Origin of the sequence: Spiroplasma alleghenense, assembly GCF_003363775.1 — a bacterium.
Lineage (GTDB): Bacteria > Bacillota_I > Bacilli_A > Mycoplasmatales > Mycoplasmataceae > Spiroplasma_B > Spiroplasma_B alleghenense.
The window spans coordinates 865,071-922,741 of sequence record NZ_CP031376.1; the positions used below are offsets into that span (position 1 = coordinate 865,071).

The following is a 57,671-nucleotide window of genomic DNA, read 5'->3' on the forward strand; positions in this document are numbered from 1 at the left end:
TCAAATTCATTAACCTTATTTTTAAAGTAGTTCTTGTCAATGGCATCTAATGTTTTAAAAACTGCAGCAATGTTTGAACGCTCAAATTGGCTTTCTTTTTCAATAATAATGTCGCGATTTACTCGTTCATGAAGCTGACGGTTTCGCTCCATTCTAGTTAGTTGCTTATTCACAAAATCACCTACCATATCTTAAATATTATAAATTATTTTGGCATTAATTACTAAATAATAGTAATATTATTGTAGGTGATAATTATGGATAAAAAAAGAACTTGAATTGACCAATCAATCTGTATTGGTTGTCAAGCATGTGTGGAAATTGATGAATCAGACATCTTATTCATGGATGATAACGGCTTAGCCCAGGCAAAACCAAATGATGCTAAATTAGTTGAATCACAAATGGTTTGCCCAACTGGTGCTGTAAATATTGATGAGAATTAAAAATACTTTGTTGTTTCCAACAAAGTATTTTTAATTTTTTTACATAAAACGGTGATTAACTGGTTTCATTCGTTTTTCAACAACCGCGAAAATCAAGTAGAACAAAATAAATCTTGCTAATTGAATTCCAAAAGCAGCTCCTGCAAATTTACCAACAAAGCCTTGAATATTTCCTCAACTGGCATCACCAGAATGATCATGTCCTTCATGACCTTCATGATCGTGAGCGGCATGACGAGGACTTATGTAACCCCAAATATCATTAGCTGACTCCGCGCCGTGACTGTGATCGTGAGCGGCATGACCAGTGGTTATTCCACCCCCAGAAAGACTAACAACATAAAGTGATAACAAGTAAAGGGCTGTTGCTGCAAATGCTGCCACTGGGATTATTACACCCATTGGAGCTCATCTTTTGATTGCATCAACCTTTTTATTTGGATCGATATGAAATACTGAATTTCTAAACAATAAATAGAAGATTGATCAAAATAAGAATACAACAACCATGTACGATAACATATCAAATACTATTTGTACTGGACTGTGATCTGAATGTAATAGAAAGTGAATTCACGGAATAACAATTGCTATAAATTCTGAAAATATTAAACCTAGTGTTGGAATCGAAATAATTACAACTAGCAAGTCTAAAATTCTAATATTCATTTTTACCCCGTTAATTGGGATTGAGAATATAGTTTCAGATAAAACATCAATTAAAGTTGCTACAATTGCTAGACCTAAAAACACAGAAGTTGCTGCAATTTTGAAAGTTAAATTTTTTCTTGTAAAAGCAAAATGACTTTTTAATGAAAAGTCATCCGGGGTGACATCATCGTGTGCCCCCTTTGCTGTAAAGTGGTGTTCATCATGGTAATGATCTCTTTTTTCGTGGTTTTTTTCACCCTCTAAAGCAGGAACATCATGGTCGATATTGTTGCCATTTTCTGGATTTTCTCCTGAAGTGGCCTTAGATTTTTTGTTTTTATCGCTCTCAAGAACTGACATCTATTTCCTCCTTAATTATATTTAATATAAATAACCTTCTTATTTAATTATATATCATACCTTTTAAAAAGCAAGTCAATTGCATAAAAAATTGATAAATAAATTATTAAGTTAATGACTATTTTAACAAAATTAAAGATAAGAATTGGAATTAAAAGATAGTCACGACTCTCTTCAGGAACCCCATATAATTTCAGTAAAAAAGCTCAATTAATTAGAACTCCAAAACCTGCTGCAGCAAAAGCAGCAAATAATCCAGCAGTTCCTTGAGAAATATATAAGGTGATTAAATGCTGTTTTTGAGTTTTAATATATCCAATTACTAATTTATAAACTAAGAAATTAACTATTCAAAAAGTCAGCACCGAAACGATGTCAATTAAATTCATCGCCAACATCCCAATTGGTTCATCACCAATAAAAAAACGCATTCATGTTGCCAAAAAGATAAAGACGATGGTATAAAATAAATTAATTACATAAAGTAAGATAAAATAGGTTATTAAAGTTAGCTCTAATACTAAAAATGTTACTGGAGGAATTTGAATCAATCCAAGAACAAATTTGCTAAATACAGCCAAAACAATATTTAAAGCTAAAATTAATGCTAAAAATGATACTCGTAAACTTGTCAATTTAAAGTACTTATTTCAGTTTATTTTTTGATAGCGCACTTTGAAATCATTCACCTTTAAGTCCTCTTTAATTTGCATAAAAACCTCTACTAATTTAATTAAATTTTATCTTATTTTCAAGTTTTTTGTAATACAATTTATTTAGTTATAAGGAGAAAAAAATGAGTAATAATGTTATTGAAATGATTGTTGAAATACCAAAAGGTAGCAGCAATAAATATGAGTATGATAGTTTAACTGGAAGAATCAGTTTGGACCGTGTATTATATGGCGCTAACTTCTATCCAGGAGAATATGGTTTCATCGAAAATACTTTGGACTGAGATGGAGATCCTTTGGATGTTATTAGTCTAGTTACTTATCCAACTTTACCAGGAGTTGCTGTTAAAGTTAGAATCTTGGGAAGTATTAAAATGATTGACAACGGAGAAATTGATACAAAATTATTTGGAGTTTTTAACGATGATCCTAGATTTGCCACATATCAAAAATTAGAGGATGTTCCTCAACATTTAAAAGATGAAATTGAAAACTTTTTCTTGCAATATAAAGCACTGCAAAAAAAATCAGTTCGAATTGATGGTTGAGGCGATTTAAAACATGCTCAACAAGAAATTAAAGAGTGTCAAGAAAGATACAAAAAATATGAAAAACAATTAGCAAAACCAAACGGTAAAGAAGAAATAATGGCCGAATGAAAAGCTAAAGGTTTAGGTCAAGCATAAAAAAGTTCTCATAAGAGAACTTTTTTATTATAAGTGCAAGGGCTTATCTTGCAAAGCAATAGCCACTTCCATAATAGCTTCACTCACTGTTGGGTGGGGGTGAACTGATTTTGCTAGTTCAGCAATTGTTCCCTCTGCCACCATTAAAGTGGTGATTTCAGAAATCATATCTGTTGCTGTTGAGGCAATGATATGAGCTCCTAAAATTTGACCGTATTTAGGGTCGATTATGACTTTAACAAAACCATCGGTATTTCCATCAGCAATTGATTTACCATTAGCAACCAAGGGGAATTTAAAAGCTTTATAAGGAATATTGTCTTTTTTCACTTGTTCTTCAGTTAAACCAACTGCGGCCACTTCTGGGGAAGTATAAATACAAGAAGGCATGTAATTATAGTTCATTTTTGTAGGAGTTCCAACAATATTTGAAACTGCTACTTCAGCTTGATTTGAAGCTACGTGAGCTAACATGATTTTTCCTGTTACATCTCCAATGGCATAAATATTGGGAATTGAAGTTTGACAGTAGTCATTAATATCAATAGCTCCTCTTTCTGTTAATTTAACTTTGGCGTTTCCAAAATTTGGCAATACTGGGCGACGTCCAACTGATTGTAAGACATAATCAAACTCAACACTTTTTTCTTCTCCAGACTTATCTTTAAAGAATATTTTTTTACCTTCAATTTTAATGATTTGAATACTGGTTTCAATTTTAACATTTGGACGAGTTAGTAATTTTCTAGTCATTTCTTTTGAAATATCTTTATCCAAAATTTCTAAGATTGTATCTAGACCTTGTAGAATTGTAACCTCAGTTCCTAGACGGCGGAATAATGAAGAAAATTCAATTCCAATTACCCCTCCCCCAATAATTACGATTTTTTTAGGAATCTCTTTTAAACTTAAAGCTTCAGTTGAAGTTATTAATGTTCCTGCTTTTTTGGCTTCAGCAAAACCTGGTAAAGTTAGTTCATTAGCACTACTTCCAGTAGCAATAATTAAGTTTTTGAATTTAATTGTTTCCTTATTAACAGTCAAATTATTGTTATCAATAATTTCTGCATTTCCATCAATTCGATCAACCTTATTTTTTTTAATTAAAGTTTCAACTCCAGTAACCAATTGCTTAATAACTGACTCTTTTCTTTTCATCATTGCTGTTCAATCTGGTCGAACTGATTCTTTATCAACGATTATTCCGTATTTCTCAGCATTTTTCATTGTGTTATAAACACTTGTGCTTTTTAGCAAAGCCTTTGTGGGGATACAACCAACATTTAGACAAACACCACCATAATACTCTTTTTCGATTATCAAAGTCTTTAAACCGTGTTGAGCTGCCTTAATCGCAGCTACATATCCACCTGGGCCAGCTCCAATTATCGCTAAATCATACTCTTTCATTTTTTCAATCATCACTTTCTAGTTAATAAATAACGCTAATGGGTTTTCCAATAGTTCAGCCATTTGAGTTAAGAATCTTCCTCCATCAGCTCCATCAATTATTCTGTGGTCTACTGTTAAAGATAAAGGTAACATATTTTTTGTTACTAATTCTTTATTAGCATTCATTCCCAATTGTTCAACAATTGTTCCAACCCCCAAAATAGCAGCTTCTGGGTAATTAATAATTGGGGTAGCAAATTCAACTCCAGCTGATCCAAAGTTTGAAACCGTAAAGGTTGCTCCCTTCATATCATTTCCTGTTAAACTGTTATTTTTAGCTTTATTAGCAAGTTCTCTGATCTCATTTGAAATTTGTCAAATTGTTTTTAAATCAGCTGCTTTAACAACAGGAACTACTAAACCACGACTAGTATCAACAGCAATTCCAATATTGTAGAATTTTTTAATTAACAAATCATCACCATCAAGACTTACATTAATATTTTCTAATTGCTGTAATACAGTTGTAACTGCCTTAACCACAATTGGTAAGTAGGTTACTTTGAAGGTATCTCCAATTTTAGAATTTTTTAAGTCATTTCTCATTTCAACAATTTTTGAAATATCAACAGTTTTGGTTAGTGTGACTGCTGGAATATTTGTGTGAGAATTCATCATCGCCTTAGCAATAGCTTTACGCATCCCTGTTAATGGTTTACGGATTACCTCTTCTGAAGCCACCCCAGTAAATACTGGAGGTGTTGCTTGAAAACTAGACTGAGCTAAAGGCGCTGCTGTTTGAGGCTCTGTTTTACTTACAGTTGATCCAGATTGGGCTTTTAAAACATCTTCAACTAAAATTCTATTATATGGTCCTGTTCCGCTTATCTTACTTAAATCAACCCCATTACTGCTAGCAATTTTTCTTGCCAGCGGAGTTGAACGAAAATCTTTGCTTGTAGTTTGAGTTTCTGACTTCTCTAAAGTTCTGGGCTTAATTAAATCATTCGAGATCGGAACAGCTCCAACAACAGAAGCGCCTTCTTCAACTTTAGCAGTTTTTTCAGCAGGTTTATCCTCTTTTGGACCATCTTTTCCATCATTTATTTCTACAACAACTTCTCCTACTTTAATTACTTGTCCTTCTTTAATGTTCATGGCAGCAATAATACCATCAACTGGGGCAGGGATTTCAGCAGTAACTTTATCGGTTTCTACTGTGAATAATTCATCTCCCTCTGCCACCTTATCTCCAACTTTGAAATTAACTTTAAATACTGTTCCTTCAGTTAATCCCTCGCCGATATCGGCAAACTTTACTTTAAACATATTTTTTCCTCTTCTATTAAAATTTAAATTCGATTGACTCTCTCATCTTATCAATTATTTTATTTACATTAGGCTGGTGAAAGTATTCAGCAGCATCAAATGGTATCATAATGTCATAACCAGTTACTCTAGCGCAAGGTGCTTTTAAAAATTCAAAACATTCACTTTGAACACTGGTGATAATTTCTGATGAAACCGAGAATGATCTAACGGCTTCATGAACTACTAATAATCTTCCGGTTTTTTTAACTGATTCTACAATAGTTTTTTTATCTCAAGGTTGAATAGTTCTTAAATCAATTAATTCAACTGAAGCATTTGGGTTCTCAATTTTGTAAGCTTCGATTGCTTTTTCACAATCAACCACCTGAGCACCGTAAGTTACAACTGTCAAATCGTTTCCTTCTTGAATTTTGTAGGCTTCTCCCAGGGGAAGAGTATAATATTCTTCTGGTATTTCTTGTTTAAATGCTCGATAAATTTTAGTTGGTTCTAAAAAAATTACCGGGTCATTTGACTCAACTGCAGCTAGTAATAAACCTTTGGTATCAAATGGGGTTGAAGGAATTACTACTGTTAAACCAGGACAATGAGCAAACATTGCTTCTACAGCCTCTGAATGGTGTTCTAAGGCTCTAATTCCACCTCCCATTGGCATACGAATAACTAGTGGACATGTTCAACGACCACGAGTTCTATTTCTAAATCTGGCAATGTGAGTAAAAATATTTTGTAAAGCTGGGTAAGAAAACCCTTCAAATTGCATTTCTACAATTGGACGCATTCCTGCGACACTCATTCCGATTGCTTGTCCTGCTAGTGTAGCTTCTGCGATTGGAGCATCAAAAACTCTGGCTTCTCCAAATTTTTCTTGCAGACCAACAGTGGCACGGAAAACTCCACCTTCAAAACCGGCATCTTCTCCGTAAATTACGATGTTTTCGTGTTTGATCATTGCTAATTCTAAAGCATGATTTAAAGCTTGAATATTATTAAATGCTGGCATTAGTGTCCACCTCTTTCATAACCGTGTTTTTCAAAGTGCTCTTTAGCTTCTTGATATTGTTCTTCAAGTAGCGGTGGCATTTTTTCATAGTTGTATTGGAAAATATCAATTAAGTCAACTTTATTGTTTTCCACAACTCATTTAAACTCTGCTTTGATAAATTCTTCTTGTTCATTATCTAATTTAGCTTGTTTATCTTCATCTCAAAGATTTTTACTCATTAAGTATTTTTTGGTTCTAATTAAAGGGTCTCTTGTTAAAGCTTCTTGGAACTCTGCTTCTGGACGATATACTTTTGGATCATCAGATGAAGAGTGAGCTCCTAGTCGGTAAGTATCAAACTCAATTAAACTTGGTCCTTTCCCTTCTCTTGCTAATGCAATGGCTTCTTGAACTACAGCATAAACTGCAAAAATATCATTTCCATCAACAATAACATTTCTAATTCCAACAGCTACCCCTTTTATTGCAAAGTTAAGCGCTTTGGTTGCTTTTACCCTTGGAGTTGAAATCGCTCATTTGTTATTTTCAACCATGAATACACAAGGAACTTCGTGAAGTTTTGCAAAGTTCATAGCTTCGTAAAATTCACCCTCACTACTTCCTCCATCCCCAGTTGTGGTTAAAACAACGTTTTTGGTTTTTTTATATTTTTCTGCAAAAGCAATTCCTGATGCATGTGAATATTGTGTTGCAATTGGAATATTAACAGGAAGAACATTAACTCCTTCTGGGGTAACGTTTCCTAGTTCATTTCCCGATCAGTATAGCATAATATTTCTCATCGGAATTCCACTTGTTAATCAAGCGGCGTTATTTCTATAAGCTCCAACAAATCAGTCTTGACCTTTATTTAATTGCATGGCATAACCAACCTCAGTTGCTTCTTGCCCTGTAGAACTTAAAAATGATAACATCTTTCCTAGTCTTTGCATTTTATTTTGATAATTATCTTGATTACGAGATAAATTCATTATTTTATAAGCTTCTAAAACCTTTTCATCGGTAAGTTCTTTTGGTCGAAGGCTTTCGTTAATTATTTTTCCTTCTAAGTCAAGAATTTCGACACGCTGGTTTTTACTTGAATCATATTTTTCAAAAAATTTCATTATTTGCTCCTTCTTTAAATTGGTTTCTTTTTTGATATTTGTTTTTTTAATAGGTTTTTCATCCTCCTCACCAAGAATTGTCTTAGTGATGATGGGTTCTTTAATTACTTCTTCGATTATGACTTCTTCGATTATCGGATCAGTTATTATCGACTCTTCGACTATTACTTCCTCAATAATTGGTTTAGTGATGATTGGTTTTTCAATAATTAGTTGACTAATAATTTCTTCTTTGATCACAGGCTCTTTGATTACCGGTGCTTTGATAACATTTTGACTAGCTATTAGTTCTTGATTTTGAACTGCAGCCTTTGATGAACTTGTTTTATTTTTTTGGTTATTGGTTTTGTTTCTTCCTTTTTTAATTCTTAAAGTCTTATCTTTGGTATAAAAATTAGTTAAACAAAAGTTCGATGATTTCATTAGTAGTGAAATTCCTTCCAAAAACCTCATCAACAAGTTCTTCGGTTAAAAGTCCTCTAATTGTCTCAATTTTATAGTCAATATTCGTTAATAAATCCTCAATTATTTTGGTTCCAAAACTTCCTAAGAAATCACCATAAAACTTTATTCGAGTGATTTTACCATCTTTAATATTTAAATTGGCTTCTACCAGTCCTTTGCTTTCAAAATGAAATTTTTTACTATAATCAAACTCTTCGGGCTCTTCAAAATTTCATTTATCAGTTAAAAACTTATTGTCTCTTAAATCATTTATATGATTTAGTTCAGCTTCACTAAATTTAATTTCTGTTGCAGTCTTAGAAATTTCTTCAATTAACATTTCTTTGAATTCTGTCAAACTAATATCAAATGGTAGAAAATCTTTTATATTAGCCACTCGTGCTGGTACTGATTGGATTTTCTTAGCTTTGACTTTAAGTTCATCAACATTTAAGTACTTACCAATTAATTCTAAATTCATATCAAACATTAAAGTTCCGTGATGTAGAAGACGGTTTTTAAGCCGATGCTGGGCATTTCCTGAAATTTTCTTACCTTCAACGACAATATCGTTTTTTCCCGAGAAAACAGCAGCTACTCCAAGCTTATTTAAAACCGAAATTACTGGTTCTAAAATCTTTTCATAAGTGGTCGGGCTATCATCATTGACATTGATAATAAAAGAGAAATTTAAATTTCCCAAGTCATGATAAACAGCACCACCCCCAGAAATCCGACGAATTATATTTACTTTATCATTAAAGCAATTCAATTGATTTATTTCTTGATAAGTATTTTGATTTCTACCAACTACAATTGTATTGTCATTTTGTCATAAAATAAAAATGATTTCTGAAGTATCGCGTTCCAACAAGGTGGCCTCAACAGCTAAATTATAATAGGGATCTACTGATTTATTGTTTAAAAAATGCATTCATTAACTCCTCTCTCACAAGAATTATACTCCAATTTTGAATAAAAAATAATAATATTTTCTAATAAAATAAATATTATACGGAGATTATTATATTTAGGTGGTATTATATTAGTGTGCGGAGGCACTAAAGGAGATATTCGAAATGAAGACTATTATTATCGGTACTAATCATACCGGAACTACAGCAGCTAGAACGCTAAGAAGAACTAACAAATCAATGGAAATTGTCACTTATGACAAAAATGACAACATTTCTTTCTTAGGTTGTGGAATCGCTTTATGAGTAAAAGGTGATGTTAAGGATGAAAAACAACTATTTTATGCTTCACCTGAAATTTTAGAATCAGAAAATATTAAAGTTAAAATGCGTCATGAAATGATTGAATTAAATGAAGCTAAAAAAACTGTGCGTATTAAAAACTTAGAGACTGGGGAAATCTTTGATGATAACTACGATAAGTTAATTATTGCCAACGGAAGTTGACCAATTATCCCCCCAATTGAAGGAATCGACTTAGAGGGAGTTAATGTTGTCAAAATTTTCCAACATGGGCAAAAAATCCACAAAGCAAATAATGACAAAAGTGTTAAGAAAATTGCTGTTGTTGGAGCTGGTTACATTGGAATTGAATTAGTGGATGCTTTTGCTGCCAATGGTAAAGATGTCACTTTAATTGATGTTGCTGACAGAATTATGCCAAGGTACTACGATCACCAATTTACTGATTTAGTGGAAACTGATATGAAAAAAGCAGGAGTTAAACTCCATTTAAATGAAGGAGTTAAAAAATTCAACGGAAAAGATGGAAAAGTAACAGAAGTCGTAACTGATAAAGGCACTTATCCAGTTGATATGGTAATTTGAGCGGTTGGATTTAGACCCGAAACCCCAATGTTTAAAGGTAAAATCGATTTAGCCCCAAATGGAGCTATTATTACTAATGAATTCATGCAAACTTCAAATAAAGATATTTATGCAATTGGGGACAGTGTGGAAGTATTAAACTATGCTTCTGGTAAAAAATCTTATCTAGCACTAGCTACCACAGCAGTAAGAACTGGAATTATTGCTGCACTAAATATTACTAATGGCAACAAATTACCTTCAAGTGGATTTGCTGGTGCTAATGGAATCTCAGTCTTTGGTTGAAACCTTGCTGGGGTTGGAATGAGCGAAACTGCCTGTAAAGCAGAAAAAGTTGATTACGACTCAATTATGTTCACCGATAATGATCGCCCTGAATTTATGGAAACTTATAACCAAGTTTGAATCAAAATTATTTGAGAGAAAAAATCTCGTCGTATCATTGGAGCTCAAATCGGTTCATTAGCAAACCATACCGAGGTTATGTACATGTTTTCATTAGCAATTCAAAAAGGTTTAACCATTGATGAATTACCATTGGTTGATATTTTCTTCTTACCTCACTTTAATAAGCCATACAACTTTATTACTCTAGCCGGTCTTGAAGTATTGGGATTAAATTACTTTAAAAAATAAAATAATTAAAATATAATATTAGAGTTAAAATACTAGACTAACTAACCACACCAAAGCAATAATCTTTGGTGTGGTTTTTATTTCACAAAAATTCATTATTTTAATTTACATAAAAAAACCATCCAAAAGGATGGTTAAAATATTACTAAGATTTTTATTTTAATTTCTTTAGTATTTTATTTAATAACTGTTGAAATAAAATAATTTTAAACTATTCATAGAAATCAACATTAAACATTGATTTATAAAATCTAATGTCTTTTCTGAATTTTTTAGAATTTCCATTTCAAAAAACTTTTTCTCTTTTTTCATGAGAAGTGAAATAAAAACTAGTGGTATTCGACATTGAATTACCATTTGAGAAAAAGTATGTTCTTAAAGATACATCATTTGTTTGTGTTTTAGGTTTATCAAATTCAAAAAAATGTAAGTAGGCAACACCTTTGCTAATACAATAGATAACATACGAAGGGATTTGTCCTGTTTGATTATTTTCCATTTTGGCATTAAAACCTTTTTCCTTTAATCTGCTAGTTGCTAAAGGATTACCATTCATAAGGGCATAATACATATTTTCGTCCAATTGATATCGAGTTCCGTCTTTAAAAGCTTTTTTATTTTTTTTCTGTCTTATAAAATAAGTCTGATCTCAGTAATCTTTTTTATAAGGAAATTTTTGCATATTATAAAAATCTTGTTGATATAAAAAAGCATTTTCAATAAAATCCTCATATAGTTTTTTTGTACTTCCGTCAGTTTTTTGTCTTAAAAATATTAATTGATCAGAAAAATCGTAAAAATCTCCATCCATCTTGAACTGGACCCCTTTAAATTCAACACCATAAACTGCAATTGTTGATTTATCCGCAGATTCATCAATTTCAAATTCAGAATTTTGATTTGACAAATAACTTTCAACTGAAAAATTTTCTTTTAAATTATTTTTTAAGTTATATTGATTAATGGATCTTGAAATCGTTGAATCCTTTTCAATTGCATCATCCAGAACCGTTTTCTCCTCTGGGTCATTAATTATAGGTCTAATTCAATCACCGGTGTCATCATTACTTGCATTTCTTAAAAAAACTTCTTGAGAATCTGTATCTCCACATAAAGCCTTATTTAAAAGACTAAGTCTATCGTCGAAATTAGCAATTCTTGATTCGGTTTTATATCGACTAGCATTTGTAATTGTACTTTGAATTACAGATGCTTCTAGCCCCCCTAAATTCATTTCTTGAATGTCACTATTTTGTGATTGTATTTTTCTTATATCTTTACTAAATTGTTTTTTTAGGTATTCACTATTATTAATTTCGTCTGAAATTTCATCATGTCTTCCTTTACCGCTTTCAAAAGAATATTCATTTGCAAGATTTTTATTTAAAAAATTACTGTACAAATCTGAAATTTCTTGGGCCTTTTGAGCTGAGGTTTTTTTAGCAAAAATATTTATTGAAACTTCAGTTGAAATTTTTTGAAAAGTTTTTCCACCCATTCTCTCAGCGTAATATACTTGAGTTGAAAAAGTAATAGAAACTGATAAATTATTTTCATTTGAATTTTGAGAATCCTTCTTCAAAATTTTAATTTCTTCAATATTAATCCCGTCTCTTAGTGGATTTGATGAATCAATTATCAAAGGGGTGTAATTTACGTTATTTGTAATATTTGAAGCTATCTGAGAATTTATTTTTTCGTTTGGTACTATTAAAAAAATTTGTTCAGAAACTCTTTTAAAAAACGCACTGTTTGAATCTTGTAATTCAGACTCATTTTCAAGTAGTTCTTGAATTGTTAAATCAACTGGTAGGCTTTCTTCTGACACTCACGCAAATGGTCGAAAAGCCTCTCAAATAGCATTTCTAAAAATTGTGGTTACATCTTCCATGAAACTATTTAGGGCTGTTGAGTAATCAAATTCATTAATCTTAGTTTTTTCAGATTTACAGCTAACTACATTCAAAGGTAAGGTCACAGTTAAAGAAACTGAAGCCAGCACTTGTAATAATTTTTTCATTTTTTCCTCCTTGTTTTTGGTAATAAATATGAATCAAATAAAGTATTCAAACTTCATAGTGATAATCATTTACTCATATTTAGTAATGAGAATTATTATTTTGATAAATTAAATATTAAATTTTATTGATAAAAATCCACTTTAAAAGTTGATTTTACAGACTGGAGTTTTCATCTAAAATTTCATTGATGGCTTATGAATTCAGCTTTTTCTCTCTTATCACTCGTTAAAGTATAAAATGAGGTTGTTCCTGACATGGTGTTACCGTACGAGAACAAATAAATTCTTAAAGAAGCATCATTTGTAAACTTTCCGACCGATTCCAGAAAATGAATTCTAATTTCTGTGGTAAAAGACTTTCTTTCGCATTGAAAACTTTTGGGTGTTTTTAAAGATTCATTATTGACAAATTCAGAGTTATAACCCTTTTCCTCAAGTAGTTCAACCGCTTTAGGATTATTATTCATAATAAATGAATAGCGAACATCATCTACAGGGAGTTTGACACCTAACGGGAAGTATTCTTGAACCTTAGGTAATCTTAGTCAGTATGACTGATTAATGAAGTCTTCTTCATATTGATACCTATCAAGATTGTAAAATTTGCTCTGATATGTTAGTGAAGTTTCAATAAAATCCTCATAAAGTTTTTTAGTATTGGGAAATGAAGTCTTTTGTCTAACAAAAATGATTTTTTTAGGTAATTCATAAAACTGTCCTTCAATTTTAAAGTTAATATCAGAAACTTGCACTCCATAAATACCAATTGTTAAATTATCTAAATTTTCATCAATTGCAAAATCTGATTTTTGAGAATCTAAGTAACTTTTAATTATTAAATTTTCTTCTAAGTTGTTGGCTAGATTATATTGGTTTACCGATCGTGAAATATTTGGATCTTTGCCAATCGCTTCATCTAAGACTTTTTTTTCAAAAGGATTATCAATAATTGGTTTAATTCAGTCTCCAGTTTCATCGTTGGTGGCATTTCTTAAAAAAATTTCTCTAGCATTTTCATCACCAGTTAGAGCCTTGTTTAAAGTTTCTACTCTTTCGTCAAATTCACCAATCAAAGACTCAGTTTTGTACCTGCTGGCATTTATAATAGAATTTCTAGAAACTTTTAATTCCATATCAGAATAATAAATTTCTTCAATATTACTATTATTATTTTTCAAAGTTTCAACGTCTGCTTTTAGTTGTGTTTTAAAGTCTTCATCTTTTTTAATTGTTTCAGCCACTTCATCTTGTCTTCCATTATCACTTATCAGTGAATATTTATTTGCATTAGTCTTATTAACTAATTTATCATAATCATCTGAAATTAACTGAGCTTTTTGAGCTCCGCTTTTTTTGGCAAAAATATTAACTGTTGTGTTAGCTGTAATTTTTTGAGAGCTTTTTTTACCAAGTCTGTCTTTAAAGTAAACTTGACTTTCAAAACCGAAAAAAACCGAAAGATTTTCACCTTTTTGATATAGTTTAATGGATTCGATTTCTATTCCATCTTTTAATGGAGTTCCCGAATCCAAAAGAACTGGTTTATAGTTAACATTGTTTGTAACATTTTCAATTAATTTACTGTTTATTTCAGATGTGGGTAAAACTTTATAAACTTGTTCTGAAACAACTTTGAAGTACAAGCTATCTTTATTTTGAAAGTCAGATTCGTGAGTTAAAAGATCTTGAATACTAAAACCTCCAGGAATTCCTTCTTCTTCGGAAATTCATGTATAAGGCAAAAAGGATTCCCAAATCGAAATTTTAAAAAGAGAACTTGTTTCTTCAATGAAACTGTTTATTGTAGATGCATAATCATATTCATCTATAATTTCAGGTTCGCTTTTGCAACTAATAACATTAAGTGGTGCTACAACAATCATGCTTGTTGCTGCTAATATTTTTAGTATTTTTTTCATAGCATTCTCCATATATTATTATCATACTAATTATATATCAAATAAAAAAGTTAAGCAAACTTCTTGGAAATACAGATTTTAAGAAATAAAAAAATTTAATTCTTTGGATTGAAAGTAATTATAATTAACTTTTTATGAATCTAAAATGAATCAAGATGCCCTTTAGAATAAATTATAATTTTTAGCTCTTTAAGTAATTTTTTAATATTTTTTTCTAAATTAGTAATAAAAATATTTTTAAAGTTTAAAAAGTAATTATTTCTATAAATAAAATAATTAAATTTTACTTATAAAAGTCTATTAAAAATGTTGATTTACTGTGATCTATATCATATCTAAATCTGTTCTGATGGCTTATAAATTCAATTTTATCTCTTTTGTCGCTTGTTAAAGTGTAAAATGAGGTTGTTCCTGACATAGTGTTAGCAAACGAAAACAAATAAACTCTTAAAGAAGCATCGTTTGTAAACTTTCCTATCTTTTCTAAAAAATGTATTTTCGCTACTGGACTAAAATTATGTACTTCATATTGTAAACTTTTAGGAATTCTTAAAGATTCGTTATTAACAAATTCAGAATTATAACCCTTTTCCTCAAGTAGTTCTACTGCTTCAGGATTATTATTCATAATTAATGAATAACGAACCTCATCAACGGGATGTTTATTTCCCATTATGAAGTACTTTTCGTCTTTTGGTAATCTTAGTCAGTATGACTGATTAATGTAGTCTTCATTGTATGGGAATCTATCAAGATTATAAAATTTTCTTTGATATGTTAGTGAAGTCTCGATAAAATCTTCATAAAGTTTTTTTGTATTGGGAAATGAGGTTTTTTGTCTAACAAAAATGATTTTTTTAGGTAATTCATAAAACTGTCCTTCAATTTTAAAGTAAATATCAGAAACTTGGATTCCATAAATACCAATTGTTAAATTATCTAAATTTTCATCAATTTTAAAATCTGATTTTTGTGACTCTAAGTAATTTTTAATTGTTAAATTTTCTTCTAAGTTGTTGGATAGATTATATTGGTTCACAGAACGTGAAATATTTGGATCTTTAGCAATTGCTTCATCTAAGACTTTTTTTTCATAATGACTATCAATAATCGGTCTGATCCAGTCTCCGGTTTCATCATTGATAGCATTTCTTAAAAAAGTTTCTCTAGCAGTTTCATCTCCGGTTAGAGCCTTGTTTAAAGTTTCCACTCTTTCGTCAAATTCACCAATCAAAGACTCGGTTTTGTACCTGCTGGCATTTATAATAGAATTTCTAGAAACTTTTAATTCCATATCAGAATAATAAATTTCTTCAATATTACTATTATTATTTTTCAAAGTTTCAACGTCTGCTTTTAGTTGTGTTTTAAAGTCTTCATCTTTTTTAATTGTTTCAGCCACTTCATCTTGTCTTCCATTATCACTTATCAGTGAATATTTATTTGCATTAGTCTTATTAACTAATTTATCATAATCATCTGAAATTAACTGAGCTTTTTGAGCTCCGCTTTTTTTGGCAAAAATATTAACTGTTGTGTTAGCTGTAATTTTTTGAGAGCTCTTTTTACCAAGTCTGTCTTTAAAGTAAACTTGACTTTCAAAACCGAAAAAAACCGAAAGATTTTCACCTTTTTGATATAGTTTAATGGATTCGATTTCTATCCCATCTTTTAATGGGGTTCCCGAATCCAAAAGAACTGGTTTATAGTTAACATTATTTGTAACATTATCAATTAATTTACTGCTTATTTCAGCTGTGGGTAATACTTTATAAACTTGTTCTGAAACAAGTTTAAAATATAAACTATCTTTATCTTGAAAGTCAGATTCGTGAGTTAAAAGATCTTGAATACTAAAACCTCCAGGAATTCCCTCTTCTTCTGAGATTCATGTATAAGGCAAAAACGCTTCTCAAATAGAAATTTTAAAAATGGAATTTGTTTCTTCAATGAAACTATTTATTGTTGTTGTGTAATCATATTCATCTATAATTTCAGGTTCGCTTTTACAGCTAATGACATTAAGTGGTGCTACAACAATCATACTTGTTGCTGCTAATATTTTTAGTATCTTTTTCATTGCATTCTCCATATATTATTATCATACTAATTATATATCAAATAAAAAAGTTAAGCAAATTACTTAACTTTTGATTTGTGATTAATTTTATTGAGCAAAAAATTAAGCAAATGGCTAAATATTGGCAATAGTATTATTATGATGGTTACAATAATTAGCAACCACTCTCATCCAGCTAACTCAATTTCTTTAATTGGTCTCTTGGAGTGAATATGAAGGAAGAAATATGGATATTGTGTTTGTAATGGTTTATTGGCCAGATAGCGAAACTCACCTCTTATTAATGTCAAAATTAAGTAAATTATTGGATAAATATAAATTTTTCACAAATCTTTTTTGAAAAAAATTTTATGTCTAACGAACTCATAACTTTTAAATCAATAAAGAGTTGCAAAAATTAGACAAACTGGACCAATTAAATGAATAACAATCTGTTTAACAATTTCTCACGCAGATAGTTTAATCTTATCAGGAATTAAAAATGTTCAAAAAATGAAAAGCATTAAAAATGCATAAACACAAATTCCGGTATAAACTTTTCTTGTTAAATAAAATTTATTGTTAAATTCGTTTTGATAAAAAGCCAGATAAAATAAAGCGCAGGAAATTAAAATGTTAATCTGTGTGGTGAAGTAGAAAAGGAAGTTTATTGTGTAGCCTTCTCGATCAAAAATTATCAAACCATTAATTCTGGAGTCTAATTTTCAGATTTGAGTTAATCCATTAGAAGATCTGATTTCGCTAATGTTAATTAGACCATACAAATAACTTATTATTAAAGTTAGAGAAACTAATAACCCCGATAAGAAGCAAAAGTAAAATTTCAATGATTGATAAAATTTTTTAAATTCCATAAAGACTTCTCCTTTTTAAAAAAAATAGCCTATTAAATTATTAAAATTTAATAGGCTAAAAATATGTTAGTTAAAAGGTTAAATATTTTTATATAACTATATTATAATCAATTTTTAGAATAAATTAAAGGGTCCGAAATACTTTATGTTGTCAGTACTACGAGAGAATTTCATAATTGGAATCTGTAAATATGGGATTGATCGAGAATAAACTCTCGCTGCCAAATAATCACTTTGATAACCCACCAATTGGTCTTTAACAAAAACAGATACTTCCATTTCATAGTAATCCTCTAAGTTTATTTTTGAATTTTGAGCCATGACAAATAATATTATCAATCCCAAAAAAGCAGCAATCGTAGTAATTGATAAAATTGGTATACGATAAAGGAAAAATAAAAATGAATTTGATAAAATTATATTTTCATAATCAACTTTTGACAAAATGAAAAGTATAATAGAAAATACTAAGAAAGCGTAGTAAACAATTTTGAAAAAAATTGGATAAATGATTGTTAATCTACGGTAATTCATTATGTTTGGGTTTTTATTGTAAATTTTTGCAGCAGTTCAAATGCGACCCAAAATATAATCAATTTCATAACCAACTGAATTAATAGTAATAGTTGGGATGATAATAAGTTTCTTTTTACGATTTAAATTACAAAAAGTCTTTATATAACTATTTTGTCTTTCATAAACTACTTTTAAATCGGCGCAGTTTGAATATATTTGAAATAATCTAATCATTTCATCTATTTTAGAACTTGAAATATTTATATCTGCTGATTTGATTACTGGAACTTCCATTTTATTGTGATAAAGTGTGAAATAAAGACGCACTCCAACCAAAAATAAAAAAGTAGAAGCTACAGTAATTAATAATAAGAAATTCATATTACTTAAACCCGCCATATTGATCGCTCCATTCTAATATAAAATTTTAATTAAGCGGCATTGTGGTAAACATCTTGAACGTCCTCTAATTCATTAAGTCGGTCTATCAATTTTTCAAAACTTTTTTTCTTTTCTTCATCATCGATTGACACTTCATCATTTGGTAACATTGTGGTTTCAGCAACTTTATATTCACTAACCCCCATTTTGTCCAAAGTTTGACGAACTTGGTTAAAAGCAGCAAAAGGTGCATAAACAAAAGTTAAGTTATTTTGTTTAACAACATCATTAACGGCTGCATCAGCTTCCATTAGATATTCTAGTACTGCTTCAACGTCAAAACCTTCAAAAGCAAAAACACTGGTCGCTTGGAACATGTGTGAAACTGATCCTGAAACTCCAATTTTACCATCGTTCTTTTTAAAAACATCTTTTATTTCCGCAATGGCACGGTTAACATTTGAAGTCAACGAATCAACAATAATTGCCACATTACCAGGTCCATAACCCTCATAGCGATTAGAGATAAAAGATTCATTATCAGCACCAGCTGCTTTTTTTATCGCTCTTTCAATGGTGTCTGTTGGAACTTGCTTTGATTTTGCCTTATCAATCGCACTTCTTAAAGCCAGATTGGCATTAGGGTCCGTTCCTCCCTGTTTAGCTGCCATATAAATCTCTTTTGCAGCTCTTCCATAAATTGCTGATTTCATAGCAGCAGTTTTTGCCATATCAGCTTTTCTAACTTCGTGGGCTCTTCCCATTAATAATCCTACTTTCTTTAAATACCTTGATATTATATAATATTTTTTATCACCAAACACATTATTTGAAAAGAAACAAAAAACTCCTGTCAACTTTAAAAGTCAATCAGGAATTGGTGGTAATTATTTTTTAGGTTTTAAACTTGGGTCCATTTTGTAGATTTCCCCCATTATTAATTCCATTTTTGCTTCCATGTCATCAGTTTCTGCATCAACAACGAAGAATGGAAAAGTTGCTTTATGTTTTTGATAAAAATCATTATAACGATTATTTAAAGCTTCTCAGTATTCTCGACCCATTAGTCCTTCACTATCACGACCACGAGTTTTGATTCTCTCCATTGCCTTATCAGTTGAAACTTTTAAATAAATAATAATATCAAATTTTACACGTTCATCTGGAATTGAAAGAGTTTGTAAAACAACATTTTCGTAAAAGTCATTATAGGTTTTAAAGTCAACGTCATTAACATTTCCTAAATCGTGGTTTACTTGCATAAAAATTGGATCTTCTAAAATTGTACGATCAAAAATTATTTTTTTAAGCTGCTGAGCTTGTTTTAATTGCTTACTTCTCGCTGCGAGCATAAAAATTTGCATTTTAAAAACATTATTTTTAATGTCTTCATAATAAGCCTCAAAGTAGGGATTGTTATCAATTGGTTCAGGGAAAATTTCATGCCCAATTGTTTTACTAATGTATTCTGAAACTGTTGACTTACCCGCTCCTACTGTTCCAAAAAGTGCTATTCTCATATTTTTTCCTCTTTTCTTGATTTGTTTTTTTATTATAACTTAAAAATATCTAAATTATAATATAATTATTTGTTAATTTTTGAATCTCTGTCACCTTTACGACGAACTGCTGTAAAGATACCATAGAATTGTTTAACCTCATGAGGCTTTAGCGGACGGTAATGGCCTGGTTCTAAATTGTCGATTGTAAGGAACTCAATTTTAGTTCGTTTCAGTTTAACCAAATAGATATCAGCTGCAATTAACATTTTTTTAACATGATGTTTTCGACCTTCTGCAATTGTTAACTCAATAACTGAAACATCTTTATCTTCATCGTATTTTACCAATCTTGATGAAATAGCTTTAGTTTTGTAATCATCATCAATTGTAACTCCGCGAGTTAGTTGCTTGACATGAAATTTTGAAACCTTGCCTTTACATAATGCTTGATATGTTTTTGTAAATTCATATCTTGGGTGCATTACAAAGTTTGCAAAATCTCCATCATTTGTCATAATTAACAATCCTGAAACATCATAATCTAGTCTCCCAACAGGATATACTCTTTCACCGACATTTTCAAAGTAATCAGCAACTGTGGGACGGTTTTTAGGATCTTTCATTGTTGTTAAGACTAATCTAGGTTTATAGAATAGGTAGTAAACTTTTTCACCACTACTTATAACTTCATTATTTGAAATTGTGATTTTAGCATCAATTGGAAATTTTGTCCCTAGTTCTTTAACAACTTCACCATTAACCTTAACCTTACCTGCTAAAATTAATTCTTCTGCTTTTCTTCTTGAAGCATAGCCACGATTGGCAATTATTTTTTGTAAACGTTCTTCAATCATAATTACTCCCTGTTAAAGATATCAGCATCTTCTTGATCATTATTAGTTGGTAGTTCAGGAAGTTCAGAAAGACTATTTAAATTAAATAGTTTTAAAAAATCATTTGTGACAGAATATAACATTGGTCTTCCTGGAAGCTCTGATTTACCCATTTCTTTTATCAAATTGCGAATTTTTAATTTATACATGATTTGGTCACAACCAACACCACGAATCTGTTCTATTTCTGGTTTTGAAATCGGTCCTTTATAAGCGATAATCGACAAAGTTTCAATTGAGGCCGAAGATAGTTTTGATTCTAATTTTATATTAGTCATTTTCACCATAAAATCGTGGTATTCTTTTTTTGTTATCATTCGATGTTTATTTCCAGCAAATTTTTGAATATCAATTCCACAAGTTTGATCGTTTTGATATTTCAATTTTAAAGCTTGAATTGCTTCTTGAATAACTTCTTCTTTTTGATCCTCTAAAATAAGATGAATATAATCTTCTCCAATTCCTTCATCTCCACTAATGAATAATAAACCTTCAATAATTCCCATTATTTTTTCTTTGTTCATTTTTACTTCCCCTTCTTTAGGCTTCTATATTTGATTCTAAACTATTATCAAGATATTGGATATGAATATTATCATTAATTTGATTTATTGATAAAATTTGGTTTTTTGCTAAATCTAAAATTGCTAAAAAGCTCGCTACAAGCATTTGGATGGTAAAATCTTGTTCAATTAAGAAATCCTCTAATAATCAAATTCTGTTCTTATCAGACTCTAAAATGCTTATGATTTGAGCACTCATTACCTCTGGGGAAATATCTTTTCGAGTAATTGTTTTTACTGAAGGAGTTCTTAGTTGGTTTTTTTCAATTGCTTTTAAGAAGATATTGGCAAATTTATCCAAATCAATATTAATTGGGGCTAAAGGTAAGCTATCGTCATCAATCTTAGAAACTTTGATTATTGATTTAGGTTTAGAGTGAGTCTGTAAATATTCTGCTTGTTTTGATTTAAAGAAATCCAGAGTTTGCTTAATTTTATGATATTCAACCAAACGCCCCAGAAGCTCGGTTCTTTGGTTTTCTTCATAGCCATCCTCTAAATTAACTTCTTCTTTTGGAATTAGGGTCTTAGACTTTAATTCAAGTAAATAAGCCCCCATTACTAGGTACTCGCTTGCAATTTCAATATCCAATTCAGCAAAAGAGTTAATATATTCAATGTACTGGTTTGATAAATCAATTAAATTTACTTCCAGAATCCCAATCTTCTTTTCCTTAATCAGATGAAGAAGAAGGTCTAACGGGCCTGTAAAATTATCTAATTTAACTTCATTTCAAATTTTCATATAAACTCCTATTTTTGATTTTTGATTTTTCTTTGTTGGATTGCCAAAATTTCATTAATTTCACGATCATCCATAAAAGTATCATTTATTAATAACATACAGCGCCCTATAATTATGAATAATAACAGAATTGAAAAACTAATATTATACTGAGATGATGGGTCTGCAAAATCGTGTTCTAGATTATTGCGTAATTTTCTGACATAATGTCATGCATTAGAATAGCGAATCGCATTTAATCCTTTAACCAGCTTCTCGTGATGTTCTGCTGATTTAGTAAAACTTCTTGCGTCTCCCGCAAAATTAATAAAGAATTTTAGTGTTAAGTCCCTATTATCAGATGTGGTGTTTTTAAAATACTTTTGGTTCAAGTGATTTATGATATAAACTAATTTATCAAAAATTGAAAATAAGTACTTAAACATTTCATTTTGCTCATGAAACTGAACAGAGTTAATTTTAAATAGCTTTTTATAATCCATTAACGAATTGTAGCGGTATGACTTTTCCAAGTAATATCTTACCATAGATTTAACCTCTGTAAATATCATAAAATTGAAAAAAATGGTTTTTTGAAATAAGCAACGTTCTAATAGTTCTTTACAGTAATTGAGATTATTAAAAATTAACTCTAAATCCTTTTCAATCACAAAACTGGATTTAAAATTAATGTCTAAATCACGACCACTGTTTTTACTTATTTCTGTTAGTTGAAAAACTAAATCATCATTGATAAAGATTTCTTGATCTATAAAATTTGTGATGTTATTGATAACCTGCTTAAATTCCACAGATGTCATCGAATTGCCTGTTAGGCTATCATTTAGCGCTTTCAAACTCATAAAATCTTTATAATTTTTATTCATGCTTATTAACCTCTATTTTTATTATAGACTATCAAGTTAAAATTTTCATCTGTTCAAGTAAGATTCAGACTTTTTTGTTAATAAATTTAAAAATCTCCTAAAATAAGATTAAGAGATTTTTTTATATCTAAATATTATAGTTAGGTGCTTCTTTGGTAATTTCAATATCATGAGGATGAGACTCTTTTAGACCCGCATTTGTGATTTTAATGAATTTTGCTTTATCTCTTAGGTCAACAATGGTCTTAGACCCTGTATAACCCATTCCTCCGCGCAATCCTCCAATTAGTTGGAAAATAACCTCACTTACAGTTCCTTTGAAGGCAACACGGCCTTCAATTCCCTCTGGGACTAATTTTTTAGCATCCTTTTGAAAATAACGATCACTACTTCCGCGTTTCATAGCAGCGATACTTCCCATTCCTACATAAGTTTTATATTTTTTACCATTAACAATTAACTCTTCTCCAGGTGATTCTTGAGTTCCTGCCAGAATACTTCCCAGCATAACACAATTAGCTCCCGCAGCAATGGCTTTAGTGATGTCACCAGAGAATTTAATTCCCCCATCAGCAATAACTGGGATTTTATTTGCAATACATCAAGAAGCAACATCATTAATAGCGCTAATTTGTGGTACTCCGACTCCAGCAACAACTCTGGTTGTACAAATACTTCCTGGACCAATACCAACCTTAACACAGTTGGCACCTGCAGCCACTAAATCCTTGGCAGCTTCTTTGGTAACAATATTACCAGCAATGATTTCTAAATTAGGAAATTTCTTGCGAATTTGAACAACTGTTTCAATTATGCCCTTGCTATGACCATGAGCTGAATCAACAACAATTACATCAACTCCAGCTCTTTCTAAAGCCTCAACTCTGTCTATTGTATCAACTCCAGTAGAAACAGCAGCTCCAACTCTTAGTCTTCCTTGCTCATCTTTACAAGCATTTGGATAGTCGTTTCGATTATTAACATCCTTTGTTGTAATTAATCCTACTAGTTTATTTTTTTCATCAACTATTGGTAATTTCTCAATACGATTTTTAATTAATATTTTCTTAGCTTCATCCAAAGAAATCTTTGGTTTAGCAGTGATAATGTTTTCTTTAGTCATAACTGAATCCACACTATCTTCAAAAGAATTAGCAGCAGCAATATCACGGTTAGTAATAATACCAATTAATAATCCTTTATCATCAACTACTGGAAATCCTGAAACTCGATAATAAGCCATTAGCTCATCAGCTTTTGCAATAGTTGTAGTTTTACCAATTGTAATTGGGTCGTTTATGAAACCTGATTCATTACGTTTAACTTTTTCAACTTCACCGGCTTGTTTTTCAATTGATAGGTTTTTATGGATGATTCCCATTCCACCTTCTCGGGCTATCGCGATTGCCAATTTTGATTCTGTTACTGTATCCATTGCAGCTGACAGAAAAGGAATATTCAAGGTAATTTTTTGAGTAAGTTTAGTTTGTAAGTTAACCTCACTTGGAATTACCTCACTTTTAGCTGGTATTAGCAAAACATCATCAAAAGTAACTCCGGTTGCAACTATTTTGCCATTCAAATCATTTGTCATTTTATTACTCCCATTCTATTGTTCCTGGTGGTTTAGAAGTTATATCATAAACAACTCGGTTAACATGATCTACATTATTTATTATTAAGGCTACAACATTTTCAATAAAGTCTCAAGGCAAGTGAGAAATAGTCGCAGTCATAAAATCAATAGTATTTACCGATCTTAAACTTGCAAGATAGTCATAAGTTCGATTATCTCCCATCACACCAACAGTTTTAACTGGTAGAAGGACAGCGAAAGCTTGATCAACTTGATTATATAAACCAGCTTTTCATAATTCATTGATAAATACATCATCTACTTCTCTTAAAATATCAGCTTTTTCTTTATTTACTTCACCAATTATACGAATTCCTAATCCAGGACCCGGAAATGGATGGCGATTTATCATTACTTCTGGAATCCCCAAAGCTATTCCGACTTTTCTAACCTCATCTTTGAATAAATCACGAATTGGTTCAAGTAACTTCAAGCCCATTTCTTCAGGTAGCCCTCCAACGTTGTGATGAGATTTTATTGTTTTTGAGGCATGATCTGGGGAACTTGATTCAATCACATCTGGATAAATTGTTCCTTGAGCCAATCATTTTGCTTGCTTCATTTTTTTAGCTTCAGCGTTAAAAACTTCAACAAATTCTCTTCCAATAATTTTTCGTTTTTGCTCTGGGTCTGTTACCCCTTTTAAAGCTTTGAAAAATTGGTTTGAAGCATCAACCATTTTTATCTTCATCTTGAAATTTTCTTGATAGGTTTTAAGAACCTTTTGACCTTCATCTTTTCTTAGTAATCCAGTATCAACAAATATACAAGTTAATTGATCACCAATTGCTTTGGAAATCAATGCAGCAGCAACACTAGAGTCAACACCCCCAGATAGTCCTAAAATTACCTCATCAGTTCCAACTTCTGATTTAATTTTATCAACACTATTTTTAATAAAAAAACTAACTTCTCAATTTGCTTCAGAATTACAAATATCAAAAACAAAGTTCTTCAGCATTTGTCCCCCGTATTCTGAATGCGTTACTTCAGCATGAAATTGAATACCATAGATTTCTTTGTTTTTATGCATAATTGCTGCAACACTTGAATCAGAATGCGCAAGTTTAATAAAGTCTGGTGGCATTTTTGTTAAATGGTCGGCATGACTCATTCAAACAAGTTTTTGATCAGGAACTCCTTTAAACAATTTATTTTTACTATCATCTAAAAATAGTTTTGCTTTACCAAATTCTTGAGTATCCGCTAATTCTACTTTTCCTTTGAAAAGTTTTGTTATTAATTGCATACCATAACAAACCCCTAAGATGGGTAAGTTTAATTGGAAATACCCTTCATCAACTTTATATGATTTATCTTCATAAACACTTGATGGTCCCCCTGAAAAAATAATTCCCTTTAAATTTGGGTACTCTTTCATTTTTTCAACGTTAGTACGGTGATCCAAGACTTCGGCTAAAACCTTATTTTCTCTAATTCGACGAGCCAGAAGTTGGGTATACTGACTTCCAAAGTCTAAGATTATTATTTGTGTTTGTTTCATAATCTCTCCTTAAAAAATAATTAATATTCTTAAAATTATATTATATTAATAAACCATAAACAACTAAAAATATGCTAATTTTTAAAAATAGATAATTGTTATTAAATATATTTGTGCTAATATGAATATGGAGGAAGAAAATGTTTAAATTTAAAAATCACTATAACGAGATTCTAGCAAGTAACTTTATTAGTTACAATAACGATCCCGCTTTAAACCAAGGTTTAATTAAGAAAATAAACCATGAAGAAAGCAACTGATTAGAAATAGACTCAACTTTAACTGAACTTAAAATTAATTTCTTATATTCTTACCCATTACTAGATGAAAAAGACCGAGAAAATAGCAAGGCTATTATAGAAAAATATACAAAACTAAATCAAAATATTATTTGAGTAATGCTATGCGATGAAGACCAAAGTGTAGAAAAGGATCAGTTCAAAGACTTGGGTCTTGAATACGAGGTTAGTTACAAAGCAATGCTTATGAATTTAAAAGAAGTTCCAAGCAGAGACGTTAAGGTTCCCCAAGGATTCACTCTTAAGAAATTGGCATTTGAGGATTTAGAAAAATTCAAGGGTCAAATCGACGAAGGATTTGGTAAAGGAGTTATTGATACAACAAAGTACGCAACCCTTTTAAAAATAAATGAAAGTCAGAAATTGTGTGACCCGATTTTGATTTATCACAATGATAAAGTTGTGGGAACCGGAAATATTTATTATGGTCCCCAAGCTTTTGTAATTGATGATATTACTATTAACAAAAATTATCGCGGTCAAGGATTAGCATCAGTCATTCTTTATAATTTGCTAGAAAAAGCACGTCAATATAACTGTGAAAAACTGCTTTTAGTAGCAACAAAAGATGGTTTACCAATTTATAAAAAGATGGGTTTTAATGAGACAGGATTAAAAATAGAAATCTTTGAAACAAGAAATTAGTCAGCAATGGCTATTTTTTTAATGCAATTTTAGATATTAACTATGGTAAAATTTTTTAAGCGGGTGGTTAAATGTATACAAGAGATAAAACTAGAAAAGTAATGGTGGGTCCTTATCAAATCGGAGGAAATAATCAAGTCATTTTACAATCAATGACAACAACTAAAACTCATGATATTAAGGCAACTTTAAAGCAAATTAAACAATTACAAGATGAAGGGTGTCAAATTGTCAGAGTTGCTGTTTTAGGAATCAATGATGCCCAAGCGCTAAATGAGTTAGTGTCTCAATCACCATTACCAATTGTGGCAGATATTCATTTTAACCACAAATTTGCATTGATGGCAGCAGATGCTGGAGTGGCTAAAATTAGAATTAACCCAGGAAATATCGGATTAAAAGAAAATACAATAGCTGTTGTAAGAAAGTGCCAAGAGAAAAAAATCCCTATTAGAATAGGAATTAACTCAGGTAGTTTACCAAAAAATATTGTTGCTAACTTAGGTTGAACAGCACAAGCCATGGTTGAATCATTGGCTGAGCACATTAAAATATTAGAAGAACTAGATTTTAAAGATATTATTTATTCACTAAAAGCCACCGACCCATTAATGGCAATAGAAGCGTATCAATTAGCAGCGCAAAGATGAGACTACCCTTCTCACTTGGGAATAACAGAAGCTGGAAGTTTATTAAATGGAGCTATTAAATCAAGTTTTGGTTTAGGTCATCTTTTGATGCAAGGTTTAGGAAATACAATAAGAATTAGTCTTAGCGAAGATCCTGTCGAAGAAATTAAGGTTTGCAAAAGACTTTTAAACGCTTTGGGATTATTTGATAATATTGTTGAGGTGATTGCTTGTCCTACTTGTGGAAGAATTGAATATGCCATGAATCCGGTTGTAAAGGAAATCGAAGAGTTTGTGGAAACATTGCAGTTTCCTTTTAAAGTAGCAATTCTAGGATGTATTGTAAATGGTCCTGGAGAAGCTAGCCATGCTGATGTTGGTATAGCCGGAGGAAATAAAGGTGGGATTATTTTTAAAAAAGGTAAAATTTTTAAAACCGTCCCTCAAGAAGAACTAGTGCCTGAGTTGAAAAAAATAATTACTCAAGCCTATGAAGAATATAAAAAGCCAAGTAATTAAATTACTTGGCTTTTATTTTTTCTAAAATTAAACCAAATGAATAATTTTGAAATTTAAGAATTTTATTTTTCTCCATTACCCATGAACGAACTAAATCAAGAATCATCTCTTGGTCAAATTTTGAACAAAGCTGTGGATTTGATTTTAAGTTTTCCAGTAAATCATCATTTATTTTATTTTGCTGAGGAACTCATATTAGTATTTTTTCTAAGTCCTTAATCTCAGATTCGCTTATTTTGTTGGAATTCAATTTTTCAATTAAAACATCTTTAAAATCAGAATTATTATTAATGTTTTGGTTGATTTCAAAAAACATAGTCTCTTGAATGCAATTGGTTAATGACTCAATTAATTCTGGTTTTAAATCCAAATGTAAGATTGTAAATAAATCTGCTTGGGTGATATTTTTACGATTATTGTAAATCGCACTCGCTGTAGTTAAGTTAATAAATTCTTCATCTGAAATTGTTAAATCAATATTGTTAATTTTTAAATAATTTAAAAAATCAACAGCCACCCTAGAATCTACATTAACAGACTGGTTGTTATTTAAAATACTTTGTAATGCTTCTTCAATATTCCTATTTTTAAAAATTATCATACTATTTTAACTCCATTACAAAGGTGTTGCTTCATTCTTCATCAACACCCAAAGTTAGTATATTATCTTTATTAGAAATTTTGTTATCAACTCTTTGGTCAGAGTCGGCTGTTCCAAATCAAGGCTCGATACAAATATAGTCACGGTTATTTTCCTCTGCCCACAGCAAGCAAACCGGGAATTCTTTTAAGTTTATTTTAAAACTCTTTTCATCATCAGTGTACTCAACAAAATCACTTTGCAAATTATCAGTTCAATAAAATTGAGAACCTTTAAAGTCGATATCCTTTATTTTAACTTCAGTGAAGTCAAATTTTGTTTTAGGATTTTTCTTTAAGTACAACATTTTCTCGTTATCTGTGTGAAAAATTTCCTTACTTGAAAATTTTAATACTCCATCTTGTTTAACTAAAAAAGCTGGATGATAACCAAAGCTGAAATACATTTCTTCTTTAGATAAGTTTTTAACTTTAAAAATTGTTTGAACTGAATCTTCTGCAATTTTAACAGTAAAATCAATTCTAAATTCAAAGGGATAGACATTCAAAAACTTTTTATCACTAGTTGTTGTAAAAACGACGTGCTCATTTGACTTATCAGTAATTTTTCAATCTTTTAAGTCTCTAAAAAATCCGTGTCGAGGCAAAGAAAACTCTTGATCTTTGTGAGTAAATTTATTATCTTTTAAAGTCCCACAAATTGGAAATAAAATTGGTCAATTCTTTTTTCAGTCATTGGTATGTTGGTAAGTATATTCTTGATCTTTTAATTTAATACTTCTTAGTTCCATTGTGGTTTGGTCAATTTCCACAGAAACATTATTTGATTTCAATTTATACATTTTTAATCTCCTTTTCAACAATACGAGTCTCAACTTTAGAAAGTGTTTGACTATAATTTAATTTTATCATATCTATATTAGCTTGTTTGACATCAACATAATTACTTAAAACTTTATCAATTGTGAAATAAATGATAATTATTAGAAGCAAGCAACAGCTAACCAAAATACTAATAGTAATATTTCAAGCGGCATAATAATTATCTTTAATTTCTTGTAAATTTTCATTTGCAACTAAACTTGTTATATCACTATCATAATTAAAGATTCAAACCTTATTTCGCTTCATTGATTGAAATGTCCCTTCACTAATATAGGTTGCCAAGAATCCAGAAGAAGCTACAAAACCGGTTACAGGAAAATTAGATACTCGATAATTTCACATTACTGCCAAGGCAAATAATCCATAAAATATTTGAGCAATTGCTAATGTAATTAAAAATTGGAATATGATGATTATTAACGGATTATCAATGAAAGCAATAATTGAAAGATAAATTGCCAAGACAAGCAAGTTAGTAATAAAGTGGTATTTGTATCCAGTTTGAGGTAAAACTCACTTATATATTCAGTAACCTAAGAATATTTGGGGTAAATAGTAGAAAGTTTGATTTAAACGAATATAAATTTCAATTGAATTTAGTTCTTTCTTATTTGCTAAAATTATTTTCAAATATTCTTCAAAAAATAATCCCCCTGAAATTTCAGAAATTAATACAATGACAAATGTTGCCAGAGACAAGTAAATCACATAGGTATACTTAAAATCATCAAGTTCATTACGAATTGTAATATCAAATGTACCAACATAATTTGAATTTTCCTTATGAATAAATGAAATTCCCAATGCTATAAATGCTGTTAATAAAATTATTGGCATAATTATTTCTATTTGGTGATTTGGATTAAAAATCATAGTTAAATTAAAAATATAATTCGCAATGAAATTTGAAAATAACATTATTGAAGCAACTGTAATTGTTGAGCCAATTGGGTTCAATCGATAAAAAGTTTGCTCACAAACTATCAAATAATGAAGCGTATTTGCAGAAAGCGAAAAACCAATTAATATAAAGGACAGATAAATGAAGGCAAAATTATCACCATTCAAAACTAAAGAATTAATCAGAGCAAAAAATATTGCCATTATTAAAGTCGTATTAGCGACTCAATATCAGATTCTTCTTCTTTTGAACTTACCTGTAATAAAAGTTGCAATCGGTTTGAAAATTATCGCAAAAAAGTTAACCCCAAAAAATATTGTGATTGTAAATAAAATATCATTATTTACTAGAGCGTTATTGCTTTGAGTCTTTTCGATTAACAACTTTAAAATTAAAGCGGATGTAAATCAGAACAAGAATATCTCCAAGTAAATCAATTTTCTTTTTAATTCACTCTTTTCATTTTTAAGCATAAAAAAAATTGAAATCAACGCCGCTACTATCAAGATTGGGTTTAAGAACATTAAATCTCAATAGCTCTTCATTATTTTCAACTCTTTTCTAAATATTACATTTTATTTACAACATCAATAGCAATTAATTTAAATGCATTTGAAAGTACTTGATATACAGCCTTTGTTAAAGCTACTCGTTGACTTGAAAGTTCCACATTTTTTGCATCAACGATCTTAGAATCAGAATAGTAAGAATGGAATTGCTTAACCAATGTCTGAATGTAGTCACAAATTATATGAGGAGCTCTTTCTTTTCCAGCATATTCAACATTCTTACTAAATTTATCTAAAGTTAGCATAATTTGAATTTCTTTTTCCTCTTTTAATAAATCAAAATTAGTTAATTTTTCAGGAATGTTATGTTCCTTACCTTGATTGATTACTTTAAAGCTTCGAGCTGTTGCATATTGTGCATAGTAAACCGGATTTGAACTATTTTTCTTTGCAACAATATCCAAATCAAAGTCCATATGACTTGATGCAGTTTTTGAAGAAAGCATATATCTTAAAGCATCTTTACCAACAAGTTCTAGCAAGTCAATTAATCAAACTGCGGTTCCGCGACGTTTTGACATTTTATATTCTTTTCCATCTTTAACCAAACGGACCATTTGAATCATATCAATATCTAAACAGTCATCTGGGGCTCCTAAAAGCGAAAGTCCAGCTTGCATTCTAACAATATAACCATGGTGGTCACCACCTCAAAAGTTTACTAATTTGTCAGCTTTACTTCTTAATAATCTTTCCTGGTGGGTTGCTAAATCTGGTGTTATATAAGTATAATCACCTGAAGATTTTGTCAGAACTCGGTCTTTGTCATCATTGAACTGAGTGGTTTTTAATCACAAGGCTCCGTCTTGCTCGTAAGTTGCTCCCATTTTTTTGTATTTTTCTAGCATTTTTTCAATTTGCTTTTCATCATACATTGCTTTCTCAGAAGTATAATGTTCAATTTCAACGCCAAAGTCTGTTAGTTGCTTTTTAATAATGTCTAGAAAGAATTTCACGGATTTAGTCTTAAATAATTCCATTACTTCTGGATCGGCAATTTTTTTATCTTCAAAACTAATATTTTTAAATTTATCTCCATACTCAGAAACAAATTGTTTTGCTACAAATTCATAAGCTTCTCCAGAATAAGAGTCTTCAGGAAGTTCAGCTTTGATACCAAGTTCTCTTAAATAGTGAACAAAAACTGTTATTGCTAAAATATTTATTTGATTTCCTGCATCATTGGTATAGTATTCAGTTTGCACATTGTAACCTGCAAAACTAAGAATTTTTGCAACCGAATCTCCAATTGCTCCATTTCGAGCATGACCAACATGTAAATAACCAGTTGGATTAGCAGAAACTAATTCAAGGTTATAGGTGAAATTCTTTTTTGCACCGGCTCCAAAATTATCTTTTAACTTCAAAACATCTTCCACTACTTTGGCGATATCTTTTTGTTTTAGTTTTAGATTAACAAACCCTGGACCAGCAACTTCAACTGATTCAAATTTTTTAGAATCACTTAATTTTTCAACTACTAAATCCGCTATTTCTCGAGGATTTTTCTTAAGATCTTTGGCTGCTACTAAAGCTATATTTGTTGAATAGTGACCATTTGATTCGTTTCTTGGCGTTTCAATAACTGGATTAATATCCAATTTCAATTCTTTTAAAACCTTTTTTATTTCGTCAGCGACGATAACCATATTCTTACTCATATTTTTACCTCTTTCTTTGTTCTAATTTATTATTTTCTTTTTATCAGCATTATTTTCAGAACTCTTCAAATTGATATCTAACTTATAGAAATTAGATTCAAAATCTTGAAACTTTTTATATAATTTTGAAAAGGCAATTTTTTCATTTTCCATTTGCTTTTTCAATTCCTTAATAGATCTATTACTTTTTGTTAATTGATAATGATAGTGAGCAATTTTTTTGTATTGTCTAACTAAATTATAGACGATATATGTAAAAAAATACAATAAAAATATGCCTCAAGCTACTGGCAAACCAATAATTGCCAATTTTTCTATAACTTTTGATGATGACATTAGTCAAAGCACTAAAACCACTGCACTAAAAACAATAACTAAAGAAAATAATATCAATAATCAAATTGTCATCATTTTAAAAGAACGAAATACCTTTGATTTTTTTAAAATGTCACTGCCAGATTCTGATGGTTGATTAAAAAGTGATTTAGTTTCTTGAGAAAAATTGATTCGATAATTTTTTTTATTTTTGTTATTCACGGGATTTTGTAATTTTGCATCCGTTAAGTCTGGATTGTCAAAACTATTAATAAACATTTGAGAATCCTCTGATTTACTTTCAAAATCAACATTTGAATGATTTGAATAATTTTGCTCTGATTTTTTATCGTTTACGAGACTGATATTGTTAATCCTCATTGTAGTTGGTGCAAAATCATCTTCTTCAACTTGATTTAATTCCATATCATTTGTAATCGAAATAGGTTCAACCACAGTTGTCTTATAGCGACTTAAATTTAAATCATTTGCAGTTGTTCTCAAATCAAAAGATTTAGAGGTGTTGTCTTGCTGCTGCAAACGTTTTGGAATGAATTCAACTGTTCCTGAATCTAGGGCAGATTTTAGTCCAGCTATTGTATCTTCACCCATTGAAGGACTAGTTCTTTGTTGTTCTTGGCTTTGGGAAATATTATCAATTTTTTGAGCTGAATTGCTGCGGGACCTATCAATTTTTATTGCTTGAAGTTGGTTTTGATTTACTAACAAGGTTGTTTGCGTGATTAAATTCTTTATTTGAAAAAAGGTATCGGTTTGATCCTTATTTAAAAGTATTTCCTTTTTATCTAAAACAACATAATTTTCATTGCGGTAAGCAACTACCATTCCAACCTTAAAGCCCATAATATTCATCCCTTTAACTTTAAGTATATATTAAGTATTCTATATTTTTCAAGTTTATTGGATAAAAAAATGTTTGCAGTCAAAAAATCGTTAGAAAAAGCCGATTTTAATCGGCATTTAGTTATATTGTCATAATATCTTTTTCTTTATCTTTTGTTACAGATTCTAATTTTTGAATTGTTTCATCTGTTAATTTTTGAATTTTAGTTTCTAAATCCTTAACTAAATCTTCGGGAATCTCTTTTGATTTTTTAGCTTTATCCATCGAATCGCGACGATCGTTTCTAACTCTAATTTTAAAAGTTTCTAATTCAGCTTTTAGTTTCTTAACTAAATCTTTTCTAATTTCTTCTGTTAATGCAGGGATGTTAATTCTAATCAAATCTGCTTCTGAAATTGGATTTAAACCTAAGTTGGCTTTATTTATTCCAGCAACAATTGCAGCAATTTGACTTCTGTCAAATGGCTTAATTACTAACTGTTGAGGTTCAGGCGCAGAAATTTGCGCTGTTTGAGCTATTGGGGTTAGCGAACCATAAGCATCCACCATTACAGAGCTTAACATTGATGCGTTGGCTCTTCCGGTGCGAATTTTTTTGATATATTCGTTGTAAGCATCAACTGTTTTTGCCATGCTAGTTTTGGTATTTTCTAAAATTGTGTTGTGCATTGTTTTCTCCTTATTCAATAATTGTTGATTCTAGTTTGCCATGAGCGACTTTAATTATATTTTCTTTTCCGTTCATATCAAACACTTCGATTTTTAATTTAGCATCTGCTGATAAAGTTGCTGAAGTTAAATCCATTACGCGGAGTTTTTTTTCAGCAACTTCTTGATGGGTAAGTTTGCTTAAAAATACTGCGTTTGGATTTACTTTCGGATCAGAATCATAAACCCCTTTAACGCCATTTTTAGCCATTAGTAATGCATCCGCTTTAACTTCAATTGCTCTAATGCTTGCTCCAGTATCTGTTGTGAAGTAACTAAACCCGGTTCCTCCAGTAAATATTAAAATATACCCTTCACTCAATTTATCACGTGCTTCGCGATAATTATATGGAGTTGTTACGGTTTTGATTTCTAATGAAGAGTAAACTCTAACCTTTTCATAACCCAAACTTTTAATAGTAGCTTCCAAGGCTAGACCATTCATGATTGTTGCCATCATACCCATATAGTCACCATTAATTCGATCCATTCCTAAGTTACTAGAAAGGTTACCTCTTCAAATGTTTCCACCACCAACTACAATCGCAATTTGCAAACCTTCTTTTACCAAAGAAATAACTTGATTTGCAACGTCTTGAACTTTTTCTTGATCATAGATGTCTTTGCCTTTTAAGGCCTCCCCACTAATTTTTAATAAAATCCTCTTATACTTTAAACTCATTATTTTACCTCTTTAAATTATTATATCAAAAAGAACAAACTAATTACTACTTATAGCCTGATATTTATCTTTAAATACACTCAAATTACTACAAATTAACGGAACAGCCACAATAAAGACAGCATAGTCCACAATTGTGTTTATGGAATTAAAAACCAAAGAATAGGTTCAAGCATTAAAACCAGGTCAAGGAAAAGTAGATCAAAACATTACTCCAGCAATTACTCGCGAAAAGTAAATCCAAATTATTGGTATGGAAACAAATACAATGAAATCCAATTTTTTAAATTTTTCTTTTTGAGTTGCAATCGGTTTGAAAATAGCGGCCAGCGTAATTCCGATTGGAGGAATTCAATAATCAAACATGAATTGAGGAACATTGACTATAAATGTTCCTGGGAAGAATCATTCAAAACCTCCACAAATAATTGAGCAAACCAAAACTTTTGTTCAATCACATATAAATGCCAAAAAATATAAAGGAATAAATTTTATTGTGATTGTAATGAAAAATGGCAATTGAGGTACAAGCGATGAAATGAAACCTAAAGCAAAGTAAAGCGCAAAAGAAATTCCCAAAAAAACATAATCAAAAATTATTCATTTTTTTGGCATAAAACTAAAATACTTAAAATTTTTCTTGTCCTTTAAAAAAACCCTAACTAACAAATAAATATCCAACGTAAAAACAGTGAAGAATATAAGTTGCCCTTTATATGAATGTTGGTATCTTGTTAGCAAAATAATTTTAAAAATTTGACTATTTAAAAATAGCAAATTAATTATAACAGCCGCAATTATTACCAGAGCCATTCTTCCAACAACACTTTCTCCATCTTCGCTTTGATAAAGCGAGTTTTGAATCTTTAACAACAAGATTGTTGACAAGTAAATAGCAACGGCTAAACCGGTCAAACTAAATATAACGGCTCAAATTCGGTCAAAAATTGAAAAGTAACTAAATTTGTAGAAATCATCAAAATTAGATTGGTACTCTTTTTTAAATATTTTAGAATTCATTATACCAACTCGCATTCATTATTATTTTATCAATAAAATTACCTATTTAAATAACAAAAAAACCTTGCTATGCAAGGTTTAATGCTATTTAGAATCTTCTGATTCTGGTTCTTTTTTAGTTTTTTTAACTGTGCTAGTTGATGTTTTAGGTTTAGTTGTTTTTGCAGTTTTTTCAGTTGGTTCAACTTTTTTAGCTTTTAAAGCTTTTTCAGTTTGTTCAACTTTTTTATCTTTTAAAGATTTTGGAGCATCTTCATTGATGGTTTCCTCTTTGATTAAAACTCTTTCTGCATCGGCTTTGTTTTCGCTTGCTAGCATTGTTGTATTAGCTGCATCCAACTCTGAATTTACTAAAGCCAAACTTTCAACTCTTATTTTTTGTCCAGTTAGTTCTGCGTTTTCTAAGACAAATTGCCCTACAACAGTTGATTTTCTAAATTTATAAGATTTAAAATTTGATCTTCCTTGTCTGTAAACAAGTGCAACAATTCCAGTTTTGTTATCATCAACAACTGCAACAATTTTTGAATAAGGAAGCAATTCCCCAACTAGTTCAAAATTATTTTCAGAAAATGCTACCCCGAATAAATGAGCGCAAATTATCATTAATGTAAACATAACAATTACCATACCAAGTGCGGGAAATATAATTCCAAATAGTATTACATTATATGCATGATCTGGTTTATCTGGAAATATTGTAAATGCATTGAAAAATAGTATAACAGCAACAATTCCTAAAGCAATAGCTAAAAATCCAACAATACTTACAGAAATTATTAACGACTTATTTGTATATGATTTAACTACTTTCTTTTTTTTGAATTTAAAAAAATAAGTACCAAGTATTATAAATAATAATGTTGTTATTCCTATTACTATAAAACCCATTCATAGCGCTGAGGCATTATCTAATTTGTTTCCTACGTAGTTAACCAATAGGTTCATTTAACTATCCCTTTAATTGAGCTGCAACTTCTGCTGCAAAGTCTGTTACGACTTTCTCAATTCCCTCTCCTACTTCAAAACGAATCATTTTTACAAGTTTAGATTTTTTAGATTCAATAAACTTTCCAACTTTAAATTTATCATCAACAACGTAATCTTGTTCTAATAAACTCACTTCTGCTAAACGTTTATTTAGTTTACCTTGAATCATACTTTGTTTAACATTTTCTGGTTTGTTTCCAAAATCAGTAGTTTCTTCAATTACTTTTAGTTCTTGCTTCTTGAAGTCTTCGGGAACTTCGTTTGAAGACATATATTTTGGTGACATTGCTGCAACGTGCATACAAATATTGTAGGCATCTTCTTTTGGGATGGCTCCATCAAAACTTAGTAATACTGAGATTCTTTTGTTTGCATGGTTATAAATTGAAACAACATTTTTGTCTTTGCTTATTGCTTCAAAACGACGGAATTCAATTTTTTCTCCAATTGTTGAAGTTAGTTCAATCATTTCTTCTTGAACTGTACGATTGTTTAATTTAACTTTTAAAGCTTCTTCAGTATTTTTTGCATTTGATGCTAAAAGAACATCAGCAACTGCATTAATAGCATTTAAAAACTTTTCATTTTGAGCGACAAAGTCAGTCTCTGAATTAACTTCAAAAATGATTGCTTGTTTTGCATTTTCCTTAGCAACAGTAATTCCTTCTGCAGCAACACGATCTGATTTCTTAGCGGCTTTTGCTAATCCGTTTTCACGAAGTCACATAATTGCATCATCGATTACTCCGTTTGTAGCTTCTAATGCTTTTTTACAATCCATCATTCCAGCACTAGTGATTTCACGTAATTCTTTGATAAGTTGTGGTGTTACTTTACTCATGATATTTTTCCCCTCTATTCTTCTGTTTGTTCAGGTTTTGCAGCCTTAACAACTTCTTCTGTTGAAGAAACTTCTTGATTATCTGGTCTCTTCTCAAATCTAGGTCTTGGTTTATATTCACCGTTTCCTGGGTTTCTATCGTTTCCAAAGCGTCCACGACGTTCTCCTTCAACAAATTCTTTTTTAGGTGCTACAAATTTTAAAGTTGTTGGTTGCATTTTAACTTTAGCTGCATCCGCTCAAACTTCAACAATGTGATTTACAATTACATTAACTGCTTCTGGTAAATCATCATTTCCTGGTATTACAAAATCTACCATGTCTGGATCCACGTTTGTATCACAAATTGCAATAACTGGGATTCTTAATTTTCTAGCTTCCTTAACAGCAATTTCGTCTGTTTTTGGATCTACTACGAACATTGCAGCTGGTAGTTTGTGCATTTGTTTAATTCCACCTAAAGTTTTTTCAAGTTTTTCTTTTTCTTTTTTAATTAAAACTTGTTCTTTTTTAGGTCTTAATGCCAATCTTCCAGTTTTCTCTTCATTTTCAATATCTCATAAAGCTTTAATTCTTAATGAAATAGTTTTCATATTTGTAAGAGTTCCACCAAGTCATCTTTGGTTTACAAAGAAGTTTCCACTTCTTACTGCAGCATCTTTTACTGCAGCTTTACCAGAACGTTTTGTTCCTACAAAAATAATTTTTTCACCCTTTGATCCGATGTTTGTTACTAATTTTCTAACATCCTCTAATCTTCATAAAGTTTGTTGTAAATCAATAATGTGATTCTTATTTTTAGCTCCATAAATATATGGTTTCATTTTTGGGTTTCATCTTTTTGTTTGATGCCCATATTGAGCTCCAGCTTCTCAAAGCTGTTCTCTTGTAATTTCTTTTGACATTTTAAAATGTTCCTTTCGTTAAACTTCCATTTGGTTCGAAATCTGACCACTAAATTATTAGCACTCGACCAGACAATTCCCAGATGTGATTAAATACCCTGAAGATACAAATCTTTATAATTATAGCCGATTTTGCAGTTATAAAACAACTAATTTTTAAAATAAAAATATAAAAAATGCCACCTTTGAAAGTGACATTTTAAAATTATCATTAAAATTTAGCTAGTTTTACAAGTGATTTAGTATATATCTCAAGCATCTTTTCTAATTCTTCAACCTTAATTGATTCGTTGTAAGCGTGCATTGATGAATTCTCTAAATCAAATTCAGCCCCAAATGCAACAACATTTGGCATTGATTTTGCAAAAGTTCCTCCCCCGATTGCTGCTGGTTGAGTTTTTAAATCTCCTGTTACTTCTTGATAAACACTCATAATTTTTTTAACAAGACTTGATTCTTTGCTCATAAAAACTCTTGGTTCTATTGCAACGGTTTTATAATCTAAATTTAAGGGTTTAATATATTTTTGAAATTTCTCTATTACATCTTTTTCGACTTCTTGGTGTACTGGAACTCTGAAATTAAAAGTCAATCTTTGAGAATTGTTTTTAAAATCTAAAATTCCAATATTTGCAGTTAACATCCCAGACTCATCAGTTTGATCACCAAATATTTGCTCTAATTGAAAGTTATTATGAAACTGATTGGCAATCAAGTTAGTTCAGACATCATTAATTCCTGATTCAAACATTGCCTTAAAAAGCCAAGTTCCAGCATTTACTCCCCGCTCAGGCAAACTTCCATGAGCAGATGTCCCCTTAACAACTAGGCTTTCTTCTTGAACAACATGATTAATTTTATTTTTTGTTAGATATTTACTTATTTCAGGAATTTTTGGACCTTTATATGTAACAATATCATTAACAACATTATAGGCTTCTCCACCCAAAATTTCGTAATCAATTTTTTGTGTTCCAATTAAATCACAATCCAAAATTCACTTTTCAGCATAAACCAAAGGAAATTGACCATCTGGGGTGTAGCCAATATCTGCAAGTTGTTCATTTGCGACGTAACTTTGCATACATTCTCAAGTTGTTTCTTCCGATAGACCAAAAACCAAACGAATTTTATAATCTGGAATAAAATTATTATCCATAAGATATTTGACTGCGTAAATGTTCATTATTGTTGGGCCTTTATCATCAAGCGAACCTCGACCAAATAAAATTCCATCTGAAATTGTTGGATCGAAAGGGTCAGCCTTTCATTCTTCAAGGTTTCCTGGTGGAACAACATCAAGGTGACAAAGAATGGCTAACAATTTTTCACCATCCCCATAATCTGCATATCCGTATTTAAAATCTTTAGCCACTTTTGTTTTAAATCCCAAATCATTACAATTTTTTATTATAAAGTCTAGAACTTTGCTGACACCAACCCCAAAAGGTTGATTAGGCTTAGATTCCTGGCGAAAAGATGGTATTCTAATACATTCTTTTAAAGTTTCGATTGCTTTTGGAAAATATTGGTTTTTTAAAATTTCACTATCTACTTTAAACATATTTTCTTCCTCCTATAATTCATTAATATTATTAGGATCTGGACCTAATCTTACTTCTGGTGAAAGTTTATTGATTAGTTCAATTTCTTCTTTTGATAATTTAAAGTTATCGATATTACAATTTTCTTCAATTCTAAAGTTATTAACTGACTTGGGAATGATAATAATCCCTCGTTCCCAAGCTCATCTTAAGGCAACTTGAGCTGGGGTAACTTTATATTTTTCACTAATCTCAACTATTTCGCCAATTTTTGAGACTTCACCTTTCATTATTGTTTGTCATGAAGTAATGGCAATATTGTTTTTATTGCAAAAATCAACTATTTCAAGACAGGGTAATTGAGGATGGAGTTCAATTTGATTTACAGTTGGTTTTACCTGAGCAATTTTTAGAAGTTGTTGAAGTTGATCAACCATAAAGTTTGAAACTCCGATTGCTCTAACTTTTTTTTGTAAATATTTTTCTTCTAAAAGTTTGTATGCTTTTTCTCAGTCAGGAGCAAACCAATGCAATAGACAAAGATCGATATAGTCAGTTTCTAGCTCTAATAAAATTCTATCAAAAGCAGCTTCTGGCTCTTTAAAATCAGTAATTCATATTTTTGAAGTAATGAAAATTTCATTACGCGGAACTCCAGATTCCTTTATCGCATTGGCAATTATTTTATGATTTTTGTAAATATGAGCTGTATCAATATGTCGATAACCTATTTTCAAAGCATGTTTTACAGCAGCCAAACTTTCTTCTTCGTTGGTCATTTTATATGTTCCTAATCCGAACTGAGGCATTTCAACATTATTATTTAATATTTTTTTATGGTTAAGAATTTTATTCATTATAACCCTTCTTTCTTTTTAAATTATTTTATATACCGCGTGCTTTGCGGATAACATCATAAGCTGCGTTTATCTTAGCCATTTTTTCTTTTGCGTAAACAGAATCATTTACGTCAGGGTGGTATTCTTTTGCTAGTTTTAAATAAGTTCTTTTTAAATCTTTGTCACTTATTTTTTCATCAACGCCCATGATTTTATAAGATTTAGAAAGCTCACTAGGCTCGCCATTAGCAAAGCCTTGGCTACGATTTTGCTGACGGTAATTTTGTTGACCATTATTTTGCTGTCCTCAAGGACCTTGACCTTGACTTCCAAAAAAACCCCGATTGAAGGTTTGAAATAATTGCTCAATCATTTTATTAATTTCTTGTGTTGCGTTTGAAATTACCTCATCACAGCGCCTTTTATTATACTGACTAATAATTCGACTTGAGTCAGAAATAATTTGTTCAAAAGTTCCTGAGGCAAAAATATCGCTGCAATTATAACCCAAACCTTTTCCCAAATAAGCTGGCATTATCTTCTCGCAAAATTGTTCTATAAAGACTTCGCGGGTGCGATCTAAATAGTTATTATAATGTTTTATATAGTGAGAGTATTTGATTTTAACTGGACTAGACATTTGAATTTCATCAAATTTTGATAATAAACGACTTTCTTGAGTCGATCAATCTAGAAAAAGACTTTCAAAACAAGTATAAATCTCCTTTAAAATTTCAACATTTTTCTCGCGATCTTGAGTTTTTAAATAAAGATATTTTTCTGTTAAAAAGAATTTAGATTGAAAAGGATATTTGTCAAATTTTTCCTCAAAATTAAAATGAAAAACTTTAACCGGGTCTACTAGTTTTTTAGCCCTCATATTCTTGCGAAATAATCTAGCAAATGATGTATTTCGGTTATTTCAAGAAGCTTTTAAGAAGCCTAAAATCAATAATAAAATACCAATTAAAAATACTGCCAGGAATAGAGTTCCTATAATTGAAAATAGTCATGTCATATATAAAATCACCTTTGTATTATTATAGCCTATTTTAAAAATAAAAATAAGCACATAAAAGTGCTTATTTTAATTTTTAATTTCTGCCGGAATAACAACCGCTCTTGTGCGGTCTTTTCCAAATTTTTGATATTTAACGATACCTGAAACTAAAGCGAACAAAGTATCGTCTCCTCCACGACCAACATTTTGGCCTGGGTGAATTTTAGTTCCTCTTTGTCTAAAGATGATTGAACCAGCATTGGCGAATTGTCCATCCGCTTTTTTGGCTCCTAATCTTTTTGATTCAGAATCACGACCATTTCTAGTCGAACCTACTCCCTTTTTAGAAGCAAAGAACTGTAAACCTAATAGAAAACGCATTTTAAGTTACCTCCTTTAAAGTAATATTTTTTGGATATTGAACTTCAATTGTTTTTAACTGCAAAAATATAAATTCGCAAACTAATTGAATTTCTTGATTTGATAAATCGTCAATAACAATTTCTACTCTATTATCTAAAACAGCTAAATTAACGCCGTCCTTAAATAATTCATCCAGTCCGTTTAGAGCTCCACCAACGATGGCTGTCACTCCTGCACAAATTAGGTCTTCACCATACTTGCCAGATTGGGCATGACCAGTAATTGTCATTTTTTTATATTTATTATTAGTTTTTTGAACTAAAACATTAATCATTTTGATTATGCTGCCTCTTCGTTTGAATTAGCTGCTTTTGAAGAACCCTTAGCTTGAATTGAATCAATTTTAACTTTTGTAAAAGGTTGACGGTGTCCGTAAACTTTATTTACGTTCTTTTTTGGATGGTATCTAACAACACGTAATTTTTTTTCTTTACCTTGTTTGATAATTGTCCCCTTTACAGTCGCACCATTTAAATAAGGAGTTCCAACTTGATCATCGATCATTAGAATCTCATTAAAAGTGAATATTGACCCTTCTTCTCCTAAGATTTTTTCAATAAAAATTTCATCACCGGGTTGAACTTTAATTTGTTTTCCCCCTGTTTTTAAAATTGCAAACATTTCTAAAATCTCCTTCAGTATAGACTCGCCTTGTACGTGAGTTTAAAACTTCTTCATAACGCACAAAAGAGCGGTTGAAACTGTCAACCTTATTAATTATATACATTTGCAATTTGTATTGCAAGAAATAAATTTAATTAATACTCTTAAATTAAGCTAGCCGCTTCTTCATCAACAATAATGGTAACATCTTTGTGTTTTTGAAGCACAGTACATGGTCAGTTAATTGAAATATTACCATTTACTAATTGTTTAATAGCTTCTGCCTTATTTTTACCAATAGCTATTAGTACGACTTTTTTAGCATTCATAATCGATTGTAAACCCATTGAAATCGCTTGCTTTGGCACTTCATCAATTGATGCAAAAAATCTTGAGTTAACATCGATTGTTTCTTGAGCTAAATCTACCACCGAAGTTAAAGACTCAAAACTTGTCCCAGGTTCATTAAAACCGATGTGACCGTTAGTCCCTATCCCCAATAATTGTAGGTCAATTCCACCATTTTCAGCAATCAATTTATCGTACGCTTCTGGATCAGTATTGTTAATACCATTAGGAACATGTGTGTTTTTTATATTGATGTTAACGCTTTTAAAAAGCTTTTCATCCATAAAATATCTGTATGATTTTTTATGCGTTGGTTCTAAACCTACATATTCATCAAGATTAAAGGTTCTTACCTTTGATCAATCGGTCTTATTTTTTTTAAAATCACCTATCAAATATTCGTAGGTTGACTCAGGAGTGCTTCCTGTTGCTAATCCCAAGACAATGCTTGGATTTGAGTGGATGTTTTCTAAAATGAGTTCTGCTGTCATTTTACCCACTTCTTTGTTGTTTAAAACTTTAATTACTTTCATAAATTCCCCTTTGTTATAGAATTATATTACCTTTTTATTTTCAATTAAAAAAGGGGTTTTAGGAGTTTTTTAAAAAACTAAAAGGTTATTATAATTGTTTTGGCTTGAATTTTCGGCTTTTAATTTTTCAGAATTATCTCAGGTTGTAGTAAAGTTCTTCATTTTATAACTACCTTGATTTGCACTAGTACCGTTAATGAACATAAAAGTAATTCCAGCAATTGTTGAAATAAAGTCTGTTATACCATTTATAATTCCTGTTATTCCCGAAAGAATTGCCCCAGTGATTCCTGCCCCTGCGAAAATTTCTGAGCATTCAGAATAATTTAACTCTTTGATTGTATCACCCCTATTTTATTTCGTTTAAAAGGTGGTAATTACCTATTTTTTATGAAATAGTTCGTATAACTTGTTTTTATTTAAACCAAATTCTTTTGATACTTTAGAAATTGCAGACTTAGTGTTTAGTCCATTGTTCTTTTCAATCATTACTTTTTCAATTTGTTCTTCTTCTGAAATTGATAATTTTAAGTTTCCCATCTCTGGAATTAATACGACCACAAATTCCCCTTTTTCTGTTAATTGATTAGTGTCTAAGTACTCCTGAATTTCACTAGCACTTAATCAAACAAACTCTTCATTAATTTTAGTTATTTCTCTTCCGATTAGTATTTTTGATTCTCCACCAAGTTTTTGTGACAAAAATAAAAGTGTTTGTCTGATTCGATGAACTGACTCATAAAATATATATGCCACATCTTTTTTGAAGTTATTAATCACTAATTCCTGATTCTTATTCTTTTGATCTCAGAATCCTAGAAAGTTATTTTCGATTCCAGAAAATCCAGAAACTATCAGGCAATGTATATAAGCTGGACCAGCATTAATTGCAGTAATACTAAAGTGTTCAAATTTATCATCATTAATTAATTTTTCTAGCAATTTAGCTCCCGGATCACAAATTACAGGAACTCCCGCATCAGAAATAATTGCAATATTTTTGCCTTGTTCAAGGGATTCTTTTATCTTTTCTAGTCTACTAGCTTCATTGAATTTATGAAATGATACAAGAGGTTTTTTAATTTTATAATGACTTAATAGTGTAGAACTCGTTCTGGTATCTTCACAATAAATTTCATCAACTGATGTTAGTACTTCAATGGATCTAAAACTCATGTCTTGAAGATTTCCGATTGGAGTTCCAACTAAGTAAATAGTTGGCTTAGGATTTTTATAAGTTTTTTGTATTTTCATATTACCTCCAATAAAAAAACCTAATAATATTTATTAGGCGTGATTTTATATTTTAATTATTTAACTTCCTTTATAGTGATTTTGTACGGTTCGCGAACTTCTCTTACCTCTACTGTATCACCGATAGAAAGACCTAAAATAGCTTTTGCAAGTGGAGACTCATTTGAAATCATGTTTTTAAAAGGATCAGCCTCTATTGCCCCTACAATTTTAAATTCAACATCAGTTGAATTTTTTAAGTTTTTGACAATTACTGTGCTTCCAATTTTTACATCACCAACACTTTTTTTAGTACTATCAATGACTTTTGCCTTAGAAATCATTGTTTCAACTTCTTTGATTCGAGCTTCAACTTCAGCCTGGCGGTTTCTAGCTGCATCATAATCTGCATTTTCACTTAAATCACCTTGCGCTCTTGCCTCAACAAGTTCTTTAATTACATCTTTTCTAACAACATTAATTAAGTTATCAAGTTCTTTTTTAAGGTCTTCTAAACCCTCGGCAGTTAGAATAATTTCAGTTTTATCAATCATATAATTCCCCTTTTTATTAACTATAACATTATATATGAATATTTGGCTATTTTGAAATTTTTATCTTATTTAATATGAATGGTTTATCCACATAATAAGTGTGGATAACTATTTTAGATTTTTAATAAAGGAAATTAAGTTTTCGCAAGCTTTTTTGTTAGAAACCAATTTTTCTAAGTCCTCTATTTTTGCCCCTTTAAGTTCACTTAAAGTGGGATAAACACTACGTATTTTAGCAATTGTAGTTGCCCCAATTAAGGGAACACCTTTGAGAACGTCTTGAATTAGTGATTTAGCTTGATTTTTCCTAAATCCCGCAATTGCAAAGTTATGCACACGATCTTGTAATTTTTTCAAAAAATTAAAGACAGGACTTTGTTGAGGTATCAGAAAGTCCTTTTTATTCAAATCAAGAATGTGGTCAGTTCTATGATTTTGATCCTTCACTAAACCAATTACTGGTATTTTTAAATCCAAAATTTCTAATTGAGAAAGGATTGCATTTACCTGAATTATACCTCCATCAGCGATAATCAAATCAGGAAGCTCTTGATTTTCGCGAAGAGCCTTTTGGTAGCGGCGATAAATCATATTTTGGAATCTTTGATAATCTCCCTTTTCTTCGATTTCGATGTTGTATTTCCTAAAGTCGTTGAAACTTGGTTTTCCACCTTTAAAAACAACCATGGCACCAAGTACGAACTCATCCATTATATTAGCAACATCGAAAATCTCAATATGATGAGGATATGATGGTAGATCAAGCATTTCTTGAAGCTCTTTTAAAATTGTCGTTTCGTTATTAAGTACAATTGACTTTGATAATTGTGATTGTCGTAGAACTTCTTGAGCATTTAGCATTGCTAAGTTTAGCATTTTTTTTTCAGTTTCTCCGACAACTGTTGCTAATTTATTATTATAATTGTTTGCAAAATCCTCAATCTTAATTGCTTCATCAACAAGAATATAATCAGGAAGCATATTTTTTGAATAAATTTGCGACAAATATGACTCGTATAATTCACTCAAATCTTGTCCTTCAAAGTCACCAACAAAATCATCTTTAAAAACCAATTTACCCTGACGATAAAATAATATCGCAAAGGCAATCTTATTATCACTGATAAAAGAAGCGACAACATCGCGGTTAAGATTGTCATTCAAATCAACCTCTTGGTCAACGCGAGAAAAATTCAAATGCTCAATTAACTTTTTAATTCTATTAGCTTCTTCAAATTGAAGATTATCTGCTGCTTGAGTCATTTTTAGAGTTAATTTTTCTTTGACTTCATCACTGCTGGTTTGGAAAAATTCGTCAACATGATTAATCATATCCTGATAATATTCTCAACTAACCTCTTTAAAACAAGCTCCAGAACATTGTTGAATATGAAAATACAGACAAGGTTTACCCAAATCACCAGCACACCTTCTTAAGGGATATATTCTTTCCAACATTTTTAAAATTTCCCTGGCACTTGTACCATCAGGAAGCGGACCAAAACTCTTTAATGAATTTTTATCATATTTTCTCAAATATCGATATTGAGGATTTGGTTCATTTGTGATTACAATATAAGGGTATTGCTTGTCATCATTTAAAACTATATTAAATCTAGGCTTGTATTTTTTAATCAAGTTTTGTTCAAGAATTAGCGCCTCTTGTTCGTTTTCAGTAATAAATGTTTTGATTTCACTGATATTTCTGACCAATTGCATTGTTTTTATACTACTTACCTTTTTAAAATAACTAGAAACGCGACGACGTAATCTTTTGGCTTTACCAACATAAATTACTTTACCATCGCTATTATAAAATAAATAGCATCCAGGTTTATCTGAGATAAGGTTTATTTGATCATCAACATTAATCATTTTAACCCTCCTTAAAATTCAGCAATTTGACTCATCTTTCTTAATGTTTTTTTGTAATTATTTAAATCCTCTGGGTCTAAATTCCAAACTGCGCTGAAATTTTTAAGTATTCCCATATTAGGGCTCTTACTTAAAACTAAGGCATGAAAACGATTTTTTCTTTCAACTTGAAATTTTTTGATTTCTTGAAAAATACTTTCTGGAATTTCCTCACCCAAAAAATCTGAAATCATTAAAACGTCTGCATTTCGATACTCATCTGTTTGCATAATTTCAATCGCTTTTTGCAGTGGTGTAGAGAAATCGGTTCCCCCATCTGAAAAGTTTTTTGATAAAAAATCGTATAGTAATTTTACATCACTGTGCATTGCTGTAAGATCAAGTCAGTTTATGTCCGTAGAAAATGTGATTAGATAAATACTACGACGATTTCTATTTGCCAAAGCACTCATAATTATTGCGGTCGCTTTTGAAATTAGCTCCGGGGTTCCGTGCATACTTCCCGAAATATCAATTATTAAAATAATCGGACCTCTTTTTTGTTCTTGGCTTAAACTTCTTTGTTTTTTTATTCGAGAAAGTTCATTCTCATCCATTGTCTCGGTATTTTTATAATCAAATGTTTGAAATTTTTGTTCCAAATATTTCACCATAAATAATTTTTTTAAAGCAGGAGATTTTAAATAAGCCAATTCACTTGCAAAAATACGGTCTATATCAGATGACAATTTCATTCCTAATATTTCTTCGGGATAATTTTGCTCTTCAATTTTTTGTTTTTTCTCAAAAGATTTTTGCAAACGAGATTTATCAAATTCTTGTTTCGCTCCTGACAATTTACCTAAAATCTCAAATAATCTCTGCAATACTAAATTATTCTTTATTTCTTCAGATAATTTAATCATCAATTCAATTTCTTTAGCAGAAACCTTAGTAAAATCCATTCCCCAACTTGGTCCATAAATATCTCTAACTGGCTGAGTTGTATCAATAAAACTAACAAAACCATTAATATCTGCCTTAATTTCTCGAGCAAGTTTATTGGCACCTTCATTAATATAAATAAATATTTCAGATAAAAACTCATCATAAATATCTGACTCTAAAATTTCTATAATGCTATCGAAGTTGTCCTTTTTACCTTCTTCTAAACTGATTTTTTCTAGTTCTTTTTCCACCGCTAATTTGTTTGGTTCAAATAAATCAACTATTTGAGTTAAGGTTAGGTCAATCGTAGAATCATCAATAAAGTGATTTTGAGAAATATTTTTTTCAATAACTTTAATATTGTTTACAATCTTTTCGTTAGGCTTAATTTGACTAATAATTTTAGTTCAATGGTTAAAAAAACCAACTATTAACTCACGAATTTTTCGACTTAATAGTATATTTTCTTTTCCGTTTAAATGAAATATATAATCATTGTATTCTGGAAGAGTTTTAAGGAAGTAAACTTTTTTATCCAAATAATCATAAGCTAATTTTTTGGCTTTTTGAGTATAATTTTCAATTTCTCGATAATAGTTATCAAAGTATTGTTTTATTTTCATTTTAAATTCATTTTCAATTTTTTTAAAAATATCTGTAAAGGCAAAATTTATTAAAGAAGAAACCCAGTCCTCCATTACACTTTCCTTGTAAAGACTTGGCAAAATTTGAAAATCTTCTTTAAAATAAGATTCATTCTTATTTAAAAATTCTTGAGTTTGATTTTTATTATATTCAAAATTCGCTGCTCCCATTTTTTCAATATAATTTATGTCATTTTTAACTTTTAACTCACTAAGAAATCTATCGACAAATATTTGGTAATTTCCAAATTGGGCCTCGAACACTTCCTTCATTATTTTTTTTTCTGATTGATTTGAAGCTTCAAAAAAGTCTTTATAGTATTCCTGCTTAAATCACTGTTTTTGATAATTAGATATCTCATTTATCAATTGGTTGCTTATTTCGCCCTCAAGTCTTTGCTTTAAATTGACCATTTAACCTACCATTTTTTGCAATTTAGCAAAAGATTTTTCAAAGTCGTTTCTAATTTCAACATCAACACCGTCAATTCCGTTGAAAGCAACAGGAAAGAATATAGAACTAGCTTTTGTTAAAACGCTACGTTCTTGTGCAATTCTTTTCAAAATTGATTTATAACGAGTTCCAATTTCTTTCGTGTAATTCTTGTCTGAAAAATTATTTTTTAAAACATTTTTTACTTGAACAGTTAAAGATTTTATTTCAGTTTCCGCTCAACTAGTTTCACTTTTAATACCAACTTCTTTATTCATTAACTCCTTATAGATTAAGCCTATTTCCGTTCTTTCGTTCACAGTATTATTATTTAATTTATTTCATAAAGTATGGTTTACAACAAATGTATCAACCATTTCTACTTTATCACGACCAGAACAATGAGCACTTACCTTCATTAAACGTATGACTTTTTTTCATCGTCTATCTGAAATATAAATTCCAGTTTTAGCTTCAATATTAGCCTTTAATTTTTCAATAAAATTAATTACATCATCAGATAAAGTAATTAACATTCCTTTTTTACCGTCAACTATTTCACTTATTTCTCTTATCATTTCTGGAGTTATTAAATCTTCACTAGCTAATTTAATTGGATTAATTACCTCTTCAGAATTTATCATTTTTAAAATATTATCAAAATCCTTGATTGGAGTGATTTCGTAACGAATTAAGAAACGATCGTATAATGCTTCAAGCCCCTGATTTTCTTCAGGAAATTCATTTGATGCTGAAATTAGCAGTTTTAATGGTACTTGATTAACCTTATTACCATTTCTAAATTCCTTTTCATTGATAATTGTTAACAGAGTATTTTGAATGCTTGGACCCGCTTTTCAAATTTCATCCAAAAACGCTACATCAGCTTTTGGTAAGTAACCTTCTGTTTTTCTTACATACTCTCCATGAGTTAATTTATCTATATCCAAGGGCCCAAAAATTTCATCAGGTGTTGAGTATTTATTCATTAGATACTCAAAAATTTCCCCATTTTTGATAATTTTTTTTATTAATTTAGCTAAGTTTGATTTCCCCAAACCTGGTTTACCATATAAAAAAATTGACTCTTCTGCGAAAAGCGCCAATAGGGTTAAGTGAATCGCTTCTTCCCTTTCATATAGATTGCTAGTTAAAAAAGTTATTAATTTTTCAATTTTATTTTTCATGTCTACCTCTTAATTATTATATATATATAAATAATTTAAGTCAAAATACTAACTTAATTTAGCATCCTTTTCCAAAATTGCCTGAATGGCTTTTTTTATAATTGAATCTATTTTTTCATTATTAAAAACTTTAATCCCAGCAATTGTTGTCCCACCTGGAGAAGTAACCTTATTAATTATTTCTTGCGGGCTATCACTTGAATTTAAATAATTTTTCAATGTACCAATAAAAACCTCTGTAAACAACTCTTTAAGATTTAAATAATTTATGCCAAGCTCTTCTCCTAAAAGCTCAAAGTTTTTATAGAAATTTAAAATTAGAGCGGGAGAACTTCCCGCCAAAGCTGCAAACTTAGCAAAATCCTCTTCTTTGATTTCATAACTTGACCCAAAAGAATTAAGTAAGTTATGCATAAGTTCGCGTTCCTCAGAACTAAATTTTCAATTTGAACAAATAGCTGTCGATGACTTACATAAACTAGCATTCAAGTTTGGCATAATTCTAATAATTTTATTAAAATGATTGTTTGATAAGGATTTAACAATTCTTTCTACAGGTCATGCAACCACCATTGATACAATGATTTTATCCTCACTTAAAAATGGTGATATTTCCTTCAATAGTTCTGGGACATCTTTTGGTTTAATTCCCAAAAAAATTACCTCACTTTTTTCGATAAGCTCTTTCAGGCTATCAACTGAAGTAGCTAAACCTTCATTTATACATCTATTTTTTGATTCTTGAGATCTATTATAAGCAAAGATCTTCAATTTGTCTAATTTTGTATCAGTTTTGATTCCTCGCAAAATTGCTGTTGACATATTTCCAGTTCCAATAAAACCTATTTTAAAATTTTTCATTTCTTACCTCCATTTTATAAAACAACTCCATTCACAATCTTGATATTTTTTGAAAAATTTAGTTGTTGAAATTTTTCAAAAAGCGAAATATCTTTTAATTTAACTATAAAAGTTTTGCCCGTTTTATTGAGATCGTTGATATAAGATATAGCTTTAATAGTTTCTTCATTAGAGAATTCAGCAAAATCAATTTCAATCAAGATTAATTCTGGTTGATTTAATAGCGCCACAAAAAGAGTAACACAAAATTTTTGCAGTTGATTTAATTTAAATATTTTATTGAATAATTCACTTTCTAATCCGAAATAATGAATCAGTGGAATCAATTTATCATCTGATTCTTTTTTTGATACTGATTTAAGTCTTCCACAATAATTCAAGTAATTATTTAAAGAGATTTTGTTTGGTAATTTTTTATAATCCAAAACATGACTTATTTTTAGTCGTAAGGATGACTCGCTTAAATTAGTTCCGTTTAAAAAAATGCTACCTTGCTGGAATTTACTTTGTCCTGAAATTATTTTAAATAAATTACTATCGCTATTATCCTCTAAATAAATTAACTCTCCTTTTTCAATTTCAAAAGAGATATTATCATAAAATATTTGTCTTGAGTTTTTTTGAACAATGTTATTTAAAATAAGTAATTTTTTCATATTATCTCCTTCTCGAAATCTTTTTGTAGAAAATTAAATAGCTTAAGGAAATTGAAATCATTGCGGCACAAGTTCACATCAGATAAATTCCTCAAATTTGGATTATAGGTTTTTTATAGGTATCTATTTTAACTATTCTTTCAGTATATTCATTTGTCTGGTTTCTGACAATCAAATACGATAAATCGTAATCTTCATTTATTTTTACCGAATAGTATTTATTGGCGGCATTTGCTATTTTAGCATTAGATTTATGGTATTCAATTCTGTTACTGTTTTGACCAAAATTATTCATAATTCAAAATTGCGACATGTAATTTAAGTAAACATTGGCTCTTTGTTTTCTAACATAATTTTTAATCGATCTATTATTTCATAAATCAAAATTATAATTTCAAGCATTTCTAATCATTGATAGAATTGAGCCTGTTAAAATTCGCTCTCCTGAAGAAACTTGAAAATCTTTATGAACTTGATTGACTGTTGGGTAAAGTTCATTATTATAAAAGAAACTTTCTTTATTAGTTAAATTCAAATCCAGTGGAGAGATACTTTGATTATTATAATAAGAATAATTGTTGATAAATTCGTTAGCAACTTCATAAACTTCTATTATATCTTCGTTAGAATAATATGGTGATAATGTTTGGTCTTGTGATATCTCAATTAAAGTTTTTAAAATCGCGTTGTTATTGAAAGGATTATCATGTATTGGTTTTAAATTACTGCGTTCTAAATTAAAAAGCGAATTAGTTCAGTCATCAACTCTTGAACTAGAAAACTTGTTAGTTTGGTAATAATTTTTTAAGCTCTGATTGACATAATAAAAAGTTTCTAAAGGGTGAAGTTTTTTTGCAATCATTTCATTTTCTCATTCAATTTTGTCATCACTAATTTTTCAATTAATTTCATAACTGTATTGATTTCCAAATGTACCAAAAATTCTTTCATCAATATCTAAAAAAAGATAGTCATTAAAGATGGCTGAGTAAACTTCATTTTTATTTTCGTCTTCAATAATACATTCATGTTGACAATCGCTTTTTTTGAATGCATAATCTCAGAACTCAAATGACTTTAAAAGTTCTTCCATAAAGATATTTGTTTCACTTAAGTGATATGAATTAACAACTTCATCAATGCTAATTGTTTGTCGATTTAGATTGACAGCCCAGGTGTTGTCTGGTGGGGTTTCTTTTTTCTTAGTTGATTGAAAATGCAAGTTGGCTGAAAAATTACTAACTGCTAAACTGGTAGAAAATAAAACTAAGAATATCGTGGTGAATAACTTTGGCAATCCCATTTGTAATATAATTCCCAGTCCACAAAATAATGAATTAATTATTAAAGCAGTTATAAAAATTGGTGTTGTCATTTGCAAATATAAATTTCTAGCACCATCTAATCTGACTAATAATACCATCGCTAAACTTAATCAGAACAAAAAAATCAGAATAATTGAAATTAAATGATTAATTAATAACCGGATTGAAAATGACTTTCCCAATGTTACAAAACTTGATAGTTCAATACGTATTATTTCTTGCCTGAAATGATTTCCAAAAAACTTTTGATTAAATCATATTTGATAAAATAGAATTCATCCTATAATAAATGCCACATTTACAATTATGAATATTTCTTCTTGTTTTAAAGATGAGTCATTAATTACAGAATTGATAATTAAAAGATTAAAAGCAACTTGAGATAACAGTAACGAAATAGTAAAAACCATTAAGCCTCACGACTTAAAAGTTTCTTTAAATATAAATCCTTGTACTATTTTTATTTTACTTTTCATTCTTTCTCCTATTTTAAATTAAAAGTATGGTCTCCTAAAACTTTCTGGGTAATTCCTACCAATCTTATTTTTGAAATTTGTGATAGTAAAGTTGAGTCATCAAAATCTGATAAGTTGGTTCCTAGATAAACATCTTTATCTTGGCCAAACTCTATTTCAAATCCTCTTTTTTCATAAATAAGGCTATTAATTTCTTCTTTAACTTTGCCAATTGTTGAATTTTGATTTTTATTAATTATTTCTTGAATTTCTTCATAAAATACTTCAATAATAAAATTATATTTAGTTGTGGAATTTATTTTAAACTCTTGGGTTCCTTCAAACTCAAAATTGTAATATAAGAATTTAATATCATTTTTTTCAAAAGTTAAGTCAATGTCATTGGTTGCTCTTATTTTAAATAAAAGATTATTGCTTACTGAGTAATTAAAATTTTTATCAAAAGAAAAACTACTATCAATTAATTCATAATTATTTTTGAGTTTACTACTACTGTCTAAAATCTTAATAACCTTTTGCTTCGCTTCTTCTTTTCTCTCATTTGCTTTCAACCTTAAACCTGAAAAATTACAGTCATAAAAACTAGTTGTAGGTCGTTCCAAATCCGACATGTCTTTTTCATCAATCGAAAACATCATATTTTTATAGTCGCCAGCAGAATATTGTTCATTGACATCTTGAGTGAATTCTAAAATAAAGTCTCCTTGTTTGGATTCTGAATCATAGTTCAAGTAACCACCATTACCTTTGTTATAATATTTTCACTTATTATTAAGATTTAAATTAGAATTTAAAATAGTGGTAATTTGAGTCTCAATTTCACTTATACTATTTCTGTCGCTTCTAACCCTAATGGCTTTTAAAGAAGTGTTCAAAATACTATCAGCTTGTCTAGCGTTTTCTGGATTGGTTCAGTTGATTCTAAAGTCAAAATCAAAAATGTCTCCTTTTTTATATGCTAAATCAACATCTTTTTCAAACAATACTTTACAAGAACCTAATTCCATAAATTTGCTGGTTTGAATTTCAACGACTTTGGTGGCTCCTTGAAAAAAGCTTGTGGTGTCCAAACCTTCTGAAATCGCATTTGCAACAATTTCGCTTTCACTACCAAATTTAACTTTAACGTCGGTGTTAAAGTTAAAGTCTCCCAGTCGAGTTTGACCTCTAACTTCTGGACCATTTACTAAAAGTGTTGAAAACTTAAACTCAAATTCATCACCTTTAACCCCAATTGTTTTGATGTCTTCGGTTAGTGAAAATATAAAAAATCCTGCGTTTTTTTTGTGGTTAAAGTCCATAGCTTCAAAAGTATATTTGCCCTTTATTTCTGGGTTTTTATCTAACTGATTTAAAAAATATGCTTTAATTTCATCGTTGTCTGTCGACTCTTTAATAAAGATATCTTTTCTTTTAATATTCAAAGAATCCAGTATTTCATCATTATTATCTCAAGGAATTTCTTCATCAGGAATTACACAAGAAACCACCGTAACTGTTGGGATTGTTAAAAAAGAGAATGAACTTAAAATTAAAATCAGCTTTTTCATAGTCATCACCAACTTTCTTTATGTTATTTTATCATAATTCACAAGATTAAATTTTGGATTAAATAGTAGTAAAAAAACTTCAAATTAAGAAATTCTTAATTTGAAGTTTTAACTAATTTTTGTAAGAAAACCTTTAATTTTTCCAAAAGCACTATGTCAGTCTTTTAGTTCAAATGCAATTTCAGGATCTCAATCTGATACAAAAAATGATGTCGATAACAAGATTGCCGAAATAAAAATTAGAATTAAAAGTGTAATACTTATTTTTTTAAGCATTCTGGCTTCTTGTTTTAATGTTACAAATGATAGAAACATAAAGAAACTTAAAATGGCAATTGAACCAATTCATAACCATGGATTCAATAGTGAAATTACAATTAATTTTATTGGAATTTGGTTATAAATTATTGTAGACATTCCAGGAATGGTTTCATCGTCAGATTGAATTGACATATATTTATATCATTCATCTCAAACTTTTGATGTTTCTACCATATTTATTAAAAAGTATCCCATGCTTAATACTAGCAATATACCAAATATGAATAGAAATATTTTGAAAAAATTTAATCTTGCTTTTAACATTAATTATCCTCTTTCTCTTTAAGTTAAAGTAATTATACCAATTTAAAACAAAAATTGAAATTATTTAAAAATTATTTTATATCAATTTAAAAAGCCGGTTAAAAACCGGCCTCTTAAATTGATTGAATTTTAATCGGGCTATAAATATAAGTCGAGAAAATAATACCCTTTCGCAATTCTTTTGTAATACGATAATATAGTTTCTCGCTTTCGCTTTCTTAACTTAGATTATTTTACAAATAAATAAATAAAAAGCAAGTTATTTTAATAAAATTTATTATTTAGCGAAGAAGCTCGCCTTAATTTCTGAATTTCAAGAAATTTTGTCCTCGTAATTTTTTTTAGAAATATATAGTCAAAAACCATTAATATTAGTTTTATTTTCATTGCAAATTGAATGGGTAGCGACTAAATTTGAAGAATTATGATTATTAACATTTCCGTCAACTCAATCAATATTCCACCCCTTCATACCAGGTTCTGGTTCTTTTGTGTTCATATCTTTAAATTTCAGAATGTCATCACAAATGTAGCACATTCTATTTTTTTCTTTATCCAAATTATTGAAGCTAATTGCATTTTCTCAAGCTATATTAAATTTTTCCATTTTTTTACCTCGTTATTATTATATCATAATTGATATTTTCAATAAAACTCAAAATTATTATTTGAAAAATAAAAGTAAAAGAAGCTCTATAGAGCTTCTTGTTTTTTTAAAAAAGTTACCAATTAATAAATTAATCAGATTTGTATAGATTGTTTTCTTGCCTTTTTTTCTAGTCTTCTTCTGAAAAGGGTGCGTCCTTAGCTCTTTTTCAACCAAAAGTTCTACCCGTCTTATTTCTTAAAGATTCAGGGCCTTTAGTTTGATAATTAATGCAAGCGTTTCTTGCAGCAGAGTAAGAAACTTTATACATTTCAACAAGATCTTTCAAAGGAACGTTATCTTCAAAATGTTTTTTTACCATCTCTAATTTTTGCTCATAACTCAAAATATTAGACTTATTTCCTTGGTGATTCGCCACAA

General features: G+C 29.9%; 57 protein-coding genes and 1 other annotated feature (1 of these 58 only partly in view). Of the genes, 6 read left to right on the plus strand and 51 right to left on the minus strand.

Features of this window, described 5'->3' with window-relative positions; all coding sequences use genetic code 4:
* A protein-coding gene (locus SALLE_RS03925) for a hypothetical protein (protein ID WP_115558320.1) crosses the window boundary here: on the minus strand, nt 1–173 show its 5' portion. It extends 520 nt beyond the left edge of the window; only the first 173 of its 693 coding nucleotides appear in the window; its start codon is at nt 171–173; its stop codon lies beyond the left edge, outside the window.
* 84 nt (nt 174–257) lie between these two features.
* On the opposite strand from SALLE_RS03925, the gene SALLE_RS03930 reads away from it, so the two are divergent.
* On the plus strand, nt 258–446 hold the full coding sequence (locus SALLE_RS03930) for a ferredoxin (RefSeq protein WP_115558321.1): 189 nt from the start codon (nt 258–260) through the stop codon (nt 444–446).
* Between the two features lie 39 nt (nt 447–485).
* Here SALLE_RS03930 and SALLE_RS03935 read toward each other — a convergent pair whose 3' ends face one another.
* Together SALLE_RS03935 and SALLE_RS03940 are read right to left on the minus strand one after the other, a co-directional pair.
* Nucleotides 486–1,457: a hypothetical protein gene (locus SALLE_RS03935; RefSeq protein ID WP_115558322.1), complete on the minus strand. Its 972-nt coding sequence runs from the start codon at nt 1,455–1,457 to the stop codon at nt 486–488.
* 47 nt (nt 1,458–1,504) lie between these two features.
* Nucleotides 1,505–2,170: a hypothetical protein gene (locus SALLE_RS03940; protein WP_115558323.1), complete on the minus strand. Its 666-nt coding sequence runs from the start codon at nt 2,168–2,170 to the stop codon at nt 1,505–1,507.
* 83 nt (nt 2,171–2,253) lie between these two features.
* Here SALLE_RS03940 and SALLE_RS03945 point away from each other — a divergent pair, with 83 nt between their 5' ends.
* Nucleotides 2,254–2,817: an inorganic diphosphatase gene (locus tag SALLE_RS03945; protein ID WP_115558324.1), complete on the plus strand. Its 564-nt coding sequence runs from the start codon at nt 2,254–2,256 to the stop codon at nt 2,815–2,817.
* A 27-nt stretch (nt 2,818–2,844) separates the two neighbouring features.
* On the opposite strand, the gene lpdA is transcribed toward SALLE_RS03945, so the two are convergent.
* The 5 genes from lpdA to lplA all read right to left on the minus strand — a co-directional run bounded on the left by lpdA (nt 2,845) and on the right by lplA (nt 9,031).
* The gene (gene lpdA / locus SALLE_RS03950; protein ID WP_115558728.1) at nt 2,845–4,227 is read right to left on the minus strand and encodes a dihydrolipoyl dehydrogenase; all 1,383 of its coding nucleotides are present in this window, start codon (nt 4,225–4,227) and stop codon (nt 2,845–2,847) included.
* Nucleotides 4,228–4,245: 18 nt separating this feature from the next.
* Nucleotides 4,246–5,538 (minus strand): dihydrolipoamide acetyltransferase family protein, encoded by a 1,293-nt coding sequence (locus SALLE_RS03955; RefSeq protein WP_115558325.1) that lies wholly within the window; start codon nt 5,536–5,538, stop codon nt 4,246–4,248.
* A gap of 16 nt (nt 5,539–5,554) precedes the next feature.
* Nucleotides 5,555–6,544 carry an alpha-ketoacid dehydrogenase subunit beta gene (locus SALLE_RS03960; RefSeq protein WP_115558326.1) on the minus strand — a complete coding sequence of 330 codons (990 nt, stop codon included), beginning with the start codon at nt 6,542–6,544 and terminating at the stop codon, nt 5,555–5,557.
* On the minus strand, nt 6,544–7,653 hold the full coding sequence (pdhA, locus tag SALLE_RS03965) for a pyruvate dehydrogenase (acetyl-transferring) E1 component subunit alpha (protein ID WP_115558729.1): 1,110 nt from the start codon (nt 7,651–7,653) through the stop codon (nt 6,544–6,546). Before pdhA ends, SALLE_RS03960 begins: the two co-directional genes overlap by 1 nt.
* 394 nt (nt 7,654–8,047) lie before the next feature.
* A complete protein-coding gene (gene lplA / locus SALLE_RS03970) occupies nt 8,048–9,031 on the minus strand; it encodes a lipoate--protein ligase (protein ID WP_115558327.1) in 984 nt (327 codons plus the stop codon).
* A gap of 145 nt (nt 9,032–9,176) precedes the next feature.
* Here lplA and SALLE_RS03975 point away from each other — a divergent pair, with 145 nt between their 5' ends.
* On the plus strand, nt 9,177–10,535 hold the full coding sequence (locus tag SALLE_RS03975; protein ID WP_115558328.1) for an FAD-dependent oxidoreductase: 1,359 nt from the start codon (nt 9,177–9,179) through the stop codon (nt 10,533–10,535).
* A gap of 211 nt (nt 10,536–10,746) precedes the next feature.
* Here the strand turns inward: SALLE_RS03975 and SALLE_RS03980 are convergent, their stop codons facing one another.
* The 13 genes from SALLE_RS03980 to guaA form a co-directional block, all read right to left on the minus strand.
* The gene (locus SALLE_RS03980; RefSeq protein WP_115558329.1) at nt 10,747–12,555 is read right to left on the minus strand and encodes a hypothetical protein; all 1,809 of its coding nucleotides are present in this window, start codon (nt 12,553–12,555) and stop codon (nt 10,747–10,749) included.
* Nucleotides 12,556–12,677: 122 nt separating this feature from the next.
* Nucleotides 12,678–14,474 (minus strand): hypothetical protein, encoded by a 1,797-nt coding sequence (locus tag SALLE_RS03985; RefSeq protein WP_115558330.1) that lies wholly within the window; start codon nt 14,472–14,474, stop codon nt 12,678–12,680.
* Nucleotides 14,475–14,757: 283 nt separating this feature from the next.
* Nucleotides 14,758–16,554 (minus strand): hypothetical protein, encoded by a 1,797-nt coding sequence (locus tag SALLE_RS03990; RefSeq protein ID WP_115558331.1) that lies wholly within the window; start codon nt 16,552–16,554, stop codon nt 14,758–14,760.
* Nucleotides 16,555–16,613: 59 nt separating this feature from the next.
* A complete protein-coding gene (locus SALLE_RS03995; protein ID WP_115558332.1) occupies nt 16,614–17,408 on the minus strand; it encodes a Pr6Pr family membrane protein in 795 nt (264 codons plus the stop codon).
* A gap of 114 nt (nt 17,409–17,522) precedes the next feature.
* Nucleotides 17,523–18,323, minus strand: coding sequence for a hypothetical protein (locus SALLE_RS04000; protein ID WP_115558333.1), 801 nt, complete (start codon nt 18,321–18,323; stop codon nt 17,523–17,525).
* Between the two features lie 32 nt (nt 18,324–18,355).
* The gene (locus SALLE_RS04005; protein ID WP_115558334.1) at nt 18,356–19,069 is read right to left on the minus strand and encodes a YebC/PmpR family DNA-binding transcriptional regulator; all 714 of its coding nucleotides are present in this window, start codon (nt 19,067–19,069) and stop codon (nt 18,356–18,358) included.
* Nucleotides 19,070–19,192: 123 nt separating this feature from the next.
* Entirely contained in the window at nt 19,193–19,825 is a 633-nt protein-coding gene (locus tag SALLE_RS04010; RefSeq protein ID WP_115558335.1) for a deoxynucleoside kinase, read from the minus strand.
* Nucleotides 19,826–19,890: 65 nt separating this feature from the next.
* Nucleotides 19,891–20,661: a pseudouridine synthase gene (locus SALLE_RS04015; protein ID WP_115558336.1), complete on the minus strand. Its 771-nt coding sequence runs from the start codon at nt 20,659–20,661 to the stop codon at nt 19,891–19,893.
* A 2-nt stretch (nt 20,662–20,663) separates the two neighbouring features.
* Nucleotides 20,664–21,224 carry an SMC-Scp complex subunit ScpB gene (scpB, locus tag SALLE_RS04020; RefSeq protein ID WP_115558337.1) on the minus strand — a complete coding sequence of 187 codons (561 nt, stop codon included), beginning with the start codon at nt 21,222–21,224 and terminating at the stop codon, nt 20,664–20,666.
* A 16-nt stretch (nt 21,225–21,240) separates the two neighbouring features.
* Nucleotides 21,241–22,008 (minus strand): segregation and condensation protein A, encoded by a 768-nt coding sequence (locus SALLE_RS04025; RefSeq protein ID WP_115558338.1) that lies wholly within the window; start codon nt 22,006–22,008, stop codon nt 21,241–21,243.
* 8 nt (nt 22,009–22,016) lie between these two features.
* Nucleotides 22,017–22,874: a hypothetical protein gene (locus tag SALLE_RS04030; RefSeq protein WP_115558339.1), complete on the minus strand. Its 858-nt coding sequence runs from the start codon at nt 22,872–22,874 to the stop codon at nt 22,017–22,019.
* A 127-nt stretch (nt 22,875–23,001) separates the two neighbouring features.
* Nucleotides 23,002–24,468, minus strand: coding sequence for an IMP dehydrogenase (gene guaB / locus SALLE_RS04035; protein WP_115558340.1), 1,467 nt, complete (start codon nt 24,466–24,468; stop codon nt 23,002–23,004).
* A 4-nt stretch (nt 24,469–24,472) separates the two neighbouring features.
* Entirely contained in the window at nt 24,473–26,014 is a 1,542-nt protein-coding gene (gene guaA / locus SALLE_RS04040) for a glutamine-hydrolyzing GMP synthase (protein WP_115558341.1), read from the minus strand.
* Nucleotides 26,015–26,154: 140 nt separating this feature from the next.
* Here guaA and SALLE_RS04045 point away from each other — a divergent pair, with 140 nt between their 5' ends.
* Nucleotides 26,155–26,958, plus strand: coding sequence for a GNAT family N-acetyltransferase (locus tag SALLE_RS04045; RefSeq protein WP_115558342.1), 804 nt, complete (start codon nt 26,155–26,157; stop codon nt 26,956–26,958).
* Nucleotides 26,959–27,029: 71 nt separating this feature from the next.
* Entirely contained in the window at nt 27,030–28,106 is a 1,077-nt protein-coding gene (ispG, locus tag SALLE_RS04050; RefSeq protein WP_115558343.1) for a flavodoxin-dependent (E)-4-hydroxy-3-methylbut-2-enyl-diphosphate synthase, read from the plus strand.
* A 1-nt stretch (nt 28,107) separates the two neighbouring features.
* Here the strand turns inward: ispG and SALLE_RS04055 are convergent, their stop codons facing one another.
* The 18 genes from SALLE_RS04055 to nagB form a co-directional block, all read right to left on the minus strand.
* Nucleotides 28,108–28,707 carry a hypothetical protein gene (locus tag SALLE_RS04055; protein WP_115558344.1) on the minus strand — a complete coding sequence of 200 codons (600 nt, stop codon included), beginning with the start codon at nt 28,705–28,707 and terminating at the stop codon, nt 28,108–28,110.
* 1 nt (nt 28,708) lies between these two features.
* Nucleotides 28,709–29,548, minus strand: a complete 840-nt coding sequence (locus tag SALLE_RS04060) for an aldose epimerase family protein (protein ID WP_115558345.1) — start codon at nt 29,546–29,548, stop codon at nt 28,709–28,711.
* Nucleotides 29,541–31,037 (minus strand): MFS cation transporter, encoded by a 1,497-nt coding sequence (locus SALLE_RS04065; RefSeq protein ID WP_115558346.1) that lies wholly within the window; start codon nt 31,035–31,037, stop codon nt 29,541–29,543. The genes SALLE_RS04060 and SALLE_RS04065 overlap by 8 nt, the downstream gene beginning before the upstream one ends.
* A gap of 23 nt (nt 31,038–31,060) precedes the next feature.
* A complete protein-coding gene (gene argS, locus SALLE_RS04070) occupies nt 31,061–32,722 on the minus strand; it encodes an arginine--tRNA ligase (protein ID WP_115558347.1) in 1,662 nt (553 codons plus the stop codon).
* A gap of 21 nt (nt 32,723–32,743) precedes the next feature.
* Nucleotides 32,744–33,901 (minus strand): hypothetical protein, encoded by a 1,158-nt coding sequence (locus SALLE_RS04075; RefSeq protein WP_115558348.1) that lies wholly within the window; start codon nt 33,899–33,901, stop codon nt 32,744–32,746.
* Nucleotides 33,902–34,022: 121 nt separating this feature from the next.
* Nucleotides 34,023–34,571 carry a ribosome recycling factor gene (gene frr / locus SALLE_RS04080; protein WP_115558349.1) on the minus strand — a complete coding sequence of 183 codons (549 nt, stop codon included), beginning with the start codon at nt 34,569–34,571 and terminating at the stop codon, nt 34,023–34,025.
* Between the two features lie 10 nt (nt 34,572–34,581).
* Nucleotides 34,582–35,292 carry a UMP kinase gene (gene pyrH / locus SALLE_RS04085; RefSeq protein ID WP_115558350.1) on the minus strand — a complete coding sequence of 237 codons (711 nt, stop codon included), beginning with the start codon at nt 35,290–35,292 and terminating at the stop codon, nt 34,582–34,584.
* Between the two features lie 39 nt (nt 35,293–35,331).
* Complete coding sequence (locus SALLE_RS04090; RefSeq protein WP_115558351.1) at nt 35,332–36,312, minus strand: energy-coupled thiamine transporter ThiT; 981 nt, start codon at nt 36,310–36,312, stop codon at nt 35,332–35,334.
* A gap of 84 nt (nt 36,313–36,396) precedes the next feature.
* Nucleotides 36,397–37,260, minus strand: coding sequence for a hypothetical protein (locus SALLE_RS04095; protein WP_115558352.1), 864 nt, complete (start codon nt 37,258–37,260; stop codon nt 36,397–36,399).
* 4 nt (nt 37,261–37,264) lie between these two features.
* Entirely contained in the window at nt 37,265–38,143 is an 879-nt protein-coding gene (gene tsf, locus SALLE_RS04100) for a translation elongation factor Ts (RefSeq protein WP_115558353.1), read from the minus strand.
* Nucleotides 38,144–38,157: 14 nt separating this feature from the next.
* Complete coding sequence (gene rpsB / locus SALLE_RS04105) at nt 38,158–39,048, minus strand: 30S ribosomal protein S2 (RefSeq protein ID WP_115558354.1); 891 nt, start codon at nt 39,046–39,048, stop codon at nt 38,158–38,160.
* Between the two features lie 211 nt (nt 39,049–39,259).
* The gene (locus SALLE_RS04110; protein ID WP_115558355.1) at nt 39,260–40,612 is read right to left on the minus strand and encodes a Sapep family Mn(2+)-dependent dipeptidase; all 1,353 of its coding nucleotides are present in this window, start codon (nt 40,610–40,612) and stop codon (nt 39,260–39,262) included.
* A 12-nt stretch (nt 40,613–40,624) separates the two neighbouring features.
* Nucleotides 40,625–41,449, minus strand: coding sequence for an aldo/keto reductase (locus SALLE_RS04115; RefSeq protein WP_115558356.1), 825 nt, complete (start codon nt 41,447–41,449; stop codon nt 40,625–40,627).
* Nucleotides 41,450–41,477: 28 nt separating this feature from the next.
* Nucleotides 41,478–42,449, minus strand: coding sequence for a J domain-containing protein (locus tag SALLE_RS04120; RefSeq protein ID WP_115558357.1), 972 nt, complete (start codon nt 42,447–42,449; stop codon nt 41,478–41,480).
* Between the two features lie 69 nt (nt 42,450–42,518).
* Complete coding sequence (rpmA, locus tag SALLE_RS04125) at nt 42,519–42,812, minus strand: 50S ribosomal protein L27 (protein WP_115558358.1); 294 nt, start codon at nt 42,810–42,812, stop codon at nt 42,519–42,521.
* A 1-nt stretch (nt 42,813) separates the two neighbouring features.
* Nucleotides 42,814–43,128, minus strand: a complete 315-nt coding sequence (locus tag SALLE_RS04130; RefSeq protein WP_115558359.1) for a ribosomal-processing cysteine protease Prp — start codon at nt 43,126–43,128, stop codon at nt 42,814–42,816.
* Nucleotides 43,129–43,133: 5 nt separating this feature from the next.
* A complete protein-coding gene (gene rplU, locus SALLE_RS04135) occupies nt 43,134–43,475 on the minus strand; it encodes a 50S ribosomal protein L21 (protein WP_115558360.1) in 342 nt (113 codons plus the stop codon).
* Nucleotides 43,476–43,486: 11 nt separating this feature from the next.
* Nucleotides 43,487–43,561 (minus strand) — a sequence feature (ribosomal protein L21 leader region).
* A gap of 60 nt (nt 43,562–43,621) precedes the next feature.
* The gene (gene nagB / locus SALLE_RS04140; protein ID WP_115558361.1) at nt 43,622–44,338 is read right to left on the minus strand and encodes a glucosamine-6-phosphate deaminase; all 717 of its coding nucleotides are present in this window, start codon (nt 44,336–44,338) and stop codon (nt 43,622–43,624) included.
* A 196-nt stretch (nt 44,339–44,534) separates the two neighbouring features.
* Between nagB and SALLE_RS06100 the strand changes: the two genes are divergently transcribed.
* Complete coding sequence (locus SALLE_RS06100; RefSeq protein WP_281267719.1) at nt 44,535–44,663, plus strand: hypothetical protein; 129 nt, start codon at nt 44,535–44,537, stop codon at nt 44,661–44,663.
* Nucleotides 44,664–44,719: 56 nt separating this feature from the next.
* Here SALLE_RS06100 and rsmI read toward each other — a convergent pair whose 3' ends face one another.
* The 12 genes from rsmI to SALLE_RS04200 all read right to left on the minus strand — a co-directional run bounded on the left by rsmI (nt 44,720) and on the right by SALLE_RS04200 (nt 57,669).
* A complete protein-coding gene (rsmI, locus tag SALLE_RS04145; protein WP_115558362.1) occupies nt 44,720–45,592 on the minus strand; it encodes a 16S rRNA (cytidine(1402)-2'-O)-methyltransferase in 873 nt (290 codons plus the stop codon).
* Between the two features lie 56 nt (nt 45,593–45,648).
* On the minus strand, nt 45,649–46,125 hold the full coding sequence (gene greA, locus SALLE_RS04150; protein WP_115558363.1) for a transcription elongation factor GreA: 477 nt from the start codon (nt 46,123–46,125) through the stop codon (nt 45,649–45,651).
* A gap of 108 nt (nt 46,126–46,233) precedes the next feature.
* Nucleotides 46,234–48,000, minus strand: coding sequence for an excinuclease ABC subunit UvrC (gene uvrC / locus SALLE_RS04155; protein WP_115558364.1), 1,767 nt, complete (start codon nt 47,998–48,000; stop codon nt 46,234–46,236).
* Nucleotides 48,001–48,011: 11 nt separating this feature from the next.
* Nucleotides 48,012–49,985 carry a VWA domain-containing protein gene (locus tag SALLE_RS04160; protein ID WP_115558365.1) on the minus strand — a complete coding sequence of 658 codons (1,974 nt, stop codon included), beginning with the start codon at nt 49,983–49,985 and terminating at the stop codon, nt 48,012–48,014.
* A complete protein-coding gene (locus SALLE_RS04165; protein WP_115558366.1) occupies nt 49,986–51,191 on the minus strand; it encodes an AAA family ATPase in 1,206 nt (401 codons plus the stop codon).
* Between the two features lie 48 nt (nt 51,192–51,239).
* Complete coding sequence (proC, locus tag SALLE_RS04170) at nt 51,240–52,052, minus strand: pyrroline-5-carboxylate reductase (protein ID WP_115558367.1); 813 nt, start codon at nt 52,050–52,052, stop codon at nt 51,240–51,242.
* Between the two features lie 14 nt (nt 52,053–52,066).
* Nucleotides 52,067–52,708 (minus strand): ATP-binding cassette domain-containing protein, encoded by a 642-nt coding sequence (locus tag SALLE_RS04175; RefSeq protein WP_115558368.1) that lies wholly within the window; start codon nt 52,706–52,708, stop codon nt 52,067–52,069.
* Between the two features lies 1 nt (nt 52,709).
* Nucleotides 52,710–54,509, minus strand: a complete 1,800-nt coding sequence (locus SALLE_RS04180; RefSeq protein ID WP_115558369.1) for a hypothetical protein — start codon at nt 54,507–54,509, stop codon at nt 52,710–52,712.
* An 8-nt stretch (nt 54,510–54,517) separates the two neighbouring features.
* On the minus strand, nt 54,518–56,059 hold the full coding sequence (locus tag SALLE_RS04185; RefSeq protein WP_115558370.1) for a hypothetical protein: 1,542 nt from the start codon (nt 56,057–56,059) through the stop codon (nt 54,518–54,520).
* A 108-nt stretch (nt 56,060–56,167) separates the two neighbouring features.
* Entirely contained in the window at nt 56,168–56,644 is a 477-nt protein-coding gene (locus SALLE_RS04190; RefSeq protein WP_115558371.1) for a hypothetical protein, read from the minus strand.
* Nucleotides 56,645–56,921: 277 nt separating this feature from the next.
* Nucleotides 56,922–57,251: a hypothetical protein gene (locus SALLE_RS04195; protein ID WP_115558372.1), complete on the minus strand. Its 330-nt coding sequence runs from the start codon at nt 57,249–57,251 to the stop codon at nt 56,922–56,924.
* Between the two features lie 169 nt (nt 57,252–57,420).
* Nucleotides 57,421–57,669, minus strand: a complete 249-nt coding sequence (locus tag SALLE_RS04200; protein ID WP_115558373.1) for a helix-turn-helix domain-containing protein — start codon at nt 57,667–57,669, stop codon at nt 57,421–57,423.
* Between the last annotated feature and the right edge of the window lie 2 nt (nt 57,670–57,671).